The sequence below is a fragment of the Klebsiella sp. HMSC09D12 genome (genome assembly GCF_001808475.1).
Classification (GTDB): Bacteria; Pseudomonadota; Gammaproteobacteria; order Enterobacterales; family Enterobacteriaceae; genus Klebsiella; species Klebsiella oxytoca.
In genome coordinates this window covers 1-41,815 of sequence record NZ_KV793469.1, presented here as the reverse complement: position 1 = coordinate 41,815, position 41,815 = coordinate 1, and the positions used below count along the sequence as shown (strand labels likewise).

Genomic DNA, 41,815 nt, shown 5'->3' with positions numbered 1-41,815 from the left:
TTACCCGAAATCTGATTTATTCAACAAAGCCTCGCTAAAGGGCAAAGCGAAGCCGGGCATGCCTTAAGCTTTAGCTTTATCGGAATTCAGCGCTTAATTATTATTCCGCAGGCGTTTCGTATCTCCCTGCCCACGCTGATCAACGAATATATCACTATCATTAAGCTCAGCTCGATTCTGTCGGTTATTTCGCTGCCGGAACTGCTGCTGACCGGCCAGCGCCTGTACGCGCAGAATTTTCTCGTAATGGAGACGCTGCTGGCGGTCGCGGTCTATTACGTCATGGTGGTCACGGCCTTTACCTGGCTCTTCCGGGCGCTGGAAAACCTGCTGGATATTCAGCGCAAACGTCCGCAAACGCTCAATGAAACGGAATGCGAAACCCTGCGTCAAAACCTGAAGCCGCCGGTGCAGACAACAAAAGCGCAGTCCGCCCGCGGCAACCCGCCGGCGCTCGATTTGCAGGGTATCGAAAAATCCTGGGGCCAGCACCACGTCCTGAAGGGGATTGACCTGAAAGTAGAAAACGGCGAGGTGATCAGCATCATCGGCCCGTCCGGCTCCGGCAAAACCACCCTGATCCGTACCATCAACGCTCTGGAAAGCATTGATGGCGGCGAGATCATTCTTTACGGCGAAGATTATCTGAAGGGCGCCTCCATTATCGATAAACAGCAAATGCGCGCGGGCGTGCGCCGCATCGGCATGGTCTTTCAGGGCTTCAACCTCTTTCCTCATCGTACGGTGCTGGATAACGTGATGCTCGCCCCGCTCTATCACAAGCTTCTTGACCGCCCCGCTGCCAGAGAGCAGGCGCTCTGGCTGCTGGATCGCGTCGGTCTGCTGGCGCACGCCGAAAAATACCCGTACCAGCTCTCCGGCGGTCAGCAGCAGCGCGTGGCCATCGCCCGCGCCCTGGCGCTGAAACCGGACATCATGCTGTTTGATGAACCCACCTCGGCGCTGGACCCGGAGCTGGTTGGCGAAGTACTCAAGGTCATTCAGTCCCTCGCCCGTGAAGGCATGACGATGCTGATCGTGACCCACGAGATGGACTTCGCCTTATCGATTTCTGATCGGGTGGTGATGATGGAAAACGGCGTCGTGCAGAGCGATGTGCCGCCGCAGCGTATTCGCAGCGATGCCGCCGAACCGTCCCTGGCCCGCATTCGTGAATTTATGGGAGTGTAATAAATGACAACTGAACTGGAATTACGCCAGCAGCTGGCGGGCGCCTATCGTCTGGCGGCGCTGTTCGGCTGGGAAGACACGCTCTATACCCACTTCTCCGTTCGCCTGCTCGGCGACGGCGAGCCGCGATTTTTGATTAACCCCTTCGGCATGATGTTTGATGAAGTGACGGCCAGCAACTTAATCGTGGTCGACATGCAGGGCAAAGTCGTCGAAGGCAGCGCACCGGCAAACTCGGCGGGCTTTACAATCCACAGCGCGGTCCATATGGCTCGCGAAGACGCCCACTGCGTGATCCACACCCACACGCTGCCGGGGATGGCTGTCGCCGCCTGTGCGGAAGGGCTGCTGCAGATCAACCAGATCAGCACCGAGTTTTATCAACGCGTCGGTTATCATCCTTATGAAGGCGTGGCCTTCGATCTCGATGAACGCGTGAGGATCCAGCGCTCGCTCGGCGAGAATATCGCCCTGATCCTGCAAAGCCACGGCCTGCTGTCGGTCGGCCGCACCGTCGCCGACGCGTTTTACATCATGTATTACCTGAACCGCGCCTGTGAAATCCAGATGGCCGCCGCGCAGCTGGCTTCGCTCGGCTCCATTCATACGATCCCCGATCGCCTGAGCCAGCACGCCTGCGAGCAGTTGAAGGGAGTCGAACATGAACGCCAGCTGGTGTGGCAGGCGTGGCTGCGTCGCCTCGACCGTCTTGATACTTCTTATAAGAGTTAACGCCTATGACTCCGTTCACTATCGTCGTGGATTGTAACGATCCTCAATATGCCCAGGAGATTTGCGCCGCTTTCGCGCCATTTCCGCAGGCAAAAGCGGTCCTGCCTGACCACCCCGCCGCTCGCGAGGCGCAATACGCCTGCTGCTGGTTTCCCGATCCGCAGATCCTGGCGCGATCGCCGCAGCTAAAGCTGATCCAGGCAGCGTCCGCCGGCGTCGATCATCTCCCGGCCAGCATTTTCGCCAGCGATGTTCCGCTCTGCCGGGTGGTTGACGATGATTTTCGCCACGGCATGTTTGAATACGCGCTGTGGGGCGTGCTGTGGTTTCAGCGCCGCTTTGACCGGGCGCTGGCTCACCAGCGCAAGCGCATCTGGAAGATGTATCCGCAGCGCGCGGCGGCCGATTATCACGTTGGCGTCATGGGCCTCGGTGAAATTGGCGGCTATATCGCCTCGCAGCTCGCCGGGATGGGGTATCGGGTTTCCGGCTGGGCGCGTAGCGAGAAATCCCTTGCCGGCGTGCGCTGCTTTCACGGCGACGCGCTGGCCGGTGAATTTCTTGGTCAGCTGGATGTGCTTATCAACGTCCTGCCGTTAACCGAGCAGACGCGAGGTATCCTCGCCCACCCTTTACTGGATCGGCTCCCCAACGGCGCGGCGTTGATAAACTGCGGCCGCGGCGAGCATATGGTGAACCAGGACGTGATCCGGGCGCTGGATAGCGGCAAGTTATCCGGCGCGGTGCTCGACGTCTTCCCCGTCGAGCCTCTTCCCCAGGAAGACCCGCTGTGGCAACACCCGCAGGTAGCAATTACGCCGCATATGGCCTCCATCGCCCAGACGGAGGCGATCGCCCGCCAGCTGCTGGATAACATCCAGCGGCTACATCGGGCGCTGCCGCTGAAAAACCGGGTGAACAAACAGAGTGGTTATTAAGCCCGAAAACGTCAAAAGCATAATATCCGCTGCTACGCTTAATGGTCTGTCCAATAAAAAATAAGGCTGGCAGCATGAATATTGATCTATCGGGGAAAGTTGCACTGGTTACCGCCTCCACCGGCGGCATTGGTTTCGCCATCGCCAAAGGTCTGGCGGCAAGCGGTGCGGAAGCGATCGTGAATGGCCGCAGCGAGCGTAGCGTGAATGCGGCCATTGCCCGCCTGCAGAGCGAGGTTCCCGGCGCGAAGACCCGACCGGCGATAGCCGATCTGAGCGACGCAGAAGGCGTGAATCAGCTGATACAAGTAGTAAACGGCATCGACATACTGGTGAATAATGCGGGTATTTACGGCCCGCAGGATTTCTATGCCACCGACGATGCAACCTGGGAAAGATACTGGCAAACCAACGTGATGTCCGGGGTTCGTCTTTCGCGCGCGCTGCTACCGGCCATGGTACAGAAAGGCTGGGGTCGGGTGGTTTTTATCTCTTCGGAATCGGCACGCAACATCCCGGCGGATATGATTCACTACGGGGTCACTAAAACCGCTCAGCTATCGCTGGCCCGCGGGCTGGCGAAATATGTTGCCGGCAGCGGCGTCACCGTGAACAGCGTCCTGCCGGGACCGACCCTTTCGGATGGCTTTGCCGAGATGATGAAAGACGAAGTCGCTAAAACCGGCAAATCGCTGGAGCAGTTGGCCAAAGAGTTTGTGATGGCAAACCGCCCCAGTTCGGTGATTCAGCGCGCGGCCACGGTAGAAGAGGTCGCCAGTATGGTGGTTTACGTCTGTTCGACTCAGGCTTCGGCGACGTCAGGCGCGGCGCTGCGCGTGGATGGCGGCGTAGTGGATGATATCGTCTGACGCGCTGTGCGCGGATAACAAAACGTTCAGCGCGCAGGCGTTTATCTTGAGCAAAGTTAGCGCCTGCGCGCTGCCCTTTTGCCGACCAGCAACAGCGCCAGCGCAACCACAACCGGGACCAGCGATCCCCACAATACGGCGTTCCAGCCGAAGAGGTTCATCAACGCGCCCGAGGAAAATGAGCCAATCATCATGACGCCGAAAACGATAAAATCGTTCAGCGATTGCACCTGGTTTTTTTCTTCCGGTCGGTGGAAATCCATAATCTGCGTCGACGCGCCGGTAAAACCAAAATTCCAGCCGATGCCCAGCAGGATCAGCAACAGCCAGTAGTGCATAACATCAATACCGGCCAGGCCAACCATCACCGAGAGCGCCAGCAGAATCAACCCGGCAGCGTTAATACGCCGGGCGCCGAAACGAGCGATCAATTTGCCGGTGAAAAATCCGGGACCGTACATGGCGATTACGTGCCACTGGATACCCAGATTCGACGCCTGCTGCGACAGGCCGTGCATATGCATGGAAAGCGGTGCGGCGGTCATCAGGAAGTTCATTACCATGTAGGCGATTGCGCCGCTAAATACCGTTCGGGAAAACCCGGGCTGGCGCACAATTTCGCCCAGCGGACGCCCGCCGGACTTCGCCTGCGCCGCCGGTTCGGCGGTTTTTACTCCCAGTAATACCCACGCCGATACCGCTGCCACCAGCCCCTGAGCAATAAAGGTCATGGCAAAGGTGTGCGGCGGCCAAAGATTCATGGTGCCGGTCACCAGCATCGGACCGATGACCCCTGCCGCCACTCCGCCCCCCATCACCAGGGAGAGCGCACGCGCTCGCCGTTCGCCGCTGACGCCGTCAGTAGCGGCAAAGCGAAAGGAAACCGCCACCGCCGCATAGGCGCCGCCGAAAAAGGCCGCGATGCAGAATAGCCAGAACGAACTCATGACCACCGCCGTCGCCGCCAGCAGTCCCGTCAACATACCGGCGCCGGTCCCGACCATAAACACCGTTTTGCGTCCGCGCCTTCTGGCCAGCGCGCCAAACGGCAAAATACAGGCCGCCATGCCCAGAACAAAAATGGTAATCGGCAGCGTGGCCAGGGTTGGAGAGGGCGCGATGGCGTTGCCAACAATCGCCCCGGTAGCGTAGAACACCACCGAGTTTGCCCCAGCCAGCGCCTGCGCCGTCGCCAGGCGAACAATATTCTGGTTTTGCTGCCTGACGGGCAACGTCATTTCAGCGCTCATAGATTCTCATTATCCTGAATTCATTTTTCGTTATGCCAACGCCCAGGATGACATAATGAACGTAATCAGGCATTTCGACCAGCCATCACGCCGCCATCAATATCCCATACCGCGCCGGTCACCCAGCGGGTGCTATCGCTAAGCAGAAACGCTACGGTTTGCGCGATATCGTCAGGCGTACCGACGCGGCCAATAGGATGGAAGCCGTCGAAGCTACTCATCACATCCTTCACAGCATCTTCAGATATAAAGGCTTGATAGTTTCATGACTGGCTGCTTCACGATGTGCTGGCGGAGAGCGGGAACGCTGATTTTCTGCCGCTGACCCCGCCATAGAAAACCTTTGTTGTTTTATGGGTTGACCTGGTCATGGATGCGCCACTTCTGTTTGAGCACATTTTTGTCCTGGCTATCCAGCCACTGATTTACCTTTTCCAGCAGCTGCGGGTTATCTTTATTCATCATATAGACTTTGAAGCTGGCGGTGCCCGGGAAGGGTTGCTCATTGGCCACGCAAAACACGCCTGGTTCGTTGCTTTGGTAATACACGCCTTCGATCAGGTCGGTTACCATCATATCCGCCGTTTTCTGCCGCAGCGCTTCAAGGTTATCCACGTTATTTTTCACCCGAATAATCTGCGCCTGCTTGAGATGTTCATCCACAAAGCTTTGATTGGTGCCGCCCGGGTTCACTACCACCTTCACGTTTGGCTGGTCGATTTTTTCCAGGCTGCCGAGAGCGGGCGCCGCCGCGCAGTTAGCCAGCGCAATTTTGCCGTTCGGCACGACCGGCTGGCTTAAGGCAAATTCCTTCGCCCGGGCCGCAGTTTCCGTCACCCCGCCCATAGCAATATCAAACTTATCCGCTTTCAGGTCCGCAGAGAGCGTTGGCCAGCTGGTCGGCACAAAGCTTACCTTTAGCCCAAGCCGCTTGCCGAGATCCTTCGCCATATCAACATCGTATCCCAGCAGTTCTCCGGCTTTATTATGAAACGCCAGCGGCGCGTAATCTCCCGGTACGCCGACTTTAAGTTCGCCGCTTTGTTGAATGCTGTTCATGTCGCGCGCCTGGGCGCCGAAGGCGACAGCAGCGATGACGAAAGCAATACCTGACTTCAACTTCATCTTTATATCCTTGTTCAAATGTGAACCGTTTTATGATTATCCTGCGCTGCGCAGCGGATTCTGTTTATCGTTCATAAAATCTTTAATCATGGATGCCGTCAATACCGGCGGCGAAAAACGCGAGATCGTTCCGTCGGCCGCTTGCCCGGCGAGCTGCTCGCAAAAGCGCTCAACCTGATTAACCGGACAGCCGGCAATATCCTGGGCGGAAAAACGCCACCACCGTAGCGCCAGCAGCTGCTCGATAATCGCCTCGCTAAAGCGCATGCGGATAACTTTCGCCGGGTTACCGCCGACTATGGCGTAAGGCGCGACATCTTTGACCACCAGCGCGTTGGCGGCGACAACTGCGCCATCGCCAATAGTGATGCCCTGCGCCAGAGTGACGTTCTGGCCAATCCAGACATCGTTGCCGATGGTTATCGGTCGGGGAGTTTTTTCAAAAGGATAAAACTGGTTGGGCCTGCCGCTATCGGCAGCCAGCGTCGCCATCACGCCGGAGTGATGGGCATAAAAAACCGGGCTGGCGCTGGCCCACTCCAGGGGATGCCGATCGCCAAGTACCTGTAACCGGTCGGCAATCGATGTGTAGCGCCCCACTTTAATCAGCGCCGGCAGCAGGGTTCGCGTATAGCTAAAAGCGCCCAATGATGCCAGCCGTTCGCCGCAGCGCCCCCAGTAGGTGGTATACGCCTCGGTGGTTAAATTTTCCGGTATCTCGATCGGCAGATCGTCACGGTAAAAGGCGTGGGCGCAGACCAGCTTCTGCCCGCCGACAAAAATTCGCTGCGCCTGCAACAGGGGTTTAAGCTCCCCAAAGGTGATTTTCATGATCGATTTCCCGCACCAAAGTATTCCCGGTCAGCCGCTTCATCTCTCGATCATTGATAGCGTACCGATCCGCTCGCCGCGCGAAAAATCACTATGACATCTCTTTTTTGTGAGCTACAACGCGAAAGCGTTGGGCCGTAATCGCCTGCGATCGTCAGTTATACTCCAGCGCAAAGGTCACCATGCTATTGGCGGTGCCGGCGGTCACCGCATCATCGGTCTGAACGTACTGGGCGTTGAAGTTGATATTCTCCGCGCTGCCGGCGCTGCTGGCGTTAACCCGCTTTAGCACCGGGAGATTGCTGGCCTCGTTGATTTTGACGCTGGTCCCTGCCGCAGGCGCCGGGGCGCTGTTATTGCCGTACGTGAGCCTGACGCCCACCCCGCTCGCAGAGGCGTTGGCTTTGCTTAACGCGAGGGTATCCGTACCGCCGCCTGGTGAGGTGACGCCAAAAAAGCCGATGCGGATATCGGTTGGCGTGGAGCAAAAGACCGGTATGGAGAAGCTTTTCGCGCTGCCGCCGGTGGTGCTTTTGCCCTTGAACTCCGCTTTATTCACCGTCCCCAGGCTAACGTGAATATTCGTGGTTGAAACCTGACAGCTGCCGCTGCTGCCGATATCGACGTTCAGCGCCGCCATATCGAGCGTGACCGGCGAGCTGGCGACAAAACCGGCGCGGCTGTCGGCCTGCTGCTGGATCGTCAGTTCGCCAATCTGCGGCTGCGCCGGAACGTTAGCGTGGTTACCGCTGACCAGGGCGACGTCCCCGGTCTTATAAAACGTCACAAAGACTTTCACCACAATCTGCTGCTGGTTCAGCAGGTTAGCCATCTCCTGGCTGTCACACACCGTCACGGATTCCGCATTATCAGCCGCGTGGCTGCCATCAATAAAGCGAACCGCGCCGCCGCTGCACTGGAAGCCCAGTGAGTATCCGATACCCTCCAGCGCCGAGGGGAACACGTGCTGACCGCCGATGGAAAGCGGCGATGAGGCCGTTTTTAGCTGCCGATAAACCAGACGCTTTGCCGCCGCTTTCGGCACCTGAAGATCGCAGGAGAAATGAATCCCGCTGCCGTTATCCGCCATCACGCCGGTCATCTGCGTATTCAGCGGCAGCGTGGGCAGGTACTTGATATTCTGGACGTTAACGGTCATCTGGCCGATATCCCCTTTGCAGGTTTCCGCCCAGCCGCTGTGGCTATAGATGCCCGCTATCAGCAGGAATAAAAACGATACTATGCGCAAAATCACCTCTGTGCAGACCTACTGGCAGAAGCCAGAGACGGTTTTAACCGGACTCTGCCTCTGCTGTACGGTATCGGTAAGATGGAAATGCAGCGCGCATCTCCGTGAGATGTTGTCGGCATTCCAGGCAACATCCAGCGTCCCTTCCTGCGGAATGCCGCTCAGATAGACCTGCCCGCCATCGGCCACCATGCCGCCCGGGGCCCCGCCAGGATCGTCTTCAGCTTTCCGCAAGCGAACGCTGGCGCCGAACGGCAGCGGCCCGTGACTATCGCTGAGGGTAAACAGCACGCGGCTGCCGATATGGGTCTGGTAGTTCGCCTGCACCACCGCCCCGCCGCCGGGGATCACCGTCTGTCCTTCAAGTTCGACATCGGCATCGTCGGCCAGCGATTCGGTATCAAGCGTAATGGTATTTTTGCGATAGGCCGTCAGCGAAGGCACCACCGCATAGCCTCGCCAGTCGGTATGCACATTGCTGCCGTTCTGAATCGCCACCTCAGCAGCGCCCGGCGCGCGCACGATGGCAAAGCTTTCGCCGACGGTCTGCCCGAGCGTCACGCCATGAGGATGGGCGACAACGGAGCCCGATGCGCCCCAGGTAAGCTGCTGACTGGCGCTATCGTGGCGATAGCCAAGCTGCGCGGTTCCGTAGCCGCCGTGGTAATCCAGTGCGGCGCTGCTGTTACTGCCCTGGCCGCCGTTAACGTAGCCCTGCTGGAGGGAGTAGTAGAGATTGGGATGATGTGGAAGCGAACCGAACAGCGACGCCTGCTGCGAAGTACGTCCGCTATTGTCGGAGGTCGTGCTGTAGCTGATCGCGCTCTCGGATAGCGGGCCGAAAAGCGGAACGCTCAGATTAAAGGACCACGAACGATCGGCTTTTTGTCGATCGGATGATTGGGTGTAGTAATAACCCACGCCCCACGTCACGCCTCGCCAGGCGCTGTAAAATCCGAGATGCAGCGTTTCATCGCGGCTATGACTGTGCCAGTACTCCTGCGACCAGGCGGATATCGCCAGGCTGCTGATACCGCCAAAGGCCTGAGAAAGCGATATTTCTTCGCGGCTGCGCTTGTTGTCGAGCAGCCCGTTGCGGCTTTCAAGCGTATTCGCTTCGCTGAAGTCATAGTAGCCGCTGGAGGAGTAGCGATAGCTGGCGAGACTGAATGAAGTCCCCGTGCCGGCAAAATCCTTCTGATACTGCACGCGCACCGAATGACCTGCCGAGCGCTTTCCCGACGGCGCTGTGGTGTTTGCCCACGTCGCATCGCCTCCGATCGACCCCAGTTCGCCCAAACCGCGCCCGACGCCAAGCGCCCACGCCTGGTAATCCTGCGCCAGCTGGCTACCGCCGTAGAGCGTGAATTCAGCCGGTAGCCCATAAAACAGCGTGCCCTGTAAAAACGTCGGCGACTGCCCCTGGCGCTGCGCTGAACGGAAGCGCCCGGCGCTCAGGTTGTATTTAACCCGCCCTTCGCGCAGCATAAAGGGTACGGCTGAAAAAGGTTGCGTAAAGGTTCGCACCGAACCGTCGCTCTCTTTCACCTGGACTTCGAGGTCGCCGCTTTGCGCCGTCGGATAGAGATCGTTTATTGCAAACGCCCCCGGCGAGACGAACGTTTCATAGATCACGTAGCCATGCTGGGATATCGTCACCTTGGCATTACTATGCGCCATCCCGCGGATCGTTGGAGCGAAGCCGCGCTGGCTGTCCGGCAGCATTTCATCATCGGACATTAGCTGAATACCGCGAAACTGCACGCTGTCAAAAACGTCGCCGGTCGTAAAGGTATCGCCCATTCGCAGCAGGCTTTTGAGGGATTTCACATCGCGCTGTAGCCAGGTGCTCTGCGAATTCCAGCGCCGGGTGCGATCGTACTCCATCGACGATACGTTGCGCAGGCGCCAGGCCCCAAGGTTAACCCCGCTGCGTAGGTTCAGATAGCTGGATTGGCTATTGTCATCCGGCTGCCGGGTTTGCGACCCGGTCAGGTTGTAGTTAACAAACGCCGCCGGGATACCGTCGTCCCAGCGCGCTGGATCCACGTATCCGCGGCTCTGGACGTTCATGGCCGCCTGGGGAATGCTTAAGATCAGGCGCTGATCGGCAAAATCGAAACGGCTACTGGCATCAGGAATGTAGCGCTCGATGTGGGTGAACGCTTGCCCCTCATGCAGCGATTGAAAGGCAGAAAAAGCGCTGACGTTCACGCCATATTCCGCCAGCTGCGCCGGGGTTAACTGCGGCTGCAGCGCGCCGTTGCTGTCGATAAACGTCACCTCGCCCCGGGTTATTTCCTGATTATTCACCCAAATGCTGACTGAATAAGTCCCCGGCTGCTGGCCGCCTGATTTTGCAAAATAGCGTAAGTCAGCGGTCTTTTGCTGCGGATTGGCAAATTCTAAGGCCGCCGGATCGAAGTACTCATCCGCCCGCGCGATGCCGCTTTGACAAAGCAGGAAAAGCGCCGTCGGCACCGTCGCTAATAATGAAATCCCGCCGGTTGGCGCAGCGATCGCCGTATAACCGGAAGTCATACCAGAGGGGTTATTTTTCACAATATCCTGACCAGACGAAGCAAAATTACTGTTGCGCGAAATCCGTCATCCCGCCGAAATCATTAATGGCGCGCCACTTAATAATGCCGGTGCGATGAATCGGCCACTCTTGCTGGCTAAAGGGTCCAATCATGCCGGGTTCAGTAATCTCCTTGCCGCCCACCGAAAGGGTAAAAAATGAAACAAAATAGGGCGTCGGGTTTTGTGCTACCAGCCGTGAGCCGTCAATTTTAAATGTCAGCTTGCGCCATGCATCGGCTGGGTCACCCGTCAGGCCATTCGGGCGATAGAAGATTTTAAATTTTGATTTAATATTGACCTGTAGCTTATTCACTTCATCTTTTTTCGTTGGCGCAATACTTTTTACATTGAGCCAAAATACCGATTCCCGATCCGCGGGCAGCGTTGCGCCAATGAAATTAATACGCAACACGTTCTGCTGTTCTGGATCGAGCCGGAATAACGGCGGCGTAACGATAAACGGCACCCGGCTCTTATTATTCTCCGCATAATTTTCCACCCACGATTGCACCAGATAAGGCGAATGGCTATCTGCATTAGTAACTGATATTGCGGCCTCTCGCTTCCCTTCCTGATAGATTACCCGGGTTCCTCCCATGACAATACCGGCGTGGGCCGCGGTGGATAATATTAACAAGGCTAGCGCGGCGATCGTTCGTTTCATAATCATTACCGTCCGGGAATAATAAAAGCGGGTATCAGTAACAAAGCCTGATAATAAATATGGATAAACCAGGGCGCCCGTCTTTCAGCCAGGCAGAAGCTAACGCCTTGCCCGGCCCGGGCAAGCTTTAATAACCGTAGCGTTACCCGCTTTTATTTTATTAGTTGTAAACCATATTGAAGTTAGCTGTACCGTTGGCAGAACCCGCGGTAACCGCACTGGTCGAGACATAGTCAGCAAAGAATTCGAGATCGGCGGTTCCGGTAGTGGTGCCGCTGGCACCGGCGGTAACGCTATGGCCGCGAGAAACGTCGCCAAGCTCAACCGGCGTCGATTTGTCATCTTCATACAGCTTAATCGCTACCCCTTTTGCGGTACCGTTAATCGCCAGTAGATCGCTATTGTTGCTATCGCGGGTACCGTCAAACAGCACCGAGACGGTGGTGACGGTGGAAGGACAATCTTTGACTTTGATATGAAAGGAGGTTTTGGTGGTTTCTGAACCCGTGCCGGTAAAATAGCTGCTCGCCCATTTTCCCAGATCGACGCTTTGATTCGCGCTGGTGCTATCAACATTACAGGAGGAGTCGGTAATAGAGCCGGTAAATTCCACCTGACCGCCCGTTCCTTGCGTGCCCGCATTCGAGCCGGGATTCACGGTCATTGCCGAACTGGCCGGCTGTGAAGGCGTGGATAATGCGCTGCCAGACACCAGAGCACCGACAAACATTGCCATAATACGAAATTGCTTTTTCATTATTTATCTCATCTCTAACTTATATTTTTACAGATTCCGCGCTAAGGCTTAAGGCCGCGCAAATCTGCATACAGATCCTCCATGTTAATAGTATTGGCGTTCCGTCCGCAGGCCATCAGGAAAAAACCCGTGCCGCTCAATTGATCATGCGTAATAAAATAAAAAGTGCTTTTAGCGAAATTGACTAACCATTTATTCAGGGAACAAATAAATACTATCCCTACCCATTACAAATCGCAATATTTTGTTATGTTAATGAAATGCTGTTTTATTTCACATATAAAAATAATATTAAAGACATTGCGCTTTTTGTTAATTAACGCAACCAAAAATCACGATACAATAACATCAAATCGCAACATTGGATTGCACAATTTAACAAACGCAACGAATTTAGCCGCTATTTTGCGGCAATAAATCCGTGAGCACGCGCGGCATTTATTAAATATTAGGATTAATCTTAGGTTGCGTTCAATCTTATTTTCGTAAACGAATAATCAATAATCACGTGAGTAATTATTAATAATCAATATGGAAGAAGCTTTTTTAAGCGGCAAGCGGCTGGACGCAAAAGCAATAACAGTACTTTTTTTATGGAATAAAAACCCGCAATCAAACAAGATTGCGGGCGGTATTGAAAAATGAATAAATAGCAGGCTTCGATCAGAACAGGCCCAGCGGCGCGGTACCGTAGCTGACCAGCAGGTTTTTCGTCTGCTGGTATGCGTTGAGGGCCATTTTATGCGTTTCACGCCCTACGCCGGACTGTTTGTAACCGCCGAATGCGGCGTGCGCAGGATAGATGTGATAACAGTTGGTCCACACCCGGCCGGCTTTTATGCCGCGCCCCATGCGATAGGCAAGATTGGTATCCCTCGTCCACACCCCAGCCCCAAGGCCGAACTGGGTCTGATTAGCGATAGACAGCGCCTCAGCTTCATCCTTAAAGGTGGTCACGCCAATCACCGGGCCGAAAATCTCTTCCTGGAAGCTGCGCATATCGTTGCGTCCCTGAATCAGCGTCGGCTGAATATAGTAGCCGTTATCCAGTTCGGCAGAGATGCTGGCGCGTTCGCCGCCGGTCAGGATGGTACCGCCTTCATCGCGAGCGATCTTGATATACGAGAGTATTTTATCGAACTGCTGACGTGACGCCTGCGCGCCGATCATCGTACCGGTGTCAAAGGGGTCGCCGCGGCGAATTTGCGCCACTTTGTCCATGACCCGCGCCATAAAGGGTTCGTAAATAGACTCCTGAATCAGCGCGCGGGACGGGCAGGTACAAACCTCCCCTTGGTTAAAGAAGCCCAGCACCAGGCCTTCCACCGCCTTCTCGATATACTCTTCTTCCCCCTCCATCACGTCGGCAAAGTAGATGTTCGGCGATTTACCGCCCAGCTCAACGGTGCAAGGGATAATGTTTTCCGCCGCGCAGGCCATAATATGGCGGCCAACCGGCGTCGAGCCGGTAAAGGCGATTTTGGCAATGCGTTTACTGGTGGCCAGCGCTTCGCCCGCCTCCTTGCCAAAACCCTGAACCACGTTAAGGACGCCCGCCGGGAACAGATCGCCAATAATCTCCAGCAGCAGCGTGATGCTTAGCGGCGTCTGCTCCGCCGGTTTTAGTACCACGCAGTTACCTGCCGCCAGCGCCGGCGCCAGTTTCCAGGCGGCCATTAACAGCGGAAAGTTCCACGGGATAATTTGTCCGACCACGCCAAGAGGCTCATGGAAATGGTAAGCCACCGTCGTTTCATCAATCTCCGCCGTGCTCCCTTCCTGCGCGCGCAGGCAGCCGGCGAAGTAGCGGAAGTGATCGACCGCCAGCGGCAGGTCGGCGTTGAGCGTTTCGCGGATCGGTTTGCCGTTATCCCAGCTCTCCGCCACCGCCAGATACTCGAGGTTGGCCTCAATACGGTCGGCAACCTGCAGCAGCAGATTGGCGCGCTGCTGAGCCGACGTTTTGCCCCAGGCGTCGGCGGCCCGATGCGCCGCATCCAGGGCGAAGTCGATATCTTTGGCATCCGATCGCGGGAACTGACCAATGTTGCTACCGTCGACCGGGGAGGTGTTCATAAAGAATTCGCCGCCAATCGGCTCGACAAATTTACCATCAATAAAGTTACCGTAAGCAGACTTCAGTGAAACCAAAGCGCCCGGCGTGCCAGGATGTGCATAACGCATCGCGAATCTCCTTCATGTAGGGTTGAAGCGCAGCGGCGTATTAGTTTTGTCCGGCGGCTCGCTGCGTCTTCAGACCATTGCAGGGGGCGTGCCACCTTTTTCGCCACCAAAAATATTTCTATTTTTCATATTGATAGCCTATAAATCTCGCTTTCTGTTGCACTGAATGTTCCTTATGTGTTGCAAATCGCAACACTAACAAAACCTTGTAGCTACAATATTGCAACACTAGTGAGATGACGAGGTGTCCCGTGCCAGGAAATCCATTTGCCCTGACGCCAGAGATCAAAGCGAGCCCGCTGCTGAGCGACTCCTGGTGCCGCAGCCAGCGCTATGGCATCGACCCCGCTACTGACGACTTCCCTCGCCTGCACGCCAGCGAGCTGGCCGACAGGCTCGCCAGCCATAGTCGTCTGCAAAAGCTGGCCCAGCCGGTGGTTAATGCCTTGTCCAGCAAGGTCAACGATCTGCAATCGGTGGTGATCCTCTCTGACGCCAGCGGACTGGTTTTGCAAACCTTTGGTGAGACGCAGGCCATGCAGAAAGCGCAGCGCTTCGCTTTAGCCCCGGGCAACCTGTGGAGCGAAAGCGGACGCGGAACCAACGCCATCGGCACCGCGCTGGCGATAGACGACAGCTGCGAAATTGATGGCCGTCAGCATTTCCTCACCAGCAACCAGGGCCTGTATTGCGCCGCCGTACCGCTGCAAAATCCCGAGGGGAAAATAGCCGGGGTGCTGGATATCTCCGGCCCGGCCCACTATCCGCACGCCCGGACGCTGGCGTGGGTAAAAGGCGCCGCGAAGCAAATAGAATATCTATGGGTGAAACAGAGTCTGCACCCGCAGCAGTGGCTGATGAGCCTGCATCCCCGGGCGGAAAAACTCGACAGCGTAGACGAACGGCTGCTGGTCTTTACCGATAACGTGCTGACGGCGGCTAACCGGCTGGCGATGCGCGAATTCGACCTCGACGCCGCCCGGTTTGGTCATCTCACTTTCCAGCAGCTTTTTTCGCAGCTGCGGCAAACCGCCGTTAGTATCCCGCTGCCGGTCGCCGTCGGAGGGCACAACTACTATTACCGTCTGCGTGCTCCCGCGACCGCCAGCGTGGCGACGACCGCGCGCCCGGCACTCGATCTGCCGTTCTCCAGCCCGCATGAATCAGAAAAGCTGCTGCGTCTGCTTAATGCCGGGATTGGCTTATGTATCGAAGGAGAGACCGGCTGCGGCAAAGAGTACGTCAGCCGCACGCTGCACCGGCACAGCCGCTGGAGCAGCGGCAAATTCGTCGCCATCAACTGCGCCGCTATTCCGGAATCGCTAATTGAATCAGAACTGTTTGGCTACCAGCCCGGCGCGTTTACCGGGGCAAACAAAAACGGCTATATCGGCAAAATCCGCGAGGCCGATGGCGGCATTCTTTTTCTTGATGAAATTGGCGATATGCCGTTAGCGCTACAGACCCGGCTGCTGCGGGTCTTGCAGGAGAAAGAGGTCACGCCGCTAGGCGCCAGCCGGAGCTCGCCGGTGAACTTCGCGGTCATTTGCGCGACCCATCGCAACCTGGCGCAGCGGGTGGCCGAAGGCGTCTTCCGCGAAGACCTGCTCTACCGCCTGCGTGAGTTTGCCCTGACGCTGCCGCCGCTGCGCAAGTGGCCTGAACTGCCTGCGTTTATTCAGCGGCTGTGGCGCGAGCAGGGCGGAGAGAAACGTCGCATCACGCTGGCCCCGGAGGTTATACAACGGCTGGCGGCTCAGCCCTGGCCAGGCAATGTGCGCCAGCTGCAAAGCCTGATGAGAGTATTGCTGGCGCTTGCCGAAGATGGTGAAACGCTGGGGGTCGATGATTTGCCTCATGAGTACCGAACCCCGACCGCCGCGCCGGGTGGGCTACAGCAGCACGATGCGCAGCTGATTGCCGACACCCTGGCAAGCTATAACGGCAATATCAGTAAGGCCGCGCAGGCTTTAGGCGTCGCACGCAGTACGCTCTATCGCCGCGCCGCCCGCCGCGGAGGCCAGTGAGCCAGCCATGGAGATTACGTCAGGGCATGAAGCGCGGCGGTAGCCAGGCGAACAGGCGTTTACTTATCGTTTCGCACAGGGAGGTTAATCGTCGCCCGACGCCCTGCCAGACAAGCTGCGCGCTACCGACGCCGCAGGCTGAAATAAATACCGCCCCCACCATATCCAGCGGGAAATGTACCCCAAGAAAGATCCGCGCCCAGGCCACGGCCAGCGCCGCCAGCAGCAACAGTATCCCAACTGCCCGTGCGCGCGCAGACAATAAAGCCAAAGCGGCGCTAAACATCACCGTACCGTGATCGCTCGGAAAACCGTTATCCGCCGGATGAGCTATCCAGGTATGGCCCAGAGGGATCATAAACGGACGCGGATGAAACCACAGTATTCCGCAGATGGCTCCCAGCCCCAGCGCGATAAGAATACTCAAGCTACAAAACAGCGCCTGTCGATGCCCCTGGTGCCCTCCGGAAAACCACAGCCAGAGCAGAACGGCCGGCACCATGAAGATCGTTCCGCTCGCAGCAACCCGAGCCAATAACAGGATCGCGTCCGGTGAGCCGGGCGAGGCATTCAGTGCTAAAAAGAGGCTTTGATTTAAGGTTTCCAGTGCGTTCATGGCGGTAGCTCGTGCGGTCATATTTTCGTCATTATCGCTGACCTGGCTTAAGTTACGCTTAACCCGGAGCCAAAGAATCGTCATGGATTCAGCCAGGCTATTTAGCCTCACAACATTCATGACTGGCGTAATGCGCTTTTTTATTTTAGAATTTACTAAATTTAGAAAAGACTAAAATAAATGAATACACCAGAACAGCTACAAGCCAGCGCGGGCGAAGCCGCCGCGCTGCTGAAAGCCATGAGCCATCCCAGCAGGCTTTTGATTCTGTGCATGCTGTGCGATTCGCCGGGCACCAGCGCCGGCGAGCTGGCGCGGATCACCGGATTAAGCCCCTCCGCCACATCTCAACATCTGGCGCGAATGCGCGATGAAGGGCTGATCGGCTGCGAGCGTCAGGCGCAGCGGATCCACTACTTCATTACCCGGCCAGCGGTGCAGCAAATCGTCACCGCGCTAAAGTCAATTTACTGTCCTTAAGGAGCGTCTATGACTATCGCTACACTTTCTCCCGCCGAAGCCCGGGCGCTCATCGACAGAGGCGCCCGGCTGGTCGATATCCGCGATGCCGATGAATACGCCCGTGAGCATATTCCCGGCGCACAACTCGTCCCACTGGAAACCTTGAACAAAGGCGCAGCGCTGCACGCCAGCCCCGAGGAGACGATTGTTTTTCACTGTCAGGCAGGTTCGCGCACTCAGAATAACGCCGCCCGTCTGGCCGCCTCCGCCGCGCCGGCGCAGGCCAGGCTGCTGGCTGGTGGAATACAGGCCTGGAAAGCGGCAGGTCTGCCGGTGGAAGAGGATAAATCACAGCCGCTACCGCTGATGCGTCAGGTTCAAATCGCCGCAGGCGTCCTGATTTTGCTTGGCGTCGCTTTAGGTTATGCGGTTAACAGCGGCTTTTTTTTGCTTAGCGCATTCGTCGGCGCCGGACTCGCCTTCGCCGGTATCACCGGCTTTTGCGGCATGGCGCGGCTTTTGGCGCTGATGCCCTGGAATCGTCGTTAACCCCTACCTCTTTCGGTCAGCTGTTGATAACGCTTTTGCTGAGCTATGGTTATTGTCAGCGATGATTTTTATTAGCACACAGGAGAAGAAGTATGTTTACAGTCGGTGACCTGGTACAGCCGCGCGCAGGCGGACCAAAACTCAAAGTCGTTGAAGTCCAGGGCGACAGCATTATTGCCGTTCAGGCCGGTAACGAGCAGGGGGAGAAATATACGCTGAAAGCAACCGAGGTAACGGCTTATAAAGAAGACGGCGATTTTGGCGTGTGCTGATTAAGCCGGGTAAAAATAACGGTGGGTTTCCCCACCGTTCTGAATATTAGATCAGGAAGCTCTCAAGGGATTTACCCTCAGCGACGGCTTTAGCGAGCGGCTTCGGCATACGTCCCTGCCCGGTCCAGGTTTTCTCGGCGCCGGTATGATCGGTAAAACGATATTTAGCCGGACGCGGCTGGCGCTTTTTGCCGCCTTTTGAAGTCGCGGTCGCGTGGCCCACTAATTCCTCTGGGGTGATACCGTCAGCGGTCATTAATTCCAGCCAGGTGTTTATTTTTTCCTGATATTCCGCCTGCTGTGCCTGAGCAGCCTGCTCTTCAGCGCGTTTTTCTTCAGTGACGGTCCTTAGCTTTGCCAGCATATCTTCAAGCACGTCAATGGAGAATTCACGAGACATGGCGCGGAGTGAACGAATATTATTCAGTTTCTCTAATAGTAATGACATATATTTCAAAAAATTCCCAAATAGCAAATAAAACAAAAGTGACGGCAATAGTTTAATTGATTCGATTATTTATTTCCAGCCCTGGATAATTCTGTATATCCATCCTCACTTAGCGACAACAAATATGATAAACAAACCGATAACAGGGTAATTATTAGCAATGAATAAGCGCTGAAAGATAGGTCAATATGAATAGCGGCCATTCTTTGATGTAATACCTGTAGGCTCAGCGAGTTATCAGAATATTCCGCTTAGCCAGGCAAAATGCGGCAGGCGTCTGTACGGAATATTCATGCATGAGTTATGAATAGCCACCCAGAGAGTTATACAGCATATCATGCTGGTTTTATGCTCTTTGATACGTAAAAAACTCCAAAAGTGACCCCGTTCACATCAGAACCCGATTCTGTCGCGAAACGACGCTGTTACCCATTGCCAGAGGTATCGTCCATTCTGCGCGTAATAAAATCAAATCATTGATAAATAATAAAAAATGAAGCAATGACAACAAAAGTAGCGTAATGAACAAAAAACAGCCAGTTGCAGAGTATTTTATCGACAAAAAGCCTTTAAATAAAAATTTATAGCTAGTTGCCACTTTTAATGCAGAGATATACTCTACGCACATCAAAACAGGCAACCCAAAACGCTAAACAAAAGCGAATCTTTTGGCATTATCGACTTCATTTTCGAGGAGCACACCGATGTTCTCTGCGCAGTCCCGCTTGCGTCATGCGGTAGCAGACACCTTTGCGATGGTGGTTTACTGCACCGTTGTGAACATGATGATCGAAATCTTTCTCTCCGGAATGAGCTTCGAGCAGTCGTTATCTTCAAGACTGGTGGCGATTCCGGTGAACATTATTATTGCCGTCCCCTACGGTTTTTATCGCGATTTTGCGATGCGCCAGGCGCGCCGCGTCAGCACATCAGGCTGGATGAAGAACATTGCGGATGTGGTGGCCTATGTGACTTTCCAGTCGCCGGTCTACGTGGCGATTTTGCTGGTTGTCGGCGCTGACTGGCATCAGATTGCCGCGGCGGTAAGTTCAAATATCGTGGTGTCGATGATGATGGGCGCAGCGTACGGCTACTTCCTCGACTACTGCCGACGCCTTTTCCGCGTCAGTCCCTACCAGCAGGCCAAAGCCTGAGTTAATGCAAAAAAGCGACTGGTTCCGCCAGCCGCTTTTTGTCAGCTGTATTGCGCTTCGCCAAACAGGCCACTCAGAAAACGCTCAAGCGCCATGCGCGAACTGAACCCGTGTGGAATACCATAATGCTGCTGAGCGTCTCCCGCTAAATACAGCGGAAACTGCTCGTAATGATCGCAGGTTTTGATATCCGACGCGGGCTCCGCAAGCGTAGTGCTGCGTTCTTTTAAAGCCGGATGAATAATTAACGCGGTACGCCCCATACGAGCTTCACGGTTCACGTAAACATAATTATCGCCACGGCGATAGCCATAGGCTTTTTGCGTCACTACATCCATGGTGAAGCCGGCTTTTTCAAGAACTCGCGCCACCTCATCGGGTCTTAAATACATACTAATTCCTCATTATCTTTTACCGCACGTTAACCTTACCTTATTCATTAAAGCCAACGCTTTCGGAATATTCCATAAAGGGCGATTTACAGCATAAAGCAAAATCTTGTCCTACACTTATAGACTCAATGGAATAAAGGGAGAAACCAATGGCCAACCGAGCAAACCGCAACAACGTAGAAGAGAGCGCTGAAGATATCCATAACGATGTCAGCCAATTAGCGGATACGCTGGAAGAGGTGCTGAAATCATGGGGCAGCGACGCCAAAGACGAAGCGGATGCCGCGCGTAAAAAAGCGCAGGCGCTGCTAAAAGAGACCCGCGCGCGCCTTAACGGCAACAACCGCGTTCAGCAGGCGGCATGCGACGCCATGGGCTGCGCTGACAGCTACGTGCGCGACAAACCGTGGCAAAGCGTTGGCGCTGCAGCAGCCGTTGGGGTATTTATTGGCGTATTGTTGAATTTACGTCGATAATAAAACTGTCAGACCAATGAAGATAACAAATACGCGTCCACCCCTGCCTACTCCGGTATGCAGGGGTTTTTATTTGTCCTGAGAAGCGAGAGCCCGAGTCAGCTTTCGTACCACCTCGCCCGCCATCTCCGCTGAGGTTAAATTGGTGAAGCTCATCAGCAGCGCCCCTTCTCCCCGGCTATCCATTCGCCAGTCGCTTAACGCCTGGATGGCCAGACCGGCCTGTCTGCCGCGCAGGGCCAGTTGACGATCGTCGCCGCTTACCCTGACGACCATCTGAATGCCGCCCGCTTGCGGAACCACCGCGATACCGTGCTCCCGCAGCGCCGATTCAAGCCACTGACGACGCTGAGCATAGCTGGCGCGCATTTTCTTCAGATGGCGCCAGAAATGGCCTTCGCGGATAAAATCAGCCAGCGTCTGCTGCCACAACGTCGGCACGCTACAGCTCATCAGCGCCGCCTGTTGGCGAAACTGCGCCACCAGCGGTTCCGGCACCACCAGCCACGCTGCGCGTAATGCCGGGAAAAACGTTTTACTGAACGCACCGGCGTAGATGACGCGCTGCGGGGCGTCGAGGCTTTTTAGCGGCGGCAGCGGCTTGCCGCGATAGCGGAATTCGCTATCGTAATCATCTTCGATAATCCACGCGTTATTCTGCGCCGCCCATAGCAGGAGCTGTCTGCGCCGGGTCAATGAGAGCGCAACGCCGAGCGGGCTTTGATGAGCCGGCGTCAGCAGCGCAAAATTCGCGTTTGGGTAATGCCGCTGCGCCCAGCCAATATCCATTCCGTCTTCGTCAACCGGAACCGGGCAGATCGCCACCCCTTCGCCGCTCACGATCGGCCGGATAAGCGGAAATCCCGGATCCTCCATCCACATTTGCTGGCCCGGCCGGGACAGGGTTCGCAGAATGAGGCTCATCGACGCCGCGTAGCTACCCGTCACCAGCACCTGCTCAGGACGACACTCTATACTGCGCGACAGGCGCAAATAATCGACGATCGCCTGCCGAAGCGTCGGGTCCCCGCAGGGATCGCCGGGCGCGAGATCGAAACGCGTTTGCGTACGCAGCCGGCGCCCCATGATCCGCGTCCACAGACCGCGTGGAAACAGATCCAGCGCGGGCAGCCCAAGCTGAAGCGGCAGCGGCGCCGTCGGTTCATCGCCGGTAACAGAGCGTTCAGGCACGCTTTGCTGTGGGCTGAGGCGATCGCTGACAAAGGTTCCCGCCTGCCCGCGCCGCTCCAGCCAGCCCTGCGCTACCAGCTCTCCCCAGGCGTTTTCAATCGTTGCTCGCGATACGCCAAGCTCCTGAGCATAGACCCGACTCGCCGGCAGCCTGCTGCCCGGCGCCAGCTCGCCGCGCTCAATTGCCTGCTTGAGCTGTCGGGCGATACGCTGGTAATGCGGGATTTTTTTGGCATCCATCATGGTCTGCTTTTTTCATCACAATATGGCTATCTTATGCAGTCCATTATAGTGCTATTTTCCTCGCGTCTTAATGAGGAGAGTAAAATGAACACACTACGTCAGCCGTACAATGAACTGAGCCCGGAAGTCTATAACGCTCTGGTTAAGGCCAAGATTACGCTGGAAAAAAGCGAGCTGGACGGCGCGCTGATAGAACTGGTGTATTTGCGGGTATCGCAAATCAACGGCTGCGCCTTCTGCCTGGAGATGCACAGCAAAGCCCTGCGTCAATCCGGCGTGGCGCAAAACAAACTGGACGCCCTGGCAGGCTGGCGGGTGAGCGCCCATTTCAGCGATGCGGAACGCGCGGCGCTGGCGTGGGCTGAATCGGTCACCCATATCGCCGAAAGCCATGCGGAAGACGCTGTTTATCTGCCGCTCCTCGATCATTTTAACGCCCGGCAGATTAGCGATCTGACTTTCGCCATCAGCCTGATGAACGCCTTTAACCGCCTGGCGGTAAGCATGCGTCTGTAATTTTTCGGTAAGAAATCCCGTCCCCCGGCGGATCTTTCCTCGGGGGCCAGTCTTTACAAAAACCATATATATTGAGTTGTTGAACTTTTAAATAACTACATCTAGTATTTCCTTCAACGATAACCCATAGCACGCGGCGCCAGTTTTTGCGTCGTGCTGTTATCTTAAATGGAAATACGAATCATGCGCATTACTATTTACACTAAAAATGACTGCGTGCAATGCCATGCCACGAAACGGGCCATGGAAACCCGCGGGTTTGAGTTCGACATGGTCAATATTGACCATCATCCTGAAGCCGTCGATATGCTGCGCGAGCAAGGCTTCCGCCAGCTACCGGTGGTGATTGCCGGGGAGACCCGCTGGTCCGGCTTCCGTCCCGATATGATTAACCGCCTGCGTCCAACAGCCTCAGCGGCCAGCCTATGAGCCTGATCGTCTACTTCTCCAGCAGTTCCGAAAACACGCATCGGTTCGTCCAGCGTCTGGGGCTGCCCGCCGTGCGTATACCGCTTAACGAACGCGAGCGCATTCAGGTAGACGAACCCTACATTCTTATCGTCCCCAGCTATGGCGGCGGCGGCACGGCGGGCGCAGTACCCCGCCAGGCGATCCGTTTTCTCAACGATCCGCATAACCGCCAGCTCATTCGCGGCGTCATCGCTGCGGGTAACCGCAATTTCGGCGAGGCCTACGGTCGGGCGGGTGACGTCATCAAGCAGAAATGCGGCGTACCGTACCTCTATCGCTTTGAGCTGATGGGCACCCCGCAAGATGTCGACAACGTGCGTAAAGGAGTAAGCGAATTTTGGCAACGACAACCGCAGAACGTATAACCACCGAGGCGCCGGATTTCCATGCCCTCAACGCGATGCTGAATCTCTACGACAGCAATGGTCGCATCCCGTTTGACAAAGATCGCCAGGCAGTGGCGGCGTTTATGGCCAACCACGTTGAGCCGAATACCGTGCCCTTCGCCAGCCAGGACGACAAGCTGACGTGGCTGGTCGCCGAAGGCTATTACGATGCCAGGGTCCTGGCGCGCTACGATCGCCAGTTTATTCTTGAGCTGTTTACCTATGCGCAAAACGGCGGTTTTTGCTTCCAGACCTTTCTCGGCGCATGGAAGTTTTATACCAGCTACGCGCTGAAAACCTTTGATGGTAAGCGCTACCTTGAAGGCTTTGCCGACCGCACCTGTATGGTGGCCCTGAGCCTGGCGCAGGGTAACGAGGCGCTGGCCCACCAGCTAACCGATGAGATCCTCTCCGGGCGTTTCCAGCCCGCTACGCCGACGTTCCTCAACGCTGGTAAACAGCAGCGCGGCGAATTGGTCTCCTGTTTCCTGCTGCGTATCGAAGATAATATGGAATCGATTGGCCGGGCGGTGAATTCGGCGCTACAGCTATCGAAACGCGGCGGCGGCGTGGCGTTTCTGCTCTCTAATCTTCGCGAAGCCGGGGCGCCGATCAAGCGTATCGAAAATCAGTCCTCCGGCGTCGTACCGGTGATGAAAATGCTCGAAGATGCCTTCTCCTATGCCAACCAGCTCGGCGCGCGTCAGGGGGCCGGCGCGGTCTATCTGCATGCCCATCATCCCGATATCCTGCGTTTCCTCGATACCAAACGCGAGAATGCCGATGAAAAAATCCGCATAAAAACGCTCTCGCTCGGGGTCGTCATTCCGGATATTACCTTTCAGCTAGCGAAGGAAGACGCGCAGATGGCGCTGTTCTCGCCCTACGACGTCGAACGTCTGTACGGTAAACCGTTCGGCGATATCGCGGTAAGCGAAATGTATGCGCAACTGGTGGCCGACGAGCGGGTATGCAAGCGCTGGATCCGCGCCCGCGATCTGTTCCAGCGGCTGGCGGAAATTCAATTTGAATCCGGCTACCCGTACATCATGTTTGAAGACACGGTTAACCGCGCGAACCCAATTGCCGGGCGCATCAATATGAGCAACCTGTGTTCGGAGATCCTGCAGGTCAACGCGCCTTCCACCTTTGATGAAAACCTGGATTACGCCAGCATCGGCCAGGATATCTCCTGCAACCTCGGCTCGCTGAATATCGCCCACACCATGGACTCTCCCGACTTTGCCCGCACGGTCGAAGTTGCCGTGCGCGGTCTGACGGCGGTGTCCGATATGAGCGATATCCGTTCGGTGCCGTCGGTCGCGGCGGGTAATGCCGCTTCACACGCCATCGGCCTCGGACAGATGAATCTGCACGGCTATCTGGCGCGCGAGGGCATCGCCTACGGTAGCGAGGAAGGGCTGGATTTCACCAATTTCTATTTCTATACCATTACCTGGCACGCGCTGCGCACTTCAATGCTGATAGCACGTGAAAGAGGGACCCGTTTTGCCGGATTCGAGCAGTCGCGGTACGCCAGCGGCGACTATTTCCGGCCCTACCTGGAAGGCGACTGGCAGCCGAAAACGGCAAAAGTCCGCGCGCTGTTTGCCCGCTCCGCGATTACCCTGCCCGACCGCGATATGTGGCGGCAGCTGCGCGATGACGTGATGCGCTACGGCATCTATAACCGCAACCTACAGGCGGTGCCGCCCACCGGATCTATTTCGTACATCAACCACGCGACCTCCAGCATCCATCCGATCGTGTCGAAGATAGAGATCCGCAAGGAGGGGAAAACCGGACGCGTCTATTATCCGGCGCCGTTTATGACCAACGACAACTTGGCGCTGTATCAGGATGCTTACGAAATCGGCCCGCAGAAGATCATCGACACCTACGCCGAGGCGACGCGTCATGTCGATCAGGGGCTGTCGCTGACTCTGTTCTTCCCCGATACCGCGACCACGCGCGATATCAATAAAGCGCAAATTTACGCGTGGAAGAAAGGCATCAAAACGCTCTATTACATCCGTCTGCGCCAGCTGGCGCTGGAAGGTACCGAAATCGAAGGCTGCGTGTCCTGCGCGCTGTAAGGAGAACAGGATGACCCATTTATCGCGCGTCAGCGCCATCAACTGGAACAAAATTGAAGACGATAAGGATCTGGAGGTCTGGAATCGGCTGACCAGCAACTTCTGGCTACCGGAGAAGGTGCCGCTGTCTAACGATATCCCCGCCTGGCAAACGCTTTCCCCGGCGGAGCAGCAGCTGACAATCCGCGTCTTCACCGGCCTGACGCTGCTTGATACCATCCAGAATACCGTTGGCGCCCCGGCGCTGATGGCCGACGCTCTCACCCCGCACGAGGAGGCGGTACTGTCGAACGTCAGCTTTATGGAGGCGGTACACGCTCGCTCCTACAGCTCCATTTTCTCTACTCTCTGCCAGACTAAAGACGTCGATGCCGCTTACGCCTGGAGCGAACAAAACGCGCCGCTGCAGCGTAAAGCGCAGCTGATGCTGGAGTACTACCAGGCTGATGAACCGCTGAAGAAAAAAATCGCCAGCGTTTTTCTCGAATCATTCCTTTTCTATTCCGGCTTCTGGCTGCCGATGTACTTCTCCAGCCGGGGGAAGATGACCAACACCGCCGATCTGATTCGCCTGATCATCCGCGATGAAGCGGTACACGGTTATTACATTGGCTACAAATTCCAGAAAGGGCTGGAAATAGTCAGCGCCGAGAAGCGTGAAGAGATGAAAAACTTCGCCCTCGATCTGCTGATGGATCTGTATGACAACGAGCTGGCCTATACCCGCGAGCTGTATGGCGATAGCGGCTGGGTTGAAGAGGTTAACGCCTTCCTGTGCTATAACGCCAACAAGGCGCTGATGAATCTCGGCTACGAGGCGCTGTTCCCGGCGGAAATGGCTGCCGTCAACCCGGCGATCCTCGCTGCGCTTTCGCCGAATGCCGACGAAAACCACGACTTCTTCTCCGGCTCGGGTTCGTCGTATGTCATGGGAAAAGCGGAAGAAACCGTCGATAGCGATTGGGACTTTTAGCCTTACTTTCACCAGGAATATATCTGCATATTTCCTGGTGATTTATTTCACATTATTCATTTTCATCCCACTCAATATCTTTCGGTCATCACTGCGTCATATTCAACAGAATGCCATCGATTTCCGCCCGAATTAAGCTAACATAACTAAAAAATATCAACCATGAGCAATTCCCGCTCAGCCCTTATATCACGGGGGATGTACCGGAATTGTCCCTTGTGCATTCCCGCAGTAATTCGCCATAAAGGGTTGTCACAGATTCTCAGTATGTTAGGGTGTAAAAAAGCAATTATCACCACCGGGTACCATATCGATATTAATAAATAACAGGAAACGCTCTATTGCATGGCAATTAAATTAGAAATCAAGAATCTCTATAAGATATTTGGCGAGCACCCGCAGCGGGCTTTCAAATATATCGAAAAAGGACTATCGAAAGAACAAATACTGGAAAAGACGGGGTTGTCGCTTGGCGTAAAGAACGCCAGTCTGACCATTGAAGAAGGCGAGATATTCGTCATCATGGGGCTCTCCGGATCGGGGAAATCGACCATGGTTCGCCTTCTCAATCGCCTGATTGAACCCACCCGCGGCCAGGTTCTGATCGACGGTGTCGATATCGCTAAAATCTCTGAGGCCGAGCTTCGCGAAGTGCGCAGGAAAAAGATTGCAATGGTTTTTCAATCATTTGCCCTTATGCCGCACATGACCGTACTGGATAATGCCGCTTTCGGCATGGAGCTGGCCGGCGTGCCGACTCAGGAACGCCAGGAGAAAGCGCTGGAGGCGCTGCGTCAGGTAGGTCTGGAAAACTACGCTCACGCCTGGCCGGACGAGCTCTCCGGCGGCATGCGTCAGCGCGTTGGTCTCGCCCGCGCGCTGGCGATCAACCCCGATATTCTGTTAATGGATGAAGCCTTCTCGGCGCTCGATCCCTTAATTCGTACGGAAATGCAGGATGAGCTAACTAAATTACAGGCCAGACATCAGCGCACCGTGGTATTTATTTCCCACGACCTTGATGAAGCCATGCGAATTGGCGATCGCATTGCCATTATGCAAAATGGTGAAGTGGTTCAGGTCGGTACGCCGGATGAAATACTCAATAATCCTGCCAATGATTATGTTCGAACCTTCTTCCGCGGCGTCGATATTAGCCAGGTATTCAGTGCCAAAGATATTGCCCGCCGTAGTCCGGTTGGCCTGATTCGTAAAACGCCAGGTTTCGGCCCGCGTTCCGCGCTGAAATTACTTCAGGATGAAGACCGCGAATATGGCTACGTCATTGAACGCGGGAATAAGTTTGTTGGCATTGTTTCCATCGATTCCCTGAAAGCCGCGCTGAGCGAGGGTCAGGGAATTGATGCGGCGTTAATCGACTCCCCACAGGCGGTGGATGCGCAAACGCCGCTCAGCGAGCTGCTCTCTCACGTCGGCCATGCACCGTGCGCGGTGCCGGTTGTCGATGAAGGGCACCAGTACATCGGCATCATTTCAAAACGCATGCTGCTGCAGGCTTTAGATCGCGAGGGGGCAAACAATGGCTGATCAATCTAACCCGTGGGACACCGCACCGGCGGCGGATAGCGCCGCGCAATCCGCCGATGCGTGGGGCACTTCTACGCCAGCACCGACCGATGGCGGCGGTGCCGACTGGCTAAGCAGCGCGCCTGCGCCGCAGCCGGAACACTTCAATATAATGGATCCGTTCCATAAAACGCTGATTCCGCTCGATAGCTGGGTCACGCACGGCATCGACTGGGTAGTGATGCATTTCCGTCCGATTTTCCAGGGGATCCGCGTACCGGTGGATTACATCCTGAGCGCCTTCCAGCAACTGCTGCTGGGCATGCCGGCGCCGGTGGCGATTATTATTTTCTCGCTGATTGCCTGGCAGATTTCCAGCATCGGCATGGGCGCGGCGACGCTGATTTCGCTGATCGCCATCGGCGCTATCGGCGCCTGGTCGCAGGCGATGGTAACCCTGGCGCTGGTGCTGACCGCGCTGCTGTTTTGTATGCTGATCGGCCTGCCGCTTGGGATATGGCTGGCGCGGAGCCCGCGGGCGGCGAAGATTATCCGTCCGCTGTTGGATGCGATGCAAACCACCCCGGCGTTCGTTTATCTCGTGCCCATCGTCATGCTGTTCGGTATCGGTAACGTTCCGGGCGTGGTAGTGACCATTATCTTCGCCCTACCGCCGATTGTTCGTCTGACTATTCTGGGGATTAACCAGGTGCCGGCGGATCTGATTGAAGCTTCGCGCTCCTTCGGCGCCAGCCCGCGTCAGATGCTGTTTAAGGTTCAGCTGCCTCTGGCCATGCCGACCATTATGGCCGGGGTTAACCAGACGCTAATGCTGGCCCTGTCGATGGTGGTGATTGCCTCAATGATTGCCGTTGGCGGTCTTGGCCAGATGGTACTACGCGGCATCGGTCGCCTTGATATGGGTCTGGCCACCGTTGGCGGCGTCGGGATTGTTATCCTCGCCATTATTCTTGACCGTCTGACTCAGGCCGTAGGACGGGACTCGCGCAGCCGCGGCAACCGCCGCTGGTACGCAACCGGCCCTCTGGGGCTGATTACTCGCCCTTTCTGTAAATAAGAGCACATCCCCCCCTGCCGGGGGGATGGACTTCCCTTCTGACAAATAAAGGAACAACGATGCGACATACAGCGATCCTTGCCACAGCGTTTACCGCCCTCATTTCGACCACCGCCTTCGCGGCGGATCTGCCTGGTAAAGGCATTACCGTAAAACCAGCACAGAGCACAATTTCGGAAGAGACCTTCCAGACCCTGCTGGTCAGCCGCGCGCTGGAAAAGCTCGGCTATACCGTCGATAAGCCGAGCGAAGTTGACTATAACGTCGCCTACACCTCGATCGCCGCAGGTGATACCACCTACATCGCCACCAACTGGCAGCCGCTGCATGACGATATGTACGCAGCCGCCGGCGGTGATAAAAAATTCTACCGCGAAGGCGTGTTTGTGAATGGGGCGGCGCAGGGCTACCTGATTGATAAGAAAACGGCCGAGCAGTACCACATCAAATCTATCGACCAGCTAAAAGATCCGAAAATCGCCAAACTTTTTGACACCAACGGCGACGGCAAAGCCGATCTGACCGGCTGTACGCCAGGCTGGGGCTGTGAAGCGGTCATCAACCATCAGCTTGATGCCTACGGCCTGAGCAATACGGTAGTGCATAATCAGGGCAACTATGCGGCGATGATGGCCGATACCATCGCCCGCTATAAGGAGGGCAAACCGGTGATCTACTACACCTGGACGCCTTACTGGGTCAGCGACGTGCTGAAGCCGGGTAAAGATGTCGTCTGGCTGCAGGTGCCGTTCTCTTCCCTGCCGGGCGAACAGAAAGATATTGATACCAAGCTGCCAAACGGCATGAACTATGGCTTCCCGGTGAACACAATGCATATTGTCGCCAACAAATCCTGGGCCGAGAAAAACCCGGCGGCGGCGAAACTGTTCAGCATCATGAAGCTGCCGATTGCCGATATCAACGCCGAAAATGCCATGATGCACGCGGGACATGGTTCTGAGGCAGATATCCAGGGCCACGTCGATGGCTGGATCAAAGCCCACCAGCAGCAGTTTGACGGCTGGGTGGAAGAAGCGCTGGCCGCGCAGAAATAGTCTCCCAATTTATAGCCAATTCCCGGAGGCGATACTACACATCTGTCCGGGCTACAAAACCCGTAGCCCGGGCAAGGCGCTTTGCGTCGCCCCCGGGGAAGACGGCCTCCTGCACAACACGACATCTCCTGTTCTAAATGATGGATTGATATGCAAATAAACTGCATAACTTTAGCCATCAACGTTTTCGTTACTGTTAAGCCGCGCCGCTCTCTGCTAAGGTAAATCCACCTGATTAATCATGTGATTTTCACGTGAGTTATTAATAAGCAACTCCTATGGAAAACCCTGACGCATTGATGCACACTCCCCCCGCTGACGAGGCGACGCTGGCTGAAGGCATTAAGGACAGCCTGCCGATCGTCATCAGCTATATTCCCGTCGCCTTCGCCTTCGGTCTCAACGCCACTAAGCTTGGCTTTACTCCGCTGGAAAGCCTGTTCTTCTCCTGCATTATTTACGCCGGCGCCAGCCAGTTCGTGATCACCGCCATGCTGGCCGCAGGAAGCTCGCTATGGGTCGCCGCGCTCACCGTCATGGCGATGGACGTTCGCCATGTGCTGTACGGCCCGTCCCTGCGCAGCCGCATTCAGCGCGCGATGAGCAAGAAAAAAACCGCACTCTGGGCATTCGGCCTGACCGATGAAGTTTTTGCCGCTGCCACCGCTAAGCTGGTCCGCGACAATCGACGCTGGAGCGATAACTGGATGATCGGCATCGCTTTTATGTCCTGGGCTTCATGGGTCTTCGGCACGCTGATCGGCGCTTATTCGGGCAGCGGCCTGCTGACTAACTTTCCGGCAGTGGAAGCGGCGCTGGGCTTTATGCTGCCGGCGCTGTTTATGAGCTTTTTACTCGCCTCATTCCAGCGCAAGCAGTCGCTGAGCGTTACCGCCGCGCTGGCAGGCGCGCTGGCTGGCATGATTCTGTTTTCCATACCCGCGGCGATCCTTGCCGGGATTGTCTGCGGCTGCCTGACTGCTCTGGTGCAGGCCAGCATTCAGGGGATGCCCGATGAACAGTGATGTCTTCATTCTCGGCGTCGTGGTCGGCTGCGTGAACTATCTCTTTCGCTATCTGCCGCTGCGCCTGCGCGCCGGAAACGTGCGTCCGACTCGCCGCGGCCCGGTCAGCGTCCTGCTCGATACCATCGGCATCGCCTCCATTTGCGCGCTGCTGGTTGTCTCCAGCGTGCCGGAAATCCTCCATGACGCCCGCCGCCTGCTGCCCACATTAGCAGGCTTCGCCGCGTTGGGCCTGGCGTTTTGGAAAACACGCAGCATAATTACGCCTACGCTTTTGAGCGCGCTAACCTACGGTGTTGTCTGGAAAATCAGCGTATGGCTATAAGCTTAAAGTATAAGTTTTTGTCAATAATTGATTTGATTTATTTGTCACAATAGTTATTATATCGGCTGTAATTAATGAGGTCATAACCAAAATGGATAGTTCGTTTACTCCCATTGAGCAAATGCTCAAGTTCCGCGCCAGCCGTCACGAAGACTTCCCTTTTCAGGAAATTCTGCTTACTCGTCTTTGCATGCATATGCAGGGAAAACTGCTGGAAAACCGTAACAAGATGCTGAAAGCGCAAGGGATTAACGAGACATTGTTTATGGCGCTGATCACGCTTGAGTCTCAGGAAAACCACAGCATTCAGCCTTCCGAGCTGAGCTGCGCGCTGGGCTCTTCGCGAACCAACGCCACGCGCATTGCCGACGAGCTGGAAAAACGCGGCTGGATCGAGCGCCGCGAAAGCGATAACGATCGTCGCTGCCTGCATCTACAGCTTACCGAAAAAGGGCATCAGTTCCTGCGCGAAGTCTTACCGCCGCAGCACAACTGCCTGCATCAGCTCTGGTCCTCTTTAAGCACCAGCGAAAAGGATCAGCTTGAGCACATCACCCGTAAGCTGCTTGGTCGCCTTGACCAAATGGAAGAGGATGGCGTGCTTGCGGAGTCTCTGCGCTAAGCGCGGAACCAACCGCTCACCAATTTTTCTGGATTGACAAGGAAAACGGACAGGCCAGCAGATCTTTCTGCTGGCCTTTCTGATAAACAGGTCGGCTCAGCCGATGTGAAATAATAAGATCGTGGAGAATAACATGAGCGCAAATGCGGAGAGCCAAACCCCGCAGCAACCGGGCAGCAAAAAAGGGAAGCGTAAAGGCGCCCTCCTGCTGCTGACCTTGCTCTTTATTATTGTTGCCGTGGCATACGGGATTTATTGGTTTTTGGTACTGCGTCACTACGAAGAGACCGACGACGCGTACGTGGCAGGGAATCAGGTACAGATTATGGCCCAGGTGTCCGGCAGCGTGACGAAAGTCTGGGCCGACAACACCGACTACGTGCAAAAAGGCGATCCGCTGGTCACCCTCGACCAGACCGACGCCCAGCAGGCATTTGAAAAAGCGCAAACCCAGCTGGCCGCCAGCGTACGTCAAACGCGCCAGCAGATGATCAACAGCAAGCAGCTGCAGGCCAGCATCGAAGTGAAAAAAACCGCGCTTTCCCAGGCGCAAACCGACCTTAACCGTCGTATTCCGCTGGGCGCGGCCAACCTGATTGGCCGCGAAGAGCTGCAGCATGCGCGCGACACGGTTGCCAGCGCGCAGGCCGAACTGGACGTGGCGATTCAGCAATACAACGCCAACCAGGCGATCGTTCTGGGCACGAAGCTGGAACAACAGCCTGCGGTCCTGCAAGCGGCCACCGAAGTGCGTAACGCCTGGCTGGCCCTGCAGCGGACGAAGATCGTCAGCCCAATTAGCGGCTACGTTTCTCGCCGTTCCGTTCAGCCCGGCGCGCAAATCACCACCACTACCCCGCTGATGGCCGTCGTTCCGGCGACCAACCTGTGGATTGACGCCAACTTCAAAGAAACGCAGCTGGCGCACATGCGTATTGGTCAGCCTGCCACCGTGATCAGCGACATTTATGGTGATGATGTGAAATACACCGGTAAAGTCGTCGGTCTCGATATGGGGACCGGGAGCGCCTTCTCGCTGCTGCCTGCGCAGAACGCTACCGGCAACTGGATCAAAGTGGTTCAGCGCCTGCCGGTACGTATCGAGCTGGATGAAAAACAGCTGGCAGAGCACCCGCTGCGCATCGGCCTTTCGACGCTGGTTGAAGTGAACACCACCGACCGCGGCGGCGAGATGCTGGCAAGCCAGGTACGTAGCGCTCCGGTTTACGAAAGCAATGCCCGTGAAATCGGCCTTGAGCCGGTCAATAAGCTGATAAACGACATCATCCAGGCCAACGCCGGATAATTCGGGGTGAGCGTAATGCAACAGCAAAAACCGCTGGAAGGCGCGCAGCTGGTCATTATGACCATTGCGCTGTCGCTCGCGACCTTTATGCAGGTGCTGGATTCCACCATCGCCAACGTGGCCATCCCCACCATCGCCGGTAACCTTGGCTCATCGTTGAGCCAGGGGACTTGGGTTATCACCTCGTTTGGGGTGGCGAACGCTATCTCCATTCCGATTACCGGCTGGCTGGCAAAGCGCGTTGGCGAAGTGAAGCTATTCCTCTGGTCGACGGTGGCGTTCGCTATCGCCTCCTGGGCCTGCGGCGTCTCCAACAGCCTGACGATGCTGATTTTCTTCCGCGTGATACAGGGGATCGTCGCCGGTCCGCTGATCCCGCTGTCGCAAAGTCTGCTGCTCAGCAACTACCCGCCCGCCAAGCGGTCAATCGCGCTGGCGCTGTGGTCAATGACGGTGATCGTCGCGCCGATTTGCGGCCCGATTTTCGGCGGCTATATCAGCGACAACTACCACTGGGGCTGGATCTTCTTCATCAACGTGCCGATTGGCATCGCCGTGGTGGTGATGACGCTGCAAACGCTGCGCAACCGGGAAACCCGCACCGAACAGCGGCGGATTGACGGCGTGGGCCTGGCGCTGCTGATTATCGGTATCGGTAGCCTGCAGGTAATGCTCGACCGGGGTAAAGAGCTGGACTGGTTCGCCTCCAACGAGATCATCATCCTGACGATTGTCGCGGTGGTGGCGATAAGTTTCCTGATCGTCTGGGAGCTAACCGACGACAACCCCATCGTCGATCTGTCGCTCTTCAAGTCGCGAAACTTTACCATCGGCTGCCTGTGCATCAGCCTCGCCTATATGCTCTACTTCGGCGCTATCGTGCTGTTGCCGCAGCTATTGCAGGAGGTATACGGCTATACCGCTACCTGGGCCGGTCTGGCTTCGGCGCCGGTCGGGGTGATCCCGGTTATCCTGTCGCCGATTATCGGCCGCTTTGCGCATAAGCTGGATATGCGTCGGCTGGTCACATTTAGCTTTATCATGTACGCGGTCTGTTTCTACTGGCGCGCATGGACCTTCGAACCGGGAATGGACTTTGGCGCCTCGGCGTGGCCGCAGTTTATCCAGGGCTTCGCGGTGGCCTGCTTCTTTATGCCGTTGACCACCATCACCCTGTCCGGCCTGCCGCCGGAAAGGCTGGCGGCGGCGTCGAGCCTGTCGAACTTCACGCGTACGCTGGCGGGGTCTATCGGCACCTCGATTACCACCACCATGTGGACGAACCGCGAGGCGCTGCACCATGCGCAGCTTACCGAGTCGGTGACGCCATACAATCCCAACGCCCAGCAGATGTACGACCAGCTGCAGGGATTAGGAATGACGCAACAGCAGGCATCCGGCTGGATAGCGCAGCAGATTACCAACCAGGGGCTGATTATCTCCGCCAACGAAATTTTCTGGTTCTCGGCGGCGGTGTTTATCCTTCTGCTCGGGCTGGTATGGTTTGCCAGACCGCCGTTTAGCGCCGGGGGCGGCGGCGGCGGCGCGCATTAAGATTTACCCTGAAGGGATCTGCGGATCCCTTTTTTATTGCCCAAAACGCAGATTGTCCAGTTTGCGCTAGTCGATGTCCGGTTTGCTGGAGATCGCTTTTGCCCACCTCATGCACGATGAAGATCCGCTAAGAAGGAGAAAATCATGCTGACTCAACCCGGTGAAAAATACCGCCCCTATCCGCCGATCGCCCTGCCTGACCGCCGCTGGCCAGAGCAGCAAATAACCCGCGCCCCTCGCTGGCTCTCTACCGATCTGCGCGACGGCAACCAGGCGCTGGCCGAGCCGATGGATAGCGCGCGCAAGCTGCAGTTCTGGGATTTACTGCTGGAGTGTGGTTTTAAAGAGATTGAGGTCGCCTTTCCCTCCGCCTCACAAACCGACTTCAACTTTGTACGTCAACTGATTGAAGAGCAGCGCATTCCGCAGGATGTGACGATTCAGGTACTGACCCAGGCGCGGGAGGATTTGATCCTGCGTACGTTTGCCGCTCTGCGCGATGCCCACCGCGCTACCGTACACCTCTATAACGCCACCGCGCCGCTGTTTCGCGAGCTGGTTTTTGGAATGGACAAAGCGCAGGTGATCGACCTGGCGACCCGCGCGACCCGGCTTATCCGTCAGCAGTGCGAGCAGCAGCCGCTGACCCGCTGGCAATACGAGTACTCTCCGGAAACCTTTTGCTTCACCGAGCCGGAATTCGCGCTGGAGATTTGCGAGGCGGTGGCGGAAATATGGCAGCCCTGCGCCGAACGGCCGATGATTATCAATCTGCCCGCGACGGTAGAGGTGAGCACGCCCAACGTATATGCCGATCAAATTGAGCATTTTTGCCGTCACTTTTCGCGCCGCGCCGATGTATGCATCAGCGTCCATCCGCATAACGATCGGGGTACCGGCGTTGCCAGCGCGGAGCTGGCGGTGATGGCAGGCGCCGACCGCGTCGAAGGCTGCCTGTTCGGCAACGGCGAGCGCACCGGTAACGTCTGCCTGGTGACGCTGGCGATGAATCTCTACAGCCAGGGCGTCAATCCCCGGCTCAAATTCTCCGGGATGAAGCGGGTGGTCGAAATCGTCGAAAGCTGCAATCAGATCCCGGTTCATCCGCGCCATCCCTGGGCGGGCAGTCTGGCCTACACCGCCTTTTCCGGCTCGCATCAGGATGCCATTAAAAAGGGATTCGATGCCCGCCGGCCCGGCGAACGCTGGGAAATGCCCTATCTGCCTATCGATCCGCAGGATATCGGCTGCAGCTACGAGGCGGTGATCCGCGTTAACAGCCAGTCCGGCAAAAGCGGGAGCGCATGGCTGATTGAACAGAATCATGGCCTCAAGCTTCCGCGTGCGCTGCAGCAGGATTTTAGCCTGCACGTCCAGCACGAAACCGACGCTCACGGGAAAGAGATGACCCAGAATGCGCTATGGCAGCTGTTTCGCGCGCGCTACGGACTGCTCCCCCAGCCGCCGCTTGCGCTGCTGGATTACCAAAGCGATAGCCAGCAGGACGGCCAGCTTTCTCTGCAGGCTACCCTGCGCATCGCCGGTGAAACGCGACGACTGCAGAGCCGCGGCAACGGCCTGCTGTCCGCCGCCGCCGCCGGGCTGAGCGTCCTGTTAAGGCAAAACTCCGTGATTAAAGATTATCATGAGCACACCCTGGGTGAACGCAGCGACAGCCGTTCAGTGGCCTATATTCGCTGCGTCTTCCCGAATGGCGAGAGCCGTTGGGGGGTCGGAATTGATAACGACGTGGCGCGCGCCTCGCTGCAGGCGCTGTGCAACGCGATGAGCGAAAACCATCACTCCGGCGAGCGGAAGTAATCGCTGGGGGTCACGCCTAACACCCGGCGAAACATGGCGCTAAAAGCGCTGTGGCTGCCGTAGCCGAGATCCAGCGCCACCCGCAGTACCGAATGCCCCTGCGCCAGGCGAACCAGCGCTTCCATCAGCTTCGCCCGGCGCACCCACTCGCTCCAGGTGAGCGTGGTCTGCTGCTGAAAATGGCGATTCAGCGTGCGCTCGCTCATGCTGCTCTCTTTCGCCGCCGCGGCGCTGCCCCACGGCTCTCCTGGCGCTTCTCGTACCTTCTGGCATAAACGGCGCAGCGCTTCGCTTTGCGGCTCCGGCAGGCCAAACGGCAGCACCGCCATACCGCGAATCTCATCGAGGATCAGTTCGTAGATTCGTTCATCGCGGCTGCCCGGCGCGTAAGATTCCGCCAGCGTCAGCGACGCGACAATCAGTTCACGCAGCAGCGGAGTGATCTGTACTATCTGGCAGGTTGAAGGGAGATCGGCGCGGGCAAGGGGATCGATAAACAGGGTTCGCGCAGCCGCCGCGCCGGTAATCCGTAGCGTATGCGGCGTACCGGCGGGAAGCCAGACGCCTCGCCCCGGCGGCACAACCCAATAACCCTGCGCGGTTTCCACCCGTACTACGCCGCTGAGGATATGTAACAGCTGAGCGCAATCGTGCTGATGCCAGGGTTCGCTATCGCCATGGGCATAATCATGGGCAAAGGGCACCAGTGAACGATGCTGGAAGTTGAGGGTTAAAGTTGTCGACATTGCGGCGTTGATGAATTGCGGCCCGGCAGCGTTCGCCGGGCCGTAGCGATAGCACTAGATGTGCAGCTCTTGCAGTTTTTCTTTCGGCAGCGCCAGCTCGTCGTTGCTGTTGACGCGGACATCACGCTCAATGATATGGCGAGCGATTTCCTGGGCTTCTTCCAGCGAGTGCATGGTGTAGGTTCCGCACTGGTAAACGTTCAGCTCCGGGATCTGGTTCTGATCTTTCACCTTCAGCACGTCGGCCATCGCCGCTTTCCAGGCATCCGCGACGCGCTGCTCGTCCGGCGTACCGATCAGGCTCATATAGAACCCGGTACGGCAGCCCATCGGAGAGATGTCGATAATTTCCACACCATTGCCGTTCAGGTGATCGCGCATAAAGCCGGCAAACAGGTGCTCAAGGGTGTGAATACCTCTTTCCGGCATCACTTCCTGGTTTGGTACGCAGAATCGCAGATCGAAAACGGTGATTTCATCGCCGTGAGGCGTGTTCATTTTCTTCGCCACGCGCACCGCAGGCGCTTCCATTCGGGTATGGTCGACTGTGAAACTATCTAACAACGGCATTCTTCACCTCCGATAGTGATTTTTTTAAAAATAAAATGAACTCTTTTTGAGGCAGCGAGTCTGAGTATATGAAAGACGCGCATTTATTATCATCATCATCCCTGAATCAGAGATGAAAGTTTGGCCACAGTGATGTGGCCGTTTTCTTTTTTACGGCTCGTAAAACTACGCATGCCTCGCCAGTAGCGCTTCAAACGACTCGCTGTCCGCCGCTTCCACCTTCTTCTGACGCTGTACCGACGCTTCGCGTTCGGCAGCAAAATCCGCTTCGCTTAAAATTTCCAGCGGCTCTTCGCGCAGCATCGTCCGATACCGATCGGCCAGCTCTCTGCCGGTACCGCCAATCCCCTCTTCAAGCATAGAACGCAGAACGCGCGCCGAGAAGGTTAATTCCGGGTTGTCAAAGCAGGCGACCAGCTCATCGCAGGCCTGCTGATAAGCCTGGCATCCGTGGATGCTATCCAGCGTTTGCGCCACGCGGCGTAAATCGCGGAACAGATCTTTGCCGACCTGAGCCAGCGGGTACTGGGCGGTTTCGCAGCCAATACCCAACGTCAGGCCCGGCTTGCGGCCTTCCAGAATCACCCGATTCCAGTTAGTGCGCGTGCACAGCAGCTCGTCGCTGCTCATTTCCGGCGCATCGGCCAGCACGCACCAGACCATAAACAGATCGAGGAAACGTACCTGCTGTTCGTCAACGCCAATCGGTGAGAACGGGTTGATATCCAGGGAGCGGACTTCGATATATTCAATGCCGCCGCGCAGCAGCGCGTCGGAAGGCGTTTCACCGCTGCGGGTCACGCGTTTCGGCCGAATCGGCGCGTACAGCTCGTTTTCGATCTGCAGCACGTTGCTGTTAATTTGCAGACGCTTGCCGTCTTTCTCCAGCCCGATATTCTCATACTCTTCGGATGGCGTTTTAATCGCCCGCTTCAATCCTGCCACATACTCATGCAGATCGTTAAACGTAATTCCGAGATTGCTTTGCGACTTATTGGTATAGCCGAGATCGCTCAGGCGCAATGAGGTCGCATAAGGCAGGTAGTACATGCCGTTGCTGGCTTTCTCAAACGGCAGCGTGGTCGGCTTCCCTTGCAGGAACGACGAACAAATAGCCGGGGAAGCGCCGAACAGGTACGGGATGACCCACCCAAAACGATAGTAGTTGCGAATAGATCGGAAATAGCCGGCAGAAATGGCCTCTTTCCCGCTTTCAGCATCCTCGACGCCGCACCTGGCCTGCCAGAAAGCCATCGGCAGAGAGAAGTTATAGTGCACGCCGGAGATCGTTTGCATAAGCGCGCCGTAGCGATTCTTCAATCCTTCGCGATACAGCGTTTTCAGACGGCCGATATTTGAGCTGCCGTACTGCGCCAGCTCAATATCCTGGCCGGGCGCGATATAGCACGGCATGCTCAGCGGCCACATCCGCTCGTCGCCAATATGGCGCGCGGTATAGCGATGAACATCGCGCATGAAGGTGAGCATATGCTGAATATCGCCATCAACCGGCGTAATAAACTCCAGCAAAGCTTCGGCAAAATCGGTGGTAATCCATTTATGAGTCAGCGCTGAACCCAGTGCTTCCGGATGGCCGGTAGTGGCCAGCGTGCCATCAGCGTTGACGCGCAGCGTTTCGCGCTCTAGACCGCGTTGAATACCCTGCAGCGCCTGCGGATTTTTTTCCAGCCAGGCCAGCGCCTGTGATACGTCCGGGATCAATTTGACCTCCCGCCTGTCGAAATCGTTTGAATTAGCATAATTGTAATGGTTGAACAATCAGTCCAATTAGTGCCACCACGTCATGCCCTGAAGCGTTATCGCCGCAACGACGATATAGCGTAATGCTTTGCCAAGGCATAAAAAAAAGAGCACTGGCCCCCAGGAAATGCGCATCCATCCCGCCAGTAAACACAGCAAATCGCCTATAACAGGCGCCCAGCTTAATAATAGCGTGACCGCGCCGTAGCGCCTCAGCCAGCCGGTCGCCTTCTCCTGCCAGCGCGATGTCTTGCGCAGCGGAAACAGGCGCCCCAGAATAACGTTAGTTACCCCTCCAAGGCTATTACCGATTATTGCTATTAAAACCAGTAACCACGGCTGGCTAACCCCCGCCAGCAGCATGGCGATCAACACCACTTCCGAGTTGCCGGGAAGCAGCGTTGCGCTTAGAAAGCTACTGGCAAACAGCGATATCAGCGACAGCGAGTCGCTCACAGCAATCGCACGTCCACGGCATCCATTCCGGCGCGCTTCGCCGCCTGCAGCCCGAAGTCCGCATCTTCAAAGACCACGCACTTCTCCGCCGCAACGCCCATGCGCTCTGCGCAAAGTAAGAAAGTATCAGGTGCGGGTTTATGGTTGGCGACATGATCCGCGGCAACCACCGCCGAGAAGTAGTGACGCAGACCCAGATGAGCCAGCAGCGCTTCAGCAACGGCGCTCTCGCTGCCGGTACCGACTGACATCGGACGACGACCGTGCCACTCTTTGACCACCTCAATAAGCGGTAAAGGACGGACGCTATCAAGCAGCATCGCTTTCACAGCGGCAGTTTTTTCCTGCGCCAGAAGATGAGGATCTAAATCAGCCTGATTTAATTCAATAATGGCCTGAGCAATCCGCCAGGTTGGAGATCCGTTAAGCGCGACCATGGCCTGCATATCGAAACGCATGCCGTAACGTCCCAGAACCTCGTCCCATGCCTTACGATGCGTCGGCTCGGTATCGAGGATCGTGCCATCCATATCAAAAATCAGTCCTGCATAACGTTCGTACATCGTCTTCTCATCAACCGGTTAAGGAGGTGTTACTGTAACGCAAAAGGTCAGGTTTGTCGCTGCCAGCGGTAGATGCAACAAGGGCGCTCTGTGGCGCCCTTGCTAATAACAGTGCAGTCTGCTGCGATTATTTGATTCTTAAATCGTTCTCAACCACGCGAACGCCCTGCACTTTTCTCGTGACTTCGACCGCACGTTTAGCGCTGTCTGCGGATGAGACAAAGCCGCTGAGCTGTACGCGACCTTTAAAGGTCTGGACGCTAATTTCTGAAGACTTTATCTCTTTGTCATTGAAGAGCGCGGTTTTTACTTTAGTCGTAATGACGGTATCGTCAATGTAACCACCGGTACTCTCCTTTGTGGACGAACCGGCACAGCCCGCCAGCGATACGGCCACCAGCAGCGTCGCGCAAAACGCAGTTATTGCTTTGAACCATTTCATGGATTTCTCTCCTTGCACTTATCTCACCCAAAATCAGATCGATATACAGGAATAAATTATAGTGGAAAGAGGGAGTTGCCAATGAAAAAAATGCTGAAGAATAAGGTGAATTATTGCGCTTAACATGCTTGAGATAAGGAGGAGGAACTGAAGAATATTTATTATGAAGAGAATAGGTGCATCCGGGAGCATGACTCACTCGGTTCGCCCTGCGGGCCGTTGCTAAAGCAACGTTATCCTCCCTGGTGCTGGCGATCATCTCGCAGACCATGAAACAACCGCGTGGCTGTTATCTCGGAGAATATGGTGCATCCGGGAG

The 41,815-nt window shown here is 56.2% G+C and carries 41 protein-coding genes and 2 pseudogenes; 24 read left to right on the top strand and 19 right to left on the bottom strand.

The window, feature by feature from the left end; genetic code table 11:
* Nucleotides 1-27: 27 nt before the first annotated feature.
* The 4 genes and pseudogenes from HMPREF3178_RS11155 to HMPREF3178_RS11140 form a co-directional block, all read left to right on the top strand.
* A pseudogene (locus HMPREF3178_RS11155) lies at nt 28-1,191 on the top strand (ATP-binding cassette domain-containing protein); the annotation flags it as partial.
* A gap of 3 nt (nt 1,192-1,194) precedes the next feature.
* Nucleotides 1,195-1,923, top strand: coding sequence for a class II aldolase/adducin family protein (locus HMPREF3178_RS11150; protein ID WP_017145520.1), 729 nt, complete (start codon nt 1,195-1,197; stop codon nt 1,921-1,923).
* Between the two features lie 5 nt (nt 1,924-1,928).
* Entirely contained in the window at nt 1,929-2,861 is a 933-nt protein-coding gene (locus HMPREF3178_RS11145) for a 2-hydroxyacid dehydrogenase (RefSeq protein WP_017145519.1), read from the top strand.
* 74 nt (nt 2,862-2,935) lie between these two features.
* The gene (locus HMPREF3178_RS11140; protein ID WP_017145518.1) at nt 2,936-3,730 is read left to right on the top strand and encodes an SDR family NAD(P)-dependent oxidoreductase; all 795 of its coding nucleotides are present in this window, start codon (nt 2,936-2,938) and stop codon (nt 3,728-3,730) included.
* Between the two features lie 56 nt (nt 3,731-3,786).
* Here HMPREF3178_RS11140 and HMPREF3178_RS11135 read toward each other — a convergent pair whose 3' ends face one another.
* From HMPREF3178_RS11135 to HMPREF3178_RS11100, 9 genes and pseudogenes are all read right to left on the bottom strand, one after another.
* Nucleotides 3,787-4,980, bottom strand: a complete 1,194-nt coding sequence (locus HMPREF3178_RS11135) for an MFS transporter (RefSeq protein WP_017145517.1) — start codon at nt 4,978-4,980, stop codon at nt 3,787-3,789.
* 65 nt (nt 4,981-5,045) lie between these two features.
* Nucleotides 5,046-5,240 (bottom strand): annotated as a pseudogene (locus HMPREF3178_RS29865) (SDR family oxidoreductase); the annotation flags it as partial.
* A gap of 91 nt (nt 5,241-5,331) precedes the next feature.
* Entirely contained in the window at nt 5,332-6,105 is a 774-nt protein-coding gene (locus HMPREF3178_RS11130) for a transporter substrate-binding domain-containing protein (RefSeq protein WP_004104727.1), read from the bottom strand.
* A gap of 36 nt (nt 6,106-6,141) precedes the next feature.
* Nucleotides 6,142-6,936: a CatB-related O-acetyltransferase gene (locus tag HMPREF3178_RS11125; protein WP_004104728.1), complete on the bottom strand. Its 795-nt coding sequence runs from the start codon at nt 6,934-6,936 to the stop codon at nt 6,142-6,144.
* Between the two features lie 154 nt (nt 6,937-7,090).
* Nucleotides 7,091-8,185 carry a fimbrial protein gene (locus HMPREF3178_RS11120; protein ID WP_004104729.1) on the bottom strand — a complete coding sequence of 365 codons (1,095 nt, stop codon included), beginning with the start codon at nt 8,183-8,185 and terminating at the stop codon, nt 7,091-7,093.
* 18 nt (nt 8,186-8,203) lie between these two features.
* Nucleotides 8,204-10,747, bottom strand: coding sequence for a fimbria/pilus outer membrane usher protein (locus HMPREF3178_RS11115; protein ID WP_004104730.1), 2,544 nt, complete (start codon nt 10,745-10,747; stop codon nt 8,204-8,206).
* A 25-nt stretch (nt 10,748-10,772) separates the two neighbouring features.
* Nucleotides 10,773-11,432 carry a fimbrial biogenesis chaperone gene (locus HMPREF3178_RS11110; RefSeq protein ID WP_032692342.1) on the bottom strand — a complete coding sequence of 220 codons (660 nt, stop codon included), beginning with the start codon at nt 11,430-11,432 and terminating at the stop codon, nt 10,773-10,775.
* A 160-nt stretch (nt 11,433-11,592) separates the two neighbouring features.
* Entirely contained in the window at nt 11,593-12,189 is a 597-nt protein-coding gene (locus tag HMPREF3178_RS11105) for a fimbrial protein (protein WP_004104732.1), read from the bottom strand.
* Between the two features lie 663 nt (nt 12,190-12,852).
* The gene (locus tag HMPREF3178_RS11100; RefSeq protein WP_004114686.1) at nt 12,853-14,373 is read right to left on the bottom strand and encodes an acetaldehyde dehydrogenase ExaC; all 1,521 of its coding nucleotides are present in this window, start codon (nt 14,371-14,373) and stop codon (nt 12,853-12,855) included.
* Between the two features lie 251 nt (nt 14,374-14,624).
* Here HMPREF3178_RS11100 and HMPREF3178_RS11095 point away from each other — a divergent pair, with 251 nt between their 5' ends.
* Complete coding sequence (locus tag HMPREF3178_RS11095; protein ID WP_004104735.1) at nt 14,625-16,400, top strand: sigma-54-dependent Fis family transcriptional regulator; 1,776 nt, start codon at nt 14,625-14,627, stop codon at nt 16,398-16,400.
* 19 nt (nt 16,401-16,419) lie between these two features.
* Here the strand turns inward: HMPREF3178_RS11095 and HMPREF3178_RS11090 are convergent, their stop codons facing one another.
* On the bottom strand, nt 16,420-17,016 hold the full coding sequence (locus tag HMPREF3178_RS11090) for a phosphatase PAP2 family protein (protein WP_029496789.1): 597 nt from the start codon (nt 17,014-17,016) through the stop codon (nt 16,420-16,422).
* A 180-nt stretch (nt 17,017-17,196) separates the two neighbouring features.
* Here HMPREF3178_RS11090 and HMPREF3178_RS11085 point away from each other — a divergent pair, with 180 nt between their 5' ends.
* The 3 genes from HMPREF3178_RS11085 (at nt 17,197) to HMPREF3178_RS11075 (ending at nt 18,299) form a co-directional block, all read left to right on the top strand.
* Nucleotides 17,197-17,496 (top strand): ArsR/SmtB family transcription factor, encoded by a 300-nt coding sequence (locus tag HMPREF3178_RS11085; protein WP_004104742.1) that lies wholly within the window; start codon nt 17,197-17,199, stop codon nt 17,494-17,496.
* Between the two features lie 9 nt (nt 17,497-17,505).
* On the top strand, nt 17,506-18,027 hold the full coding sequence (locus tag HMPREF3178_RS11080; protein ID WP_004104743.1) for a rhodanese family protein: 522 nt from the start codon (nt 17,506-17,508) through the stop codon (nt 18,025-18,027).
* A gap of 92 nt (nt 18,028-18,119) precedes the next feature.
* Nucleotides 18,120-18,299 (top strand): YodC family protein, encoded by a 180-nt coding sequence (locus HMPREF3178_RS11075; RefSeq protein WP_004104744.1) that lies wholly within the window; start codon nt 18,120-18,122, stop codon nt 18,297-18,299.
* A gap of 46 nt (nt 18,300-18,345) precedes the next feature.
* On the opposite strand, the gene stpA is transcribed toward HMPREF3178_RS11075, so the two are convergent.
* Nucleotides 18,346-18,747: a DNA-binding protein StpA gene (stpA, locus tag HMPREF3178_RS11070; protein WP_004104745.1), complete on the bottom strand. Its 402-nt coding sequence runs from the start codon at nt 18,745-18,747 to the stop codon at nt 18,346-18,348.
* A gap of 704 nt (nt 18,748-19,451) precedes the next feature.
* Here stpA and alaE point away from each other — a divergent pair.
* The gene (gene alaE / locus HMPREF3178_RS11065) at nt 19,452-19,901 is read left to right on the top strand and encodes an L-alanine exporter AlaE (protein WP_004104747.1); all 450 of its coding nucleotides are present in this window, start codon (nt 19,452-19,454) and stop codon (nt 19,899-19,901) included.
* A gap of 41 nt (nt 19,902-19,942) precedes the next feature.
* On the opposite strand, the gene HMPREF3178_RS11060 is transcribed toward alaE, so the two are convergent.
* Complete coding sequence (locus HMPREF3178_RS11060; RefSeq protein ID WP_004104757.1) at nt 19,943-20,293, bottom strand: DUF2002 family protein; 351 nt, start codon at nt 20,291-20,293, stop codon at nt 19,943-19,945.
* A 149-nt stretch (nt 20,294-20,442) separates the two neighbouring features.
* On the opposite strand from HMPREF3178_RS11060, the gene HMPREF3178_RS11055 reads away from it, so the two are divergent.
* Complete coding sequence (locus HMPREF3178_RS11055; protein WP_004104759.1) at nt 20,443-20,769, top strand: DUF883 family protein; 327 nt, start codon at nt 20,443-20,445, stop codon at nt 20,767-20,769.
* Between the two features lie 69 nt (nt 20,770-20,838).
* Here HMPREF3178_RS11055 and HMPREF3178_RS11050 read toward each other — a convergent pair whose 3' ends face one another.
* The gene (locus tag HMPREF3178_RS11050) at nt 20,839-22,200 is read right to left on the bottom strand and encodes a MocR-like pyridoxine biosynthesis transcription factor PdxR (protein ID WP_004104761.1); all 1,362 of its coding nucleotides are present in this window, start codon (nt 22,198-22,200) and stop codon (nt 20,839-20,841) included.
* Nucleotides 22,201-22,287: 87 nt separating this feature from the next.
* On the opposite strand from HMPREF3178_RS11050, the gene HMPREF3178_RS11045 reads away from it, so the two are divergent.
* From HMPREF3178_RS11045 to leuA, 14 genes are all read left to right on the top strand, one after another.
* Entirely contained in the window at nt 22,288-22,719 is a 432-nt protein-coding gene (locus tag HMPREF3178_RS11045) for a carboxymuconolactone decarboxylase family protein (protein WP_004104764.1), read from the top strand.
* Nucleotides 22,720-22,902: 183 nt separating this feature from the next.
* Nucleotides 22,903-23,148: a glutaredoxin-like protein NrdH gene (gene nrdH, locus HMPREF3178_RS11040; protein WP_004104766.1), complete on the top strand. Its 246-nt coding sequence runs from the start codon at nt 22,903-22,905 to the stop codon at nt 23,146-23,148.
* Nucleotides 23,145-23,555 (top strand): class Ib ribonucleoside-diphosphate reductase assembly flavoprotein NrdI, encoded by a 411-nt coding sequence (gene nrdI / locus HMPREF3178_RS11035; RefSeq protein ID WP_004104769.1) that lies wholly within the window; start codon nt 23,145-23,147, stop codon nt 23,553-23,555. The genes nrdH and nrdI overlap by 4 nt, the downstream gene beginning before the upstream one ends.
* Nucleotides 23,528-25,672, top strand: coding sequence for a class 1b ribonucleoside-diphosphate reductase subunit alpha (gene nrdE, locus HMPREF3178_RS11030; protein ID WP_004104771.1), 2,145 nt, complete (start codon nt 23,528-23,530; stop codon nt 25,670-25,672). Before nrdI ends, nrdE begins: the two co-directional genes overlap by 28 nt.
* Before the next feature lie 10 nt (nt 25,673-25,682).
* On the top strand, nt 25,683-26,645 hold the full coding sequence (gene nrdF, locus HMPREF3178_RS11025; RefSeq protein ID WP_004104773.1) for a class 1b ribonucleoside-diphosphate reductase subunit beta: 963 nt from the start codon (nt 25,683-25,685) through the stop codon (nt 26,643-26,645).
* A gap of 345 nt (nt 26,646-26,990) precedes the next feature.
* On the top strand, nt 26,991-28,193 hold the full coding sequence (gene proV, locus HMPREF3178_RS11020) for a glycine betaine/L-proline ABC transporter ATP-binding protein ProV (protein ID WP_004104775.1): 1,203 nt from the start codon (nt 26,991-26,993) through the stop codon (nt 28,191-28,193).
* The gene (gene proW / locus HMPREF3178_RS11015; RefSeq protein WP_004104777.1) at nt 28,186-29,250 is read left to right on the top strand and encodes a glycine betaine/L-proline ABC transporter permease ProW; all 1,065 of its coding nucleotides are present in this window, start codon (nt 28,186-28,188) and stop codon (nt 29,248-29,250) included. Before proV ends, proW begins: the two co-directional genes overlap by 8 nt.
* A gap of 59 nt (nt 29,251-29,309) precedes the next feature.
* Entirely contained in the window at nt 29,310-30,305 is a 996-nt protein-coding gene (gene proX, locus HMPREF3178_RS11010; protein WP_004104779.1) for a glycine betaine/L-proline ABC transporter substrate-binding protein ProX, read from the top strand.
* A 278-nt stretch (nt 30,306-30,583) separates the two neighbouring features.
* A complete protein-coding gene (locus HMPREF3178_RS11005) occupies nt 30,584-31,330 on the top strand; it encodes an AzlC family ABC transporter permease (RefSeq protein ID WP_004104780.1) in 747 nt (248 codons plus the stop codon).
* A complete protein-coding gene (gene ygaH / locus HMPREF3178_RS11000) occupies nt 31,320-31,655 on the top strand; it encodes an L-valine transporter subunit YgaH (protein ID WP_004104783.1) in 336 nt (111 codons plus the stop codon). Before HMPREF3178_RS11005 ends, ygaH begins: the two co-directional genes overlap by 11 nt.
* A gap of 91 nt (nt 31,656-31,746) precedes the next feature.
* Nucleotides 31,747-32,277 (top strand): transcriptional repressor MprA, encoded by a 531-nt coding sequence (gene mprA / locus HMPREF3178_RS10995; protein ID WP_004104785.1) that lies wholly within the window; start codon nt 31,747-31,749, stop codon nt 32,275-32,277.
* Nucleotides 32,278-32,410: 133 nt separating this feature from the next.
* Complete coding sequence (emrA, locus tag HMPREF3178_RS10990) at nt 32,411-33,583, top strand: multidrug efflux MFS transporter periplasmic adaptor subunit EmrA (protein WP_004104787.1); 1,173 nt, start codon at nt 32,411-32,413, stop codon at nt 33,581-33,583.
* 15 nt (nt 33,584-33,598) lie between these two features.
* Nucleotides 33,599-35,137 (top strand): multidrug efflux MFS transporter permease subunit EmrB, encoded by a 1,539-nt coding sequence (gene emrB / locus HMPREF3178_RS10985; RefSeq protein ID WP_017145513.1) that lies wholly within the window; start codon nt 33,599-33,601, stop codon nt 35,135-35,137.
* A 144-nt stretch (nt 35,138-35,281) separates the two neighbouring features.
* Nucleotides 35,282-36,958, top strand: coding sequence for a 2-isopropylmalate synthase (gene leuA / locus HMPREF3178_RS10980; protein ID WP_017145512.1), 1,677 nt, complete (start codon nt 35,282-35,284; stop codon nt 36,956-36,958).
* On the opposite strand, the gene HMPREF3178_RS10975 is transcribed toward leuA, so the two are convergent.
* From HMPREF3178_RS10975 to HMPREF3178_RS10950, 6 genes are all read right to left on the bottom strand, one after another.
* Nucleotides 36,937-37,704 carry an AraC family transcriptional regulator gene (locus tag HMPREF3178_RS10975; protein ID WP_004104793.1) on the bottom strand — a complete coding sequence of 256 codons (768 nt, stop codon included), beginning with the start codon at nt 37,702-37,704 and terminating at the stop codon, nt 36,937-36,939. The genes leuA and HMPREF3178_RS10975 overlap by 22 nt on opposite strands.
* 54 nt (nt 37,705-37,758) lie before the next feature.
* Nucleotides 37,759-38,274, bottom strand: coding sequence for an S-ribosylhomocysteine lyase (luxS, locus tag HMPREF3178_RS10970; protein ID WP_004104795.1), 516 nt, complete (start codon nt 38,272-38,274; stop codon nt 37,759-37,761).
* 165 nt (nt 38,275-38,439) lie between these two features.
* Nucleotides 38,440-39,996 (bottom strand): glutamate--cysteine ligase, encoded by a 1,557-nt coding sequence (gene gshA, locus HMPREF3178_RS10965; RefSeq protein WP_017145511.1) that lies wholly within the window; start codon nt 39,994-39,996, stop codon nt 38,440-38,442.
* 66 nt (nt 39,997-40,062) lie between these two features.
* Nucleotides 40,063-40,491, bottom strand: coding sequence for a YqaA family protein (locus HMPREF3178_RS10960; protein ID WP_004104799.1), 429 nt, complete (start codon nt 40,489-40,491; stop codon nt 40,063-40,065).
* Nucleotides 40,488-41,054: a fructose-1-phosphate/6-phosphogluconate phosphatase gene (yqaB, locus tag HMPREF3178_RS10955; protein ID WP_004104801.1), complete on the bottom strand. Its 567-nt coding sequence runs from the start codon at nt 41,052-41,054 to the stop codon at nt 40,488-40,490. Before yqaB ends, HMPREF3178_RS10960 begins: the two co-directional genes overlap by 4 nt.
* A 127-nt stretch (nt 41,055-41,181) precedes the next feature.
* Nucleotides 41,182-41,496, bottom strand: coding sequence for a BON domain-containing protein (locus HMPREF3178_RS10950; RefSeq protein ID WP_004104803.1), 315 nt, complete (start codon nt 41,494-41,496; stop codon nt 41,182-41,184).
* Between the last annotated feature and the right edge of the window lie 319 nt (nt 41,497-41,815).

Bases quoted from the DNA above. Each gene is read 5' to 3' on its own strand.
- HMPREF3178_RS11150 (WP_017145520.1), top strand. From the start codon at position 1,195: ATGACAACTGAACTGGAATTACGCCAGCAGCTGGCGGGCGCCTATCGT.
- HMPREF3178_RS11145 (WP_017145519.1), top strand. From the start codon at position 1,929: ATGACTCCGTTCACTATCGTCGTGGATTGTAACGATCCTCAATATGCC.
- HMPREF3178_RS11140 (WP_017145518.1), top strand. From the start codon at position 2,936: ATGAATATTGATCTATCGGGGAAAGTTGCACTGGTTACCGCCTCCACC.
- HMPREF3178_RS11135 (WP_017145517.1), bottom strand. From the start codon at position 4,980: ATGAGCGCTGAAATGACGTTGCCCGTCAGGCAGCAAAACCAGAATATT.
- HMPREF3178_RS11130 (WP_004104727.1), bottom strand. From the start codon at position 6,105: ATGAAGTTGAAGTCAGGTATTGCTTTCGTCATCGCTGCTGTCGCCTTC.
- HMPREF3178_RS11125 (WP_004104728.1), bottom strand. From the start codon at position 6,936: ATGAAAATCACCTTTGGGGAGCTTAAACCCCTGTTGCAGGCGCAGCGA.
- HMPREF3178_RS11110 (WP_032692342.1), bottom strand. From the start codon at position 11,432: ATGAAACGAACGATCGCCGCGCTAGCCTTGTTAATATTATCCACCGCG.
- HMPREF3178_RS11105 (WP_004104732.1), bottom strand. From the start codon at position 12,189: ATGAAAAAGCAATTTCGTATTATGGCAATGTTTGTCGGTGCTCTGGTG.
- HMPREF3178_RS11100 (WP_004114686.1), bottom strand. From the start codon at position 14,373: ATGCGTTATGCACATCCTGGCACGCCGGGCGCTTTGGTTTCACTGAAG.
- HMPREF3178_RS11090 (WP_029496789.1), bottom strand. From the start codon at position 17,016: ATGAACGCACTGGAAACCTTAAATCAAAGCCTCTTTTTAGCACTGAAT.
- HMPREF3178_RS11085 (WP_004104742.1), top strand. From the start codon at position 17,197: ATGAATACACCAGAACAGCTACAAGCCAGCGCGGGCGAAGCCGCCGCG.
- HMPREF3178_RS11080 (WP_004104743.1), top strand. From the start codon at position 17,506: ATGACTATCGCTACACTTTCTCCCGCCGAAGCCCGGGCGCTCATCGAC.
- HMPREF3178_RS11075 (WP_004104744.1), top strand. From the start codon at position 18,120: ATGTTTACAGTCGGTGACCTGGTACAGCCGCGCGCAGGCGGACCAAAA.
- stpA (WP_004104745.1), bottom strand. From the start codon at position 18,747: ATGTCATTACTATTAGAGAAACTGAATAATATTCGTTCACTCCGCGCC.
- alaE (WP_004104747.1), top strand. From the start codon at position 19,452: ATGTTCTCTGCGCAGTCCCGCTTGCGTCATGCGGTAGCAGACACCTTT.
- HMPREF3178_RS11060 (WP_004104757.1), bottom strand. From the start codon at position 20,293: ATGTATTTAAGACCCGATGAGGTGGCGCGAGTTCTTGAAAAAGCCGGC.
- HMPREF3178_RS11055 (WP_004104759.1), top strand. From the start codon at position 20,443: ATGGCCAACCGAGCAAACCGCAACAACGTAGAAGAGAGCGCTGAAGAT.
- HMPREF3178_RS11050 (WP_004104761.1), bottom strand. From the start codon at position 22,200: ATGGATGCCAAAAAAATCCCGCATTACCAGCGTATCGCCCGACAGCTC.
- HMPREF3178_RS11045 (WP_004104764.1), top strand. From the start codon at position 22,288: ATGAACACACTACGTCAGCCGTACAATGAACTGAGCCCGGAAGTCTAT.
- nrdH (WP_004104766.1), top strand. From the start codon at position 22,903: ATGCGCATTACTATTTACACTAAAAATGACTGCGTGCAATGCCATGCC.
- nrdI (WP_004104769.1), top strand. From the start codon at position 23,145: ATGAGCCTGATCGTCTACTTCTCCAGCAGTTCCGAAAACACGCATCGG.
- nrdF (WP_004104773.1), top strand. From the start codon at position 25,683: ATGACCCATTTATCGCGCGTCAGCGCCATCAACTGGAACAAAATTGAA.
- proV (WP_004104775.1), top strand. From the start codon at position 26,991: ATGGCAATTAAATTAGAAATCAAGAATCTCTATAAGATATTTGGCGAG.
- proW (WP_004104777.1), top strand. From the start codon at position 28,186: ATGGCTGATCAATCTAACCCGTGGGACACCGCACCGGCGGCGGATAGC.
- proX (WP_004104779.1), top strand. From the start codon at position 29,310: ATGCGACATACAGCGATCCTTGCCACAGCGTTTACCGCCCTCATTTCG.
- HMPREF3178_RS11005 (WP_004104780.1), top strand. From the start codon at position 30,584: ATGGAAAACCCTGACGCATTGATGCACACTCCCCCCGCTGACGAGGCG.
- ygaH (WP_004104783.1), top strand. From the start codon at position 31,320: ATGAACAGTGATGTCTTCATTCTCGGCGTCGTGGTCGGCTGCGTGAAC.
- mprA (WP_004104785.1), top strand. From the start codon at position 31,747: ATGGATAGTTCGTTTACTCCCATTGAGCAAATGCTCAAGTTCCGCGCC.
- emrA (WP_004104787.1), top strand. From the start codon at position 32,411: ATGAGCGCAAATGCGGAGAGCCAAACCCCGCAGCAACCGGGCAGCAAA.
- emrB (WP_017145513.1), top strand. From the start codon at position 33,599: ATGCAACAGCAAAAACCGCTGGAAGGCGCGCAGCTGGTCATTATGACC.
- leuA (WP_017145512.1), top strand. From the start codon at position 35,282: ATGCTGACTCAACCCGGTGAAAAATACCGCCCCTATCCGCCGATCGCC.
- HMPREF3178_RS10975 (WP_004104793.1), bottom strand. From the start codon at position 37,704: ATGTCGACAACTTTAACCCTCAACTTCCAGCATCGTTCACTGGTGCCC.
- luxS (WP_004104795.1), bottom strand. From the start codon at position 38,274: ATGCCGTTGTTAGATAGTTTCACAGTCGACCATACCCGAATGGAAGCG.
- yqaB (WP_004104801.1), bottom strand. From the start codon at position 41,054: ATGTACGAACGTTATGCAGGACTGATTTTTGATATGGATGGCACGATC.
- HMPREF3178_RS10950 (WP_004104803.1), bottom strand. From the start codon at position 41,496: ATGAAATGGTTCAAAGCAATAACTGCGTTTTGCGCGACGCTGCTGGTG.